The organism is Massilia sp. Root335 (assembly GCF_001425685.1).
GTDB classification, from domain to species: domain Bacteria; phylum Pseudomonadota; class Gammaproteobacteria; order Burkholderiales; family Burkholderiaceae_D; genus Telluria; species Telluria luteola.
This window is the reverse complement of record NZ_LMCY01000019.1, coordinates 56,152-100,743: the sequence shown is the minus strand read 5'-3', so window position 1 is coordinate 100,743 and position 44,592 is coordinate 56,152. Positions and strand designations below refer to the sequence as shown.

The following is a 44,592-nucleotide window of genomic DNA, read 5'->3' as shown; positions in this document are numbered from 1 at the left end:
CTCGAACCAGGGACCTGCGGATTAACAGTCCGTCGCTCTACCGACTGAGCTATCAGGGAATAGATTCCGCCAACAATGATTGCTTAGCGGAAGGCCGCGATTTTAGAGAACTTTTGCGATGGCGTCAACGACGGTGTCGATGTTCTTCGAGTTCAGCGCGGCCACGCAGATGCGGCCGGTGTCCACGGCGTAGATCGATTCGGCGCGCAGCTTCTCGACTTGCTCCTTCGTCAGGCCCGAGTACGAGAACATGCCGACCTGCTCGCGCACGAACGCGAAGTCCTTGCCCGGTGCTTTTTCGGCCAGCTTCTTGACCAGCTCGTCGCGCATCTGCTTGATGCGCACGCGCATCCCAGCCAGCTCGTCTTCCCACAGCTGGCGCAGTTCCGGCGTCGACAGGACGGTCGCGACGACCTTGCCGCCGTGCGTCGGCGGGTTCGAGTAGTTGGTGCGGACGATGCGCTTCAGCTGCGACAGCAGGCGTGCGGCCTCTTCCGTGGTCGAGGCGACGACGGACAGTGCGCCCACGCGCTCGCCGTACAGCGAGAACGACTTCGAGAACGAGTTCGAGATCAGCAGCGGGCCGGCCGTTTCGGTGAAGCGGCGCACGACGGCGCCGTCTTCGGCGATGCCGTCGCCGAAGCCCTGGTAGGCCATGTCGAGGAACGGGATCAGGTTGTTGGCGCGCACGACCTGGATCACCTGGCCCCACTGGTCGGCGTTCAGTTCGGCGCCGGTCGGGTTGTGGCAGCAGGCGTGCAGCAGGACGATGGCGCCTTCCGGCATCGCCTTCAGGTCGGCCAGCATGCCGTCGAAGTTGACGCCCTTGGTGGCCGGATCGTAGTAGGCGTAGGTGTTGACGGTGAAACCGGCGCTTTCGAACAGCGCGCGGTGGTTTTCCCAGCTCGGGTCGCTGATGTAGACTTGCGAATCCGGCGAGAAGCGCTTGAGGAAGTCGGCGCCGATCTTCAGCGCGCCGGTGCCGCCCAGGGCTTGCACGGTGACCGCGCGCTTCTCTTGAATTACGGCGCTGTCGGCACCAAATACGAGTTCTTGCACAGCCTTGTCGTACGCACCCAGGCCTTCGATCGGCAGATAGGTGCGCGGCGTCGGCTGTTCCATCAGCTTCGCTTCCGCTTTGCGTACGCAATCCAGCAGCGGCACTTTCCCGTTGTCATCGTAGTAGACGCCGACGCCCAGGTTGATCTTGGCGGGGTTGGTGTCTGCATTGAAGGCTTCGGTGATGCCGAGGATGGGATCGCGCGGGGCCATGGCGATGGCGCTGAAGATGCTGGCAGGAGCTGGGGAATTCATCGTGATAAACTTGGTTTGTCGGCTGGGTTTCGCAGCGGTTGTATAGACAGCGACCTCGAACAATGCTGGGTCGCAGGCGGATTCTCATTCTAGCAAAGGTCTGATCCAATGGCAGATTTATCGGTTGCAAATTCTCCAGCACCAACCGTCATCACGTTCCCGAATTCCCCGTTCAAGCTGCACCAACCGTTCCCGCCGGCGGGCGACCAGCCGACCGCGATCGAGGGCCTGATCGAGGGCATCGACGACGGCCTGATGTACCAGACGCTGCTCGGCGTGACCGGTTCCGGCAAGACCTATACGATGGCAAATGTGATCGCGCGCGCGGGCCGTCCGGCCATCGTGTTCGCCCCGAACAAGACGCTCGCGGCCCAGCTGTATGCGGAGTTCCGCGAATTCTTCCCACAGAATGCCGTCGAGTACTTCGTCTCCTACTACGACTACTACCAGCCGGAAGCGTACGTGCCGCAGCGCGACCTGTTCATCGAAAAGGACTCGTCGATCAACGAGCACATCGAGCAGATGCGCCTGTCGTGCACGAAGTCGCTGATGGAACGGCGCGACGTCGTCATCGTCGCCACCGTGTCGGCCATCTACGGTATCGGTAATCCGAACGAGTACCACAAGATGATCCTGACGTTGCGCACGGGCGACAAAGTCGCGCAGCGCGACGTCATCGCGCGCCTGATCCAGATGCAGTACACGCGCAACGAAATGGACTTCGCGCGCGGCACGTTCCGCGTGCGCGGCGACACGATCGACATCTTCCCGGCCGAACACGCCGAGCTGGCGATCCGCGTCGAGATGTTCGACGACGAGATCGAATCGCTGCAGCTGTTCGACCCGCTGACGGGCAAGGTGCGCCAGAAGATCCCGCGCTTCACCGTCTACCCCGGCTCGCACTACGTCACCGGCCGCGCCACCGTGCTGAAGGCGGTCGACTCGATCAAGGCCGAGCTGCGCGACCGCCTGGAGGAATTCCGCCAGCAGGGCAAGCTGCTGGAAGAACAGCGCCTCGAGCAGCGCACCCGCTTCGACCTCGAGATGCTGGCCGAAGTCGGTTTCACGAAGGGCATCGAAAACTATTCGCGCCACCTGTCCGGCTCGATGCCGGGCGAGCCGCCGCCGACCCTGATCGACTACCTGCCCAAGGACGCGCTGATGTTCATGGACGAGTCGCACGTGATGATCGGCCAGCTGAACGCCATGTACAACGGTGACCGTTCGCGCAAGGTGAACCTCGTCGACTACGGCTTCCGCCTGCCGTCCGCGCTCGACAACCGGCCGCTGAAATTCTCGGAATTCGAGAGCAAGATGCGCCAGTGCATTTTCGTGTCCGCGACACCCGCCGATTACGAAAAGGGACGCGCCGACAACGTCGTCGAGCAGGTGGTGCGTCCGACCGGCCTCGTCGACCCGCAGGTGATCGTGAAACCCGCGCGCTCGCAGGTGGACGACCTGATGAGCGAGATCACCGACCGCATCAAGAAGGACGAGCGCGTGCTGGTCACGACGCTGACCAAGCGCATGGCCGAGCAGCTGACGGAATACCTGTCCGACCACGGCATCAAGGTGCGCTACCTGCACAGCGACATCGACACGGTGGAGCGCGTGGAAATCCTGCGCGACCTGCGCCTGGGCACCTTCGACGTCGTCGTCGGCATCAACCTGCTGCGCGAGGGCCTGGACTTGCCGGAGGTGTCGCTCGTCGCCGTGCTCGACGCCGACAAGGAAGGTTTCCTGCGCTCGGAACGCTCGCTGATCCAGACCATCGGCCGCGCGGCGCGCAACCTGAACGGCGTGGCGATCCTGTACGCGGACCAGATCACGGATTCGATGAAGCGCGCGATCGACGAAACCGAACGCCGCCGCGCCAAGCAGATCGCGTTCAACGAAGCGAACGGCATCATCCCGAAAGGCGTGCAGAAGAAGATCAAGGAAATGATCGACGGCGTCTACAGCGCGGCCGCGCAGAAGGCCATGCTGAACGACGTCGGCCTGTCGGAGGACGCGGCGAAGGTCGAGGGCATGAGCGAGAAGCAGATTTCGAAAGAGATCAAGCGCCTCGAAAAACTCATGGTCGACCACGCCAAGAACCTGGAGTTCGAAAAGGCGGCGCAGGTGCGCGACCAGTTGCATGTCCTCAAGCAGCAGGCGTTCGGGGCGCCGGGGGCGGACAATGTGGTGTCCATCCTCGGCAAATAAGACACCGCCGCCGCAAGCGCCGCAGCGGCACTATCTTGATTGATCCAGGCTGTGCTTCGGCGCCAGGCGCAAGGCTTCGCTTTTTTGTCGCGGCCCGGCCAGCTTGATCTTTTACGCTTTACCCCAGGAATTGCACGATCAATATCTAATCGTAAGGGGTTAAGCCATGGGAAATACAATTCAGGCCGATAGCTGGCTCCACTCGGCGCTCCACGACATCAATCAGTTGAAAGCGGAGCTGCATAAAAAAGGCAGCACGCTCACCAGGAACGAGTACGACAAGCTTCTCCAGCGCATACTTGCGAGTCTTCATAAAAAGCTCAACCACGCAGCGCAAAACGACGACACCCCGTCCGAGAAGAAACGCGATCCCGTCACACAGGTGCCGCCTGCGCCATCAACGCCGCACAATGTGGCCGGAACGTATCGCTTGGCCGAATCGAAGGTTCGCGTGGATCGGGTCGGTACAAATTATATTTCCGACAGCATGCTGCGTGATGCTCAATCCAATCGCGGCCAGTTGAAAACCAAGGCGGAGTATGACGCCTTTATCGACGCAAACGCGGCCAGGTTCGGCCTGGATCCGGAAGTCGTAAAACGGGAATATCGCGTGGAATCCAACGGAGACCCGACGACGATGGGGGATTCCGGTCGGAACTGGTCTCAGGGTGGGCCGTCGATCGGTTTGCTTCAAGTGACCAGCGGAATTCTTGCCGGCGGGGTGTGGGCGACACCTGGAATGACCACGAGCTCGGGCGTGAAATTGTCGAGCGGCGATTTGAAGAATAGCACTGCCGTCCAATTGCTTGCCGGCATGCAGCACTTGGCGGATTACAAAAATCAGGCGGGCGCGCATTTGGGAGCACGCGCCTCGCCACAATCCGTTTACACGCAAGCGCTTGGCAATTATGTCGGTCACGATCAAGCCGCTTACATCCGCAATATTGAAAATACGAAGCTGCCTTAAGCGAGAGGGTTTTCTCCCAACTGTTCGCCACAGTAATCGATGAATGCCCGCAGCTTGGCGGGCAAATGCCGCCGCGTCGGATAGTAGAGATGAAAGCCCGGCTGTGTCGACCAGCATTGTGGCAACACGGGCACCAGGCTGCCTGCGGCAAGGTCGGCGTCGACCTGCCGCAGAAAGACGTGGGAGATGCCGATGCCGTCGCGCGCCGCGTCCGCCATTGACGCGCTGTTCGTGACGATCAGCGGCCCGTCCACCTCCACATCGACGAGGCGGCCGTCACGCATGAGTTCCCAGCGGTAGATCGCATTGTTCTTGCGAAACCGGTAGCGGATGCAATCGTGCTGCTGCAATTCCTCGATGGTGCGCGGCAGGCCGCGTCGCGTCGCATAGTCCGGCGCCGCCACCATGCACAGCCGTTCCTGCCGCGTCAGCGGCACGGCCACCATGTCGAGCTGGACGGATTCGCCCAGGCGCACGCCGGCGTCGAACCCGCTCGCGACGATGTCCACGAATCCCTCGTCAAAGCCGAGTTCGACCGTGATGGCGGGATGCCTGGCAAGAAAGCCCGGCAACAAGGGACGCAGCCACACGGCGTAGACGATGTTCGCCATGTTCAACCGCAGCACGCCGGTCGCGCCGCTGCGGAACCCGTCCAGCTCGGCCGCCGCCTGCGTGAGCTCGGCCACGGCCGGCGCCACGCGCGCGAGAAATTGCTCGCCCGCTTCCGTCAGGCGCACGCTGCGCGTCGTCCGGTGCAGCAGGCGCACGCCCAGCCGTTCTTCGAGTTGCCGGACCGTCTGGCTGACGGCCGACGGCGTCACTTCCAGCAGCGCGGCCGCGGCCGTGAAGTTGCCGCGCTCGGCGACGGTAGCAAATGCCAGCAATCCATCCAGTTGCGTCAGTTTCATTATGAAGCAGCTCTTAATAAGGATTGAAGATTATGCCAGTTTTTCTTTCTTATTGAGCCGACTATGCTGACGTTCATTCAACCAGACAAGGAGAAACGTCATGCAACAACCCATCTACTACACCCTCGGCCGCACCGGGCTGCGCGTCAGCCGCCTGTCGCTGGGCGCGATGACTTTCGGCACGGAATGGGGCTGGGGTTCCGACAAGGCGGCGGCCGAACGCGTGTTCAACCTGTATCGCGACCATGGCGGCAACTTCGTCGATACGGCCGACGTGTACACGAACGGCACCAGCGAGACGTGGCTGGGCGAATTCATCAAGTCCGGCGGCGCGCGCGACGAGCTCGTCCTGGCCAGCAAATACACGTTCAACCTGGCCGCCGCCAATCCGAACGGCGGGGGCAATGGCCGCAAGAATTTGATGCGCGCCGTCGAAGGGTCGCTCAAGCGCCTGCAGACGGATTACCTGGACGTGTTTTACGTGCACGCCTGGGATCAATTGACGCCTGTGGAGGAAGTGATGCGCACGCTCGACGACCTCGTGCGTGCGGGCAAAATCCGCCACATCGGCCTGTCGGACGTGCCGGCCTGGTATGCGGCACGTGCGCAGACGCTGGCCGAGTGGCGCGGCTATGAACCGGTGTCGGCATTGCAGCTGCAGTATTCCCTCGTCGAACGCAACATCGAGCACGAATACCAGCGCCTGGCGACGGAGCTCGGCATGGGCATCACCGTCTGGAGCCCGCTGGCCAGCGGTGTATTGGCCGGCCGCTATCGGCGCGACGCGGGCACGCAAGGCCGTCTCGCGGCCATGCAGGGGAACGGCAACCCGGCGTTCCAGCACCTCACGGAGCGCAACTTCCAGATCGTCGACGAGCTGGAAAAAGTGGCGGATGCCGTCGGCCGGCCGATGGCGCAGGTGGCGCTCAACTGGGTCGCGAACCGGCCGGGTGTCGCCAGCGTGATCGTCGGCGCGTCGCGGCCGGAACAGCTCGCGACGAACCTTGGGGCGCTCGATTTCGAACTCCCGGCCGAACTCGCCAACCGGCTCGACGAGGCGAGCCGACCCGCGACGCCGTTCCCCTACTATTTCTTCACGAATGCGATGCAGGGCATGATGTACGGCGGCGCGCGGGTCGGCGACAAGCCGGCGGGCTATCGCGCGCCGGTGCTCGTCGAAGGGTCGGGCAGCGGCGTCGACTAGGGTGTGTCCGACCGTCTGCGGGTAGCATGCAAACTTGGGCCCCTGCCTGCGCAGGGGCGACGGTCTGACTGCTGGCGGAACACGTCAGTCCGACAGACCCTGGGCGTGTTCCGGCTCGGCCGCGGCGGCGGCCTTGCGGCGGCGCGCGCCGATCATCCCGGCCAGCCCGACGCCCATCAGCGCCAGGCTCACCGGCTCCGGAATGTCGGACAGCGCCTGCCCCGTGAAGCCGGCGCCGTCGACGAGGAAGGTCCCGGCCAGCCGCAAGTCGTACGTGCCGCTCGTGATCGTGCCGTGGCCGCTGGCCAGCTCGCTCGTCAGCGACAGGGCCAGCGCGTCGATGGGCGTCACGAAGTCGCCGGCGAAGAAGCCGAGGTCCGTGAAGGCCAGCGAACCCACCAGGTCGGGGAACGCGGTGAATTCGAACCACGCGGGCTCGGGCGGCGTGTTGAACAGGAAGTCGTAGACGAACGTGTCGCCCGACATGGCGCCCGGTTCGGCGACGCCGAAGTTCCAGGTCTGCGTCGTGGCCGGCCCGAAATCGGGCACGACGAAGAACGTGTCGCTGAACGTCGGCGTGGCGGAGGCGAAGGCGGCGCAGGTGGCGAGTACGAGGCCGAGCAGGGTTTGTTTGATCGATTTCATCGCAATCTTTCGTAGCTGGTTATCGGATTCACAGGCTCACGCCGAAGGCACGCGCGAGGTTCGCCACGTCGAGCGAGCCGAGGCCCGTCGCCGGATTGAACGTGTTCGTGCTCTTGTAGTAGAGGTTGGTGCCGGCCGTGATCGCGCGGAACGGCGACGTGGCGCCGTAGCCGTAGGTCTTGAACGCGCCGTACAGTTGCGGATGCAGCATGCCGAGGCGGCTGTTCTTGCCGGCCGCGATCAGCGTGAAGATGCCGTTCAGCTGCGGCGCCACGAAGCTCGTGCCGCCGCTGCCCGCGCCCCACTGCCCGTCGAAGTACACGAGGTAGCCGCTGTACGGGTCGGCATTCAGCGACACGTCCGGCAGGTTGCGTCCGGCGACGCCCGGCGGCAGGTCGATCAGGCCTTCATAGCCCGCGCCCGGATCGCCCAGCAGCGACGCCTTGCAGTACAGGCTTTGCGCCGCGGCGCTCGTCATCGCGCCGGCCAGGCCGGTCTGGTACGACGGCCGGTCGAAGTCCACGCTGACGCCGCCCCCGCCGCCCACCGGGAAGTAATCCGAGTAGTACAGCGTCTGGCCGTAGTGCGACGTGATGTAGCCGCGCAGGTAGTCCCAGGCCCAGGCGCGCTCGGTCGGGATCGTGATGCTGCCGTATTTGTGGACCTGCGTATGCGGCAGGGTCGTGCCGCCGGCCGCCAGCACGGCCGTGTCGGACGCCGGGTGGTCCGCCGTCAGCAAGGTGGTGCAGGTGGGATACGGGAAGTTGCTGTTGATGTCGAAGGCGCCCGCATCGCCCGACGCGGCGATCACCGGAATGCCCTGCAGCGCGGCCTGGACGAACACGGCGTGGAAGGCGGCCAGGTCGGCGGGGCCGTTGAAGACCTCGGCGGCGCCCCAGCTCACGGACAGCGTGTCGACGATGTTCTCGTCGACGGCCGTGGCGAACATGTCCAGGAAACCGTTGCCCTCGTTCGGTGCCAGGTAGACGCGGATATTCGCGCCCGGCGCCACGCCGCCCGACTGCTGGACGTCGAGCGTGGTCTCGCCGGCGCCGCCGCTGCCCGGACCGTCGTCCGGCAGCGGACCGCCGTCGACCAGCACGTCGGTGATGCGGTTCGGCGCCACCGACAGCCCGAGCGCATTCCAGTAGCCGTACGCATCGGACTGGCGGTAGCCGGCCAGCGTGGCGATGCCGATGGTCTTGCCGGCGCCGGTCACGCCGGCCGCATACAGCGGGTTGACGTTGTATTTGGCGGCCAGGTCCAGCACCGTGTACTCGCCCGGCAGCGATGCGGCCGTGGCGTTCGGGGTCGGGATGCGGCTCGGCACCAGCTTCGATTCGCCGGTGGCGACGCCGGACGCCGGCTGGCGCGTGATATTGCTGCGGAACAGCGGGCGGCCGTTCAGGCCGTGCACGGACTTGACGATGCCGGCCAGGTTGGCGGGCATCGCCGTCGTGCCGGCCGGTGCCTCGTAGGTGCGGCCTTGCGTCTGGTAGGCGTGGATCGGGCTGCCGAACACGGCCGCGAGCTGGGCATTCGTGCCCTGCGCGGAAATCAGCAGGTTGTTCGCATAGACTTTCGTCACCGTCAGGCCCTGCGCCTTCAGGAAATTGACCACCTGGGCGATCGACGTGGCGTCCTGGCCATACAGGCTGCCCACTTGCGCCGGCGTCAGGAATTTACGGTAGTTCGGGCTGGCCGGGTCGACGACCGCGGCGGCATGCGCTTCCATGGCGGCGAGATTCCTGACGGCCAGCGACAGCGTGATCTGCCTGACCTCCGACTGGGGCGCGAGCCCGAGATCGACGATGCGCGCGTCCTTGTCGACGTGGAACTGGGTAGAGGTCGTGGCGCCGTAAGCCAGCGACGTGGTCAACACACCGATGGCAACGGTAATTGCGGTGAGGGTTTTCAATGCGGACTCCCTGATGATTGTTGAGGGCCCTGCCGGGGTCGGCAAGCGCATCGATAGCCCAAGCAAGGGGTATGCCATTTTCAGTAACCAAGAGTTATTTCCTTGATTAATCAAAAACTTGTCATCCGCCCGTCACTTTTTTGTGTCTGGAAAATTGTTTTGGTGTAAATTTCTTCGACACACATGTAATTGATTGTCATCAAATTACCGGGGCTGGGCAGCAGCGCGGCGACGTGCTAGGAGGCGCGCGAATCCGTGTACGGGAGCAGGAAAATGTGAACGACGATGACGGGCGGCCGCGCGGCGCGGCGCGGCGCATGGCGCCGGCGCCCCGTCAAAGCGGCGGCATCGCGTTTGCGGTCCGGTAGCGCGCCACGAAGGCGGCCAGGCCCTTCGAGTGGTAGCCCTGCGCCAATGCGTGCAGGCGATTCGCGAACGGCGCATAGGCCGGATCGAGCGACCGCAGGTAGTCCGCGTGCTCCCTGATCTTGCGCATGTTGCCGATCCGCGCCAATTGCCAGAGTTCCTCGATCTCCTGGGCCGGCGGGGCGACCAGGGCAGCGTCTTCCTCGGCGTCCGGGGTGAGCGGTTCCTGCGGCGGTTCTCCGACAATCCAGTTCAGCGACAGTTGCAGGCCGATGGTGCGGAGCAGGATATCGTGTTCGACCGGCTTGGCGAGAAAGGCGTCGGCGCCGGCGTCGCGGCATCGTGCTTCGTCTTCCTGGCTGGCGCTGGCCGTCACGGCGATGATCGGGACCTTGTCCCATTCCGGCATCCGGCGTATCCGACGCGTCGTTTCATTGCCGTCGATGACAGGCATCATGACGTCCATCACGATCAGGTCGGGCCTGAAGCTGTCGAGCAATACCAGGCACTCCAGGCCGTTCTCGGCCCCCGCCACGATGAATCCCACCGCTTGCAGCAGGTCCAGCAGCATCGCGCGATTCTGCGGGACGTCGTCGACGATGAGCAATCGCTTGAGCTCGCCTTCATAGCCGACGATGGCATGCTGCGACGGCTGGATGGTCGGGCTGCCGGCGGCGGCCGGCGCCGGGATGTCGAACCAGAACGTGCTGCCCTTGCCCGGTTCGCTGGCGACGGCGATGTCGCCGCCCATGAGGTGCACCAGTTGCTGGCTGATGGCCAGGCCCAGGCCCGTGCCGCCCTCGCGCCGCTGCTTGTCGGCCACCTGTTCGAAAGGATGGAACAGGCGTCCGAGTTGCTGCGCGCTCATGCCGATACCGCTGTCGGCCACTTCGAAGCGCAAGCGCAGGGTGTCCGGTTCGTCGGCGGGCGGTGCCGCCATCACGCGCAAGGAAACCGTGCCGCGATCGGTGAACTTCACCGCGTTGCCCAGCAGGTTGAGCAACACCTGGCGCAAGCGCGTCTCGTCGATCGTCACCACGGGCGGCAGGTCGGCCGCGAGCTCGTAGCTGAACGACAGGCTTTTTTCCGCGGCCTTGACGCCCATGATGTCGACCACCACCTGCAGGAAAGCGCCGAGATGGACGGCGGCCGGATGCAAGACCATCTTGCCGGCCTCGACCCGCGCCAGGTCCAGGATGTCGTTGATGAGGGTGAGCAGATGCTGGCCGCTCTCATGAATCGTGGCCAGGCCGGCGGCCTGCCGATCGGTCAACTGGTGGCGGTCGCGCCGCAGCAGCTGGGCATAGCCGATGATGGCGTTGAGTGGTGTGCGCAATTCGTGGCTCATTTGCGCCAAAAAATTGCTGCGCTGGCGCGCGAGCCCGACCGCCTCGGCCAGCGCCGCCTCGCGCGCCGCCTCGGCCGCCTTGCGTTCCCGTGCGATGGCGTCCAGATGTTCCAGGCGCGCATTACTGACCGACAGGCTGGCGCGAAAATGCAGCAGGCCCAGCGACAGGCCGAGAATGCCGCAGCCGATCCACGCGGACACCAGCCACATGAGAAGCGCCGTCTGCGAGATCCACTTGCCGCGAAACTGGAGCGATCGCAGTTCGATCGTGATCAGTTGCCCCGGTGGGACGGCATCCGTCGAGATTTCCACGGCCGTCACGTGGTCCAGCCGCGGATAGCTCTTGGACAGCGGAACGTTGTACAAGGTTCGCCACCAGTCCGCCGTGCGCAGGACATTGACTGGAATCGTGAAGGTGGGCTGGGCGGGAAGTTCGATGCGGGCTTCGTTGAACCGCTGCGAGTTCCAGTTGCCCAACCGGGAAAACTCCGGCTCGAAATTCAGGACATGAAGCTTGATCAGTTGCGGGGGCCGCGCTGCCGAATAGCGCAGATCGAACGCAATCGTGTCGAATCCGGACAGGTCCACGCCCTTGCCCGGCGCGCCCAACAGGAATTGCACCTTGCAGAACGGGTACGTGGCGCTCGCCCCCAGCGCGCAGTGCAGGATGATGGCATCCCTGGTGCGCACCAGCGAGGCGACCGAATTGCCGTGCATGTCCTCGCGGTCGTCGGTGACCCGGACACCGTGCGGTTGGCGTGGGGAAATCTCGACGGTCCGGATCATCCCGACATGCTGCCAGACCAGCAAGGCGGGCGTCGCCACCACCAATAAGATCACCAGGTAATAACTTATCGTCGTGCGGCGGGAGAGCGACTGATTCATCTGAAGACCGACAGGTTCTTGCACTGGCAATCAGGCAGCGGAGTTTCAGTATATACCCAAGATATACCCAGGAGGTCGTCAGCCGTCCAGCCGGCGCGCGGCGCCGCCCAGCAGCCGGTCGACGGCCCTGCGCACGCCGTCTTCGTGCAACATCGCCTGCGCCGTGCGCCGCGCCGCCGCGCACATGCCGGGTGCCGACGCGGCGGCGACCGCCTGCACCAGCCGCGCGCCATCGAGCCTGGCCGCCGGACACGTCGCGGCGATCCCCCGTTCGGCCATGCGCCGCGCCCAGAAGAACTGGTCGCCGGCAAACGGCACGACGACGGACGGCACGCCCGCGCGCGCGACCGCGTGGCTGGTGCCGGCGCCGCCGTGGTGGACGACGAGCGCCGTGCGCGGGAACAGCCAGTCGTGCGGCGTATCGCCCAGCACGAACACGCCGGGCGGCAGGCGCGCCGGATCGATGCCGCTCCAGCCCGGGTGGAACAGCACGCGCCGCCCTGCGGCAACGGCGTCGACGGCATCGATCAGCGTCGCCTGGTCGATGCCGGCCATGCTGCCGAAGCCGATGTAGACGGGCGCGGGACCGGCGCCGAGAAAATCCAGCAGTGCCTGAGGCGGCTGCCAGCCCTGCCCTGCCGGCAACGCCCAGGCGCCCGTGATGTCGACGCCGGCCGGCCAGTCGGCCGGGCGCGCCAGCAACGTCGGGGAGCAGCCGTACAGCATCGGCACGTCCCGCCACGGACGCCGCCGCGGCGCGGCGCCGAACACCTGCTTGCGCGCGCGGTTCAGTTCGGGGCCGAACATGGACCACGCGAGGCGCTCGAACGCGCGATGGGCCAGCAGGTTGGCCCAGCCGGGCAGCCGATACATGGGCAGGAACGGCGGCGCGAATGCGCGCGTGGGCGTCATCGGCCACATCGCGGCGCCGATGCACGGGATGCCGAGCCCCTCCGCCACCGCCAGGCCGACGAAGCCGGCGAGGCCGGAATACACGAGCGCGTCGCTGCCCTGCGCGACGGCGCACGCCGCTTCCATCCACGGCCGCGTGTGGTCGCGCGCGAGGGCGGCGCAGGCACGCATGAGGCGCGTCATGTCGGCGCCGTCCTTCATCAGTGCGCCGAACGCGCCGCCGGGCAGGAACGCGGCGCGCATGTCGCCGGGCAGCACGGTGAAGGGAATGCCGAGCGCCTGCGCGTGCGGCGCCCCGGCCACGTCGGCCAGTACGTGCGCCGCGTGGCCGCGCGCGATGACGGCGCGCGCCAGTGCCAGCAACGGCCGGGTGTCGCCGTCGGTGCCGTAGGTGAGAAAGGTGATGTGCATGGTCGTGCCTCGTCGTGGAAGGCACGATTGTGGCCGGCGGCATTCGTGCCGGCTTGAATAAACCCGACATCAGAGCCGATAGGGCCAGTACTCGCGGTCGGTGTCGATGTGCGCTTCCAGCCGCGACGGCGGCAGGCCGGCGAGCTGGCGCAGTTCACGTGCCATGTGGGCCTGGTCGGCATAGCCCAGTTCCGCGGCGAGGTCGGCCAGCGTCCGGGCGGGCGCATCCGGATCGCGCAGCGCGACCACCGCCGCGTTCATGCGCTGCAGGCGGCGCGCCTGCGCCGGGCTCAGGCCGACGCGGGACCGGTACTGGCGCTGGGCCTGGCGTGCGCCGATGCCCAGTTCAGCGCCCAGCGCGGGGACGGTCGCGGCGCCGTCCGGCGCGGCCATGCGGCGCAGGCTGGCGCCCAGGCCCGCATCCCAGCGGGCGCGCACGGCCCGCCAGCGTGCGCCCAGCCGCGCTTCGATCCAGGCCAGTTGCGCGGCCTCGTCGGCGCAGGCGCGCAGCGCGCGCGGCCAGTCGGCCCAGCCGGCGTCGAGAAGATCGCTGGCCGGGTCGTTGCGGTCCTGCAGCGCGGCCGGCGCGAGGCCGGTCAACAGCGCGAACGCGTCCGGATACAGCACGACGCCCAGCGTGCGCAGCGGGGCCAGCGTCAGCGACGCGACGGGCCGCGTGCGCGGTCCCGAGACGACCCAGTCGGGCAAGGCGCGCAGCGTGCCGTCGGCGCCGGGCAGCGCGACGGCGCCCTGCGTGAAAAAGTTCAGGCTGCAGTACACCATCGCCGGAAACCGGTTCAGCTGGGGCTGCGCCGGCGGCCATGGATCGTCGACGGTCGACACGAAACCGATGCCGTGCACGGCCTCGGCCAGCTCGCCCTGCGGCGTGTGCATCCAGGCCCGCATGACCGGTTGCGCCGTTACTGCACGTCGAGCAGCTCGACGTCGAAGATCAGGTTGGCGTTCGGCGGGATCGGGCCGGCGCCGTCCGCGCCGTAACCCAGCGACGCGGGAATGACGAGCGTGCGCTTGCCGCCCACCTTCATGCCGTCGACGCCCTGGTCCCAGCCGGGAATGACGCCGCCGCTGCCGAGGCGGAACGTGAACGGTTTGCGGCCGATCGAGCTGTCGAACTGTTCGCCGTGGTGCTGCGGCGCGTCCGGCAGGTACATCCAGCCCGTGTAGTTGACGGTGACGATCTTGCCGGCCGTGGCGACGGCGCCCGTGCCGGCCGTCGTATCGATCTTCTGGAAGGCGACCGGCGCCGTGTCGACCTTGACCTCGGCCGGCGCGGACGCGGGCCCGGACGCGGACGTTTCGTTCGAACGCTTGCAGGCGGCCAGGGTGAGCGTGAGGGTCAGCGCGAGGCCGAGGGAGCAGACGCGGAACATCGTGTTCATGTTGGATTCCTTGTTGAAGTCAGAGGGTCTTGACGAAGGCGCGCACGCCGCCCAGCAGCATTTCGATCGACATCGCCGTCAGGATCAGGCCCATCAGGCGCTCGAACGCCGTCATGACCTGCGTGCCCAGCACGTTCTGCAGGCGTTCGGCGCCGAGGAAGACGGCCAGCCAGATCACGGCCACAAACGCCAGCGCGGCCACGTGCACCATCACTTCCTCGATCGAGCCAGAGGTGAACAGCAGCACGGTCGCCAGCGCGGACGGCCCGGCCAGCGCGGGAATCGCCAGCGGCACGATGAACGGCTCGCCGCCCTCGCTGCGGCCCAGCACGCCGTCCGGATGCGGGAAGATCATGCGGATGGCGATGATCAGGAGGATCACGCTGCCGCCGATGCGCAGCGAGATGTCGGTCAGCTGCAGCGCGGCCAGGAAGTGGCGGCCGAAGAACATGAAGAGCAGCAGCAGGACGAAGGCGATGGCGCATTCGCGGATCACGATGCGCGGGCGGCGGGCCGGGTTGACGTCCTTCAGCGCGGTCACGAACAGGGGGACGTTGCCGAAGGGGTCGGTGACAAGCAGCAGCAGGATGAAGGTCTGGAAGAAGCTCTTGGTCATGGGGGCGTTGTTATTGTTTTTGCGACCACCGATATTAACCGATCTATACATGTCGTGGTCCGCCCGCGTTTGGTGGGCGGAGGCCGCCCACCCTACGGCAGCGGCGGACCGTACGGTGGCCCCGTACCCACGCGCCGCGGATCGTAGGGTGGGCACCCCGTGCCCACGCGTTCAAGCGGCGTTGGCGACTTCGAATCGTATCTCGTCCACGCGAGCGCCCGTTCAACGCGTGGGCGGATGGCCGCCCATCCCACGGAGGCGCCAGAAATGAAAAAGGCGGCACCGGTGGCGCCGCCCTTCTCTTTTCGCAGCCGCCGTGGATCAGCTCTGCTCGAACTTCTTCAGCCACGACGTCAGCTGATGCGGACGCAGGCCGTCGTAATCCTCGAACGGCTGGTGGATCCACGGATTGTGCGGCAGGTCGACCAGGTGGTAATCCGGCTTGATCGACGACGTGCCCTTGACCCAGATGACGGCCGAACGCACTTCCGACACGTCGGAATAATTGTCCTTCAGGTGCTCGCGCACCTTGCGCAAGGTGACGCCGGAATCGGCCAGGTCGTCGACCAGCAGGATGCGGCCGGCCAGCGGGCCCTTGGTCATCGTCATGTACTTGGCGATGTCCAGGTCGCCCTGCTTGGTGCCCGCTTCTTCGCGGTACGAGCTGGTCGACAGGATCGCCAGCGGCACGTCGAAGATGCGCGAGATCGCGTCGCCCGGGCGCACGCCGCCGCGCGCGAGGCACAGCACCATGTCGAACTTCCAGTTCGATTCGTAGACCTTGAGCGCCAGGCGCTCGATCAGGCGGTTGTATTCATCCCAGGAGACCCACAGGTCCTTGTCGCTCGATGAAGGCGTCGTCATTTTGGATTATCCCTAGTTTCTGCTTGTGGCGGACATCACGCTGCGAACGGGTGGCGCAGCACGATGGTTTCTTCGCGGTCCGGACCGGTCGACACCATGTCCACCGGAATGCCGACCAGTTCTTCGATGCGCTTGATGTAGGCGCGGGCGTTGGCCGGCAGGTCGTCCATCGACTTGGCGCCGACGGTCGTGCCGGTCCAGCCCGGCATCTCTTCGTACACCGGCACACAGGCGGCGGCTTCTTCGGCGCCGACCGGGAAGATGTCGACATCGCGGCCGTCGATCTTGTAGCCGGTGCACAGCTTCAGCGATTCCAGGCCGTCCAGCACGTCCAGCTTGGTCAGGCACATGCCGGTCACGCCGTTGATCTGCACGGAGCGGCGCAGCAGCGCGGCGTCGAACCAGCCGCAGCGGCGGGCGCGGCCCGTCACGGTGCCGAACTCGTGGCCGATGCGCGACAGGTGCTCGCCCACGCCGGCGTCCGTCGGCAGCTCCGACGGGAACGGGCCCGAACCCACGCGGGTCGTGTAGGCCTTGGTGATGCCCATGATGTAGTGCAGCATGCTAGGCCCGACACCCGCACCGGCGGCGGCATTGCCGGCCACGCAGTTCGACGAGGTGACGAACGGATAGGTGCCGTGGTCGACGTCCAGCAGCGAACCCTGCGCGCCTTCGAACAGCAGGCTGCCGCCCGCCTTGTGCGCGGCGTACAGCGCGGACGAGACGTCGCCGACCATCGGACGCAGACGAGGCACGAGGGCCATCGCGTCGTCGAACACCTTCTGGAAGTCCAGCGCCTCGCCGCCGAGGAAGCCGGTCAGCACGAAGTTGTGGTACTCCAGGTTTTCGCGCAGCTTCTCCGCGAAGCGGGTTTCGTTCAGCAGGTCGGCGATGCGGATCGCGCGGCGCGCGACCTTGTCTTCGTAGGCCGGGCCGATGCCCTTGCCCGTCGTGCCGATCTTGTTCACGCCGCGCTTCGCTTCGCGCGCGACGTCGATGGCGACGTGGTAAGGCAGGATGACCGGGCAGGCTTCCGAGATCTTGAGGCGCGACGCGACTTCGATGCCGGCGGCTTCCAGCTTGTCGATCTCGCGCATCACGTCCGGCACGGACACGACGACGCCGTTGCCGATGTAGCAGGCCACGCCTTCGCGCATGATGCCCGACGGGATCAGTTGCAGCGCGGTCTTCTGGCCCTTGATCACCAGCGTGTGGCCGGCGTTGTGGCCGCCCTGGAAACGCACCACGCCGGCGGCATGGTCGGTCAGCCAGTCGACGATCTTACCCTTGCCTTCATCGCCCCACTGGGTGCCGATGACAACGACGTTCTTAGCAGTATTTGACATCACTTAACCTAAGTTTTTGAGAATCCAATTTCCTTGTTCGAGGACGAGCACACGGTCGCACTCGAACTCGTCCTGTACATTGTCGTGACCCGGCATGGACTGGATCACCACTTCGCCGCTCTTGCGCAGTGCGGCGATTTTTTCGCGCAGCTCGGGCGCGTTGCCCCACGGGGCACGAATGGAATGCTTGCGCTCGGCCGTCGGCAGCAGCCGCGCCAGTTCGCGCAGGTCGAGCGAGAAACCCGTCGCCGGACGCGCGCGGCCGAAGGCTTCGCCGACGTGGTCGTAACGGCCGCCGCGCGCGACGGCGTTCGGCAGGCCCGGCACGTACAGCGCGAACATGGCGCCGCTTTCGTACTGGTAGCCGCGCAGGTCGGCGAGGTCGATGGCGATCTGCGCCCGGCCGAGCGCCGAGCCGGCCAGCGCGGCGAGTTCCGCCAGCGCGCGGGCGATGCCCGGCAGCGCCGGCAGCACGTCCTTGGCGCGCGCGAGCACGTCGATGTCGCCGTACAGGTTCGGCAGTGCCAGCAGCGCGGCGCGCGTCGGTGCGTTGTAGTTCGCCGTCGCTTCTTCGAGGCCCGGAACGTCCTTCGAGCGCAGCAGGGAATACAGCAGCTGCTCGTCGCGCTTGGCGGCGGCATCGTCAAGCAGGATGGCGCGCAGCACGCCGACGTGCGACAGGTCCAGGCGCGGCTGCTCGAAGCCCGCCAGCGCGAGCGATGCGAGGGCCAGTTCCTGGATCTCGGCGTCCGCTTCGAGGCCGGCGTGGCCGTAGATCTCGGCGCCGATCTGCAGCGGCTCGCGCGTGGCGTGCAGGCCGGAGGGCTGCGTGTGCAGCACGCTGCCGGCATAGCACAGGCGGGTGACGGTGTCGCGGTTCAGGAGGTGCGCGTCGATGCGGGCGACTTGCGTCGTCATGTCGGCGCGCAGGCCGAGCAGGCGGCCGCTCATCGAATCGACGAGCTTGAAGGTCCGGAGATCGGTATCCTGTCCGGCGCCGGCCAGCAGCGAATCGACGTATTCGAGCAGCGGCGGCATCACGAGTTCGTAGCCGTAGGTACGGAAGGTGTCGAGCATCAGGCGGCGCAGCTCTTCGATCTTGCGCGCTTCGGACGGCAGGACGTCGGCGATATTCTCGGGCAGGAGCCAGGTGGGCATGGGCAAAGCGGGTCGGATTATTAAAGGTCGGACAACATTCGGGCGGCGTGAACGCGGCTTTGCACGCGTCCACTGCGCCGAATCGACGATTTTAACCGAAAACGCCGGTCCGTTGGCGATGAAACGGAAGCCAACGTTGTCGATACTCCACTACTTGCCCGCGCCGGGACCCTTGAAATACTTGAAGAACTCGGAACTCGAATCCAGCACGATCACGTCGTTGCGTCCCTTGAAGGTGGCCTTGTAGGCTTCCATCGAGCGATAGAACCGGTAGAACTCCGGATTCTTGCCGAACGACTTGGCATAGATCTGCGACGCCTGCGCATCGCCATCGCCCTTGATCGTCTCGGCGTCGCGCTGGGCGTCGGCCAGGATCACGCTGCGCTGGCGCTCGGCGTCGGCGCGGATCGTTTCCGCCTCGGCCACGCCGGTCGCGCGCAATTCGTTCGCCACGCGCACGCGGTCGGCCTTCATGCGTTCGTACACGGCGTTGTTGACCTGGTCGACGAAATCGATGCGCTTCAGGTGCACGTCGACGACCTCCACGCCCAGGTCGCGCACGCCGGGCATCAGGTCGGCACGCACGGCGTCGGCGACGTCCGCGCGCTTGCCGCCGGTCAGCACGTCGGCCAGGTTGCGTTTGCCGATCTCGGCCGTGAGCGCATTGCGCACGAGCTGGGTGAGGCGCTCGCCGCCGCGGTCGGCGTTGCTGCCGATGGCGATCACGTACTGGCGCGGATCGACGATGCGCCATTTGATGAACGCGTCGACGAGGAGGTCCTTCTTTTCCGCCGTCATGAAGCGGTCGCCGTCCGGCGTGTCGAGCGTCTGCAGGCGCTTGTCGAGGTAGACGACGCTCTGGAACGGCCGCGGCGCCTTGAAGTTCAGGCCCGGTTCCTTGATCACTTCGCGCAGTTCGCCGAGCGCGTACACGATGGCGTAACGGTGCTGGTCGACGACGAATACGGACGACGACGCCAGCGCGACGACGATGGCGGCCCCGATCAGGGCGGCTAGCAGGCGGCTCATCAGCGGCTCTCCCGTTCGCGGCCCGTGTCGCGGCTGCGCAGGTCGCGCGTGCGATTCGATTCGCCGTTCGATGCTTCCGGCTGGGCTGGCGTGGCCGACGGTTGCGGTTGTTGCGGCTGTTGCGCCGGGTTCTGCGGCGGCGCCATCATCGGGCCGGAGCCCGATCCGCGCGCGGCCTCGTTGGCCGTCGACTGGGCCAGGAGGCGGTCGAGCGGCAGGTAGATCTGGTTGGTGCCGGCCTTGGTGTCGATCATGACCTTGCTGGTGCTGGAAAGGACTTGCTGCATCGTCTCGATATACATGCGGTCGCGCGTGACGGCCGGCGCCTTGGCGTACTCGGCCACGATCTTGTCGAAGCGCGCGGCATTGCCGGTCGCGACGCTGACGACGCTGGCGCGGTAGGCTTCCGCATCCTGCAGCAGGCGCGCGGCGCGGCCCTTCGCCTGCGGCAGGATGTCGTCGGCAAAGGCCTGGGCTTCGCTGCGCGAGCGGGCGCGCTCTTCCTGCGCCTTGCCGGCATCCTCGAACGCGGCGGCGACCTGGTCCGGCGGCTGCACGGACTGCATCGTCACGCCGACGATGTCGGCACCGAGCTTGTAGCGGTCGGCCATGCGCTGGATCGCTTCGCGGGCCTGGGCGGCCAGCTTGTCGCGGCCGTCGTACAGGACGGTGTCCATCTTGTTCTGGCCCACGAGCTCGCGCACGACGGTCTCGGCGGCATCACGGACGGTCTCGACCTGGTCGCGGTTGTTGAACACCCACGCGACCGGGTCCTTGATCTTGTACTGCACGGAGAACTGGACGTCGACGATGTTCTCGTCGCCCGTCAGCATCAGCGCCTCGCTCGGCTGCTTGTTGCGCACGTTGGCGCGGTAGCCGATCTCGGCGGTCTGCACCTGCGCCGTGTTGACGGTCTCGTGCGCCTGGAACGGCGCCGGCCAGCGCCAGTTGAAGCCGGCCCCGGTGACGTGCGACAGGCGGCCGAACGTCGTGACGATGCCGACCTGCCCTTCCTGCACGATGAACGCGCCGCTGGCGAGCCAGATCAGCACGACGATCGCGCCGACGACGGTGGCCGTCAGGCCGATGCCGCGCGCGTCCGGACGGAACGAGCCGCCGTCGCCGCCGCGCTTGCCGCCGAACAGGCGGTTGAGGCGCTGGTTGAAGTCGCGCCACAGCTGGTCGAGGTCGGGCGGACCGTCGCTGTCGTTCTTGTTGTTGTTCGGGCGGCGGCCTTCGTTCGATTTCGGTTTGTGCCCCCAACGGGGCGGTGCGGCGGGCCGATCATTGAGGGACAACATGGGGGCGCCGGCCTTGCGCGCGCCGGCGTGACGACCGATCGGCGCCAGCCGCGCGCCGATCCGTTTGATCAGAGAAACAAGCATAGACTAGTGTGGTCCGGGATGGGGAGTCGCGGGCAGCAGGTCGGCATGCGCGAAGCCGGCTTCCTCGCCTTCCTGCTCGTCGGCGTTCGGTGCGGCGGCGCCGCTTCCGGCCGCTTCGGCGATCGCGTCGCGCAGCAGGTCGAGGCCGGCGCCGCTCCTGGCGCTGATGAAAACGCGGCTGATCTTACCATATTCATCACGCTCGATCCCGGGCTCGAGGCCCGCCGCATCGATCTTGTTCCAGACGAGGATCTGGGGAATATGGTCGGCGCCGATCTCGCGCAGGACCTCGTTGACCTGCTCGATCTGCTCCATCCGCACGGGCGATGCACCGTCGACGACGTGCAGCAGCAGGTCGGCGTGGATGGTCTCTTCCAGCGTGGCGCGGAACGCGGCGACCAGCTGGTGCGGCAGTTCGCGCACGAAACCGACGGTATCGGACACGACGACGTTGCCGACGTCCGCACCGAGGTACAGCCGGCGCGACGTCGTGTCCAGCGTGGCGAACAGCTGGTTCGCGACGTACACCCCGGCCTTCGTCAGGGTGTTGAACAGCGTCGACTTGCCGGCGTTGGTATAGCCGACGAGCGACACGGAAAACGTCTGGTTGCGCCCGCGCGAACGGCGCTGGGTCTCGTGCTGCTTGCGCAGCTTGGTGAGGCGGGTGCGCAACATCTTGACGCGCTCGCCGATCAGCCGGCGGTCCGTCTCGAGCTGGGTTTCGCCGGGTCCGCGCAGGCCGATACCGCCCTTCTGGCGCTCCAGGTGGGTCCAGCCGCGGATCAGGCGCGTGGCCAGGTGCTGCAGCTGGGCCAGCTCGACCTGCAGCTTGCCCTCGTGGCTCTGGGCCCGCTGGGCGAAGATGTCGAGGATCAGGCTGGTGCGGTCGACCACGCGCACGTTGAGGCGCCGCTCCAGGTTGCGCTGCTGGGCGGGCGACAGGGCGTGGTTGAAAATGACGATCTCGACCTTGTCGGCCAGGCAGGCCTGCGCGATCTCGTCGGCCTTGCCGCTGCCGACGAAATACGCGGGATCGGGACTGTTGCGCTTCGCAGTGATCGTGGTGACCGGTTCGGCCCCTGCCGAGCGTGCCAGCAGGGCCAGTTCTTCCAGGCTGGCCTTGAAGTCGCCAGCGTTGAAATCGATACCGACCAATGCGGCGCGCATGGTGTTGCCGGAAACGTCAGCCATCGACCTCACTCGGCGTCTTGCTCGAGGTTGAGGTTGACGGCGCGGGCCGGGACGACGGTGGAGATAGCGTGCTTGTAAACCATCTGGGTGACCGTGTTACGCAGCAGGACCACGTACTGGTCGAAGGACTCGATATGGCCCTGGAGCTTGATCCCGTTGACGAGGTAGATCGAGACAGGGACGTGCTCTTTGCGCAAGGCGTTGAGGAATGGGTCTTGTAACAGTTGCCCTTTGTTGCTCATGACAGCTCCGTGATGTTGTTGTCGTATAAAAATTGTGGCGGGATGCCGGATTTCAAGTGGCTGCGCCAACATTCTCAAGCTGTGAATGTTCGCCCAGGCTAACTGTAACCTGTTTTGACGTTTTTTGTCGTACTGCTATGGTTAAACCTGGCTTAAAACGCGCCCCGCGGCGTGCGAAAAACATTTAGCGCAAATGTAAATTACGTGCGCCGGAAGCACATCGCACCGCGTTGGGTGGGCACCCGTGCCCACGCGCTACGCCAACGTTACGCCAACGTCACGCGTGGGCACGTTTCATTTGAGGCCCCCGGCCTCAAATGTCCACCCTACGGCTTGGCGAACGGGTTCTTGCCGCTGCGCAGTTCGATCCTGAGCGGCGTGCCGATCAGGTCGAACGTGTCGCGGAAATGCTTTTCCAGGTAACGCTTGTACGGTTCCGTGATGCCATCCAGCGCATTGCCGTGGATGACGATGATGGGCGGGTTCTGGCCGCCCTGGTGGGCGTAGCGCATCTTCGGACGGGTGCTGCCCTTGCGCTTCGGTTCCTGCTTCTCGATGGCTTCCTGCAGCGCGCGGGTCAGGCGCGGCGTCGACAGATTCGCGGTCGCCGCGGCGTACGCCGTGTCGATGGCCTTCATCAGGTGGTTGATGCCGGTGCCCTTCAGCGCCGAGATGAACTTCATCTCCGCGAAGCCGAGGAAATCCAGCTTGCGGTCGATGTCGTTCTTGACCTGGTCGCGCTGGTCGGACGTGAGGCCGTCCCACTTGTTGACGGCGACGACGAGCGCGCGGCCCGTCTCCAGGATGAAGCCGGCGATGTGCGCGTCCTGCTCGGAGATGTCCTGCTGGGCGTCGAGCATCAGCACGACGACGTTCGCCTCCGAGATCGACTGCAGCGTCTTCACGACCGAGAATTTCTCGATCGCCTCGAACACCTTGCCGCGGCGGCGGATGCCGGCCGTGTCGATCAGCGTGTAGTTCTTGCCGCCCTTCTCGAACGGCACCTCGATCGAGTCGCGCGTGGTGCCCGGCATGTCGAACGCGATCACGCGCTGCTCGCCGACCAGCGTGTTGATCAGCGTGGACTTGCCGACGTTCGGCCGGCCCACGAGGGCGATCTTGACGCCATGGTCCGCCGGCTCCAGTTCCTCGGCTTCGGCGGGGCGCTGCTGCACGGCTTCATCGATCGCCTCGTTGACGAGGTCCAGCACGCCGTCGCCGTGGGCGGCGGAGATCACGTACGGATCGCCCATGCCCAGCTCATAGAAATCGGCCGTGACCGAGGTGTACTTCATGCCCTCGCTCTTGTTCACGACGAGCATGACCTTGCGGCCCGACTTGCGCAGGAAGTCCGTGATGGTCTTGTCGTGCGGGGTCAGGCCCTGGCGGCCGTCGACGATGAACATCACGACGTCCGCCTCGGCGACGGCCTGGCGCGTCTGCAGCGCCATTTCGTGCATGATGCCTTCCTTGGCGACCGGCTCGAAACCGCCGGTATCGATGACCAGGAACGGCCGTTCGCCCATGCGCCCTTCGCCGTAGTGGCGGTCGCGCGTGAGGCCAGGCAGATCCGCCACCAGCGCGTCGCGCGAGCGGGTCATGCGATTGAATAAGGTCGACTTTCCGACGTTGGGACGACCTACGAGTGCGATTACCGGCTTCATTGAATCTTATTCGACCGCGATTGCGGTCACGGTTCCATTTTGTGTTTGAAAAATCAGGTTCGAACCGACGACCAGAGGCGTCGTTTCGATGGCGCTGCCGTCGGTCGCGGCACGGGCCAGGAAGGCACCGTCCTCGCGCGACAGGAAGTGTACATAACCCTGGTAGTCGCCGACGGCGACGGCGCGGCCGTACGACACCGGCGTGGACAGGCGGCGGTAGGCCAGCTTGTCGTTCTTCCATGCGCTCGTGCCGCTGTCGCGGTTATACGCGAACATGGCGCCCTTGTCGTCCGGGACGAAGACGAAACGCTGGTCCGCGGCCACGCCCACTTCGGACGAAATGTCGCGGGTCCAGCGCGGGCTGCCGGTGGCCAGGTCGAAGCAGCCGACGCGGCCCTGGTACGAGACGGCGCACACGTCGTTGTCGATCACGACCGGCGTGCCGCCCATGTCGGTGACGCGCTCCAGTTCCGTCGCGCCGTGCGCCACGCCCACTTCGATTTCCCAGCGCGGCGCGCCGGTGGCGAGGATCAGCGACATCAGCTTGCCGCCCGGCTGGGCGATCAGCACGTCCTTGTCGTGGATGACCATGCCCGGCGCCAGGCGCAGCGTGAGCGCGGGCGCGGTGCGCTGCACGGTCCACTTCTTCTGGCCGGTCTTGGCGTCATACCCGTTGATGCGGTTGTCGATGCTGCGCGCGACGACGATGCCCTCGCCCACGACCGGCGACGACAGGATCTCGGAGGACAGCTGGGCATCCCACAGCTTCTTGCCGTCCATGTCGAACGCGAGCAGCTTGCCCTTGGCGCCGCCCAGCACGATGACGTTGCCGTCCGTGCCGACGCCGGCCGTCAGGTCCATGCCGGCCTTCGTGCGCCAGATCTGGCGGCCCGTGGCGGCTTCCGCGCGCACGATGGTGCCGTCGCCGCCGGCGGCGACGATGGTGTTGTCGGCGATGGCCGGCGAGAACATATAGCTCTGGGACTTGCCGACTTCCAGCTTCCACGCCGTGCGCACGGCCATCGAACCCTTGAGGTCGACCAGCGGCGCGGGCTGGTTGCCCTTCGGCTTGGACGCGAACGGATTCAGCGAATGCATGGTGGAGCAGCCCGTCATCAGGGCGAGGACACCGACACCAACGAGCTTGCGGCTAATACGCATATTCTTCTTACCTTGTTCTGTGAGTACTGCAAACGTACACGCAACGAGTATCAACGTCGTCCCCGCGAAGGCGGGGATCCAAGTTGCGAGCGTTACGGCAGCGCGTGCAACTTGGGTTCCCGCCTGCGCGGGAACGACGGTCATTCTTACGCAACCACGAGCTTAACTTACGCAGCGGCTTTCTGCGCCGGCGCGCCACCGATCGCATCCAGCTTGACCTGCACGACCTGGCGGCCCGGATGGTTCTTCTCCATCTTGTCGAGCGCGGCCTGGTAGGCGGTGCGGGCGTCGGCCAGCTTGTTCTGCGCGACGAAGACATCGCCCTTGCGGTCCTGCACCTCGGCCGCGAACTGCGCCGGGAACTCGCCGTTCAGCAGCGCGAGCGCCTGGTCGTAGGCCTTCTCGTCCAGCAGCACGCCGGACAGGCGCAGCCTGGCGATCGCCTTGTATTCGTCGTCGCCATGGTCGGCCGCCCATTGCAGCTGGGCCTTCGCGGTCTTGAGGTCGTTCGTGTCGAACGCGGCCTTGGCGGCGGCCAGCGCGGCCATCGGGGCGTAGGCGGTCGAGCCGAACTTGTCCTCGATGTCGCTCGTGAAGCGCTGGACCTTGGCCTTGTCGCCCGCCTGGATCGCCGCCGTCAGGCCATCGTACAGGCCGGACGCTTCCGCGGCCTGCGTGCGCTGGTGCGAGTTCCAGAAGTTGTAGGCGGCATAGCCGCCCAGCGCGAGGATCAGCACCCAGCTGATGAGGTTACCAAAGCGGTCCCAGAAGGCCTTGAAATTGGCTATCTGTTCCTGTTCTTCGAGATCGTATGCCATGGACGTCGGTCTTTGTCTTATCGTTGGTTGAGAAGGCCCCCGCGCGCCTGCGCGGGTTCGGGGTTATGGATGGTAGTGCACGTGATCGTGGTCGTGATCATGGTCGTGTCCGCCCACGATCTGGTCGACGATGAAGTCGACGGCTTCGTCGAACGGCACGCTGGATTGCTGCTGGCCGCCCTCGGCATCGCGCAGCGCCTTCACGGCCACGACGTTGTTGGCCACTTCGTCCGCGCCGATGATCACGGCGAACGCGGCGCCGGAACCGTCGGCCTTCTTCATCTGGCTCTTGAAGCTGCCGGCGCCGGTCGGCGTCGCGCAGTGCAGGACGACGTCGAGGCCGGCGTCGCGGATGCGCTCGCCGAGGATGAACGCCTTCATCTGCGCGTCCGCGCCCTGGTGCACGAGGTAGACGTCGCACTGGGCCGGTTCGGCCGGCTCGCCCTGCGCCTTCATCAGCTCGATCAGGCGCTCGATGCCCATCGCGAAGCCGATGCCCGGCGTCGCCTTGCCGCCGAACGTCTCGATCAGCGGATCGTAGCGGCCGCCGGCGCAGACGGTGCCTTGCGCGCCCAGCAGGTCGGTGACCCACTCGAACACGGTGCGGTTGTAATAATCAAGGCCGCGCACGAGGCGCGGATTGACCGTGTACTGGACGTTGTTGGCGTCCAGGATCTGCTTCAGGCCCTCGAAGTGCGCGAGCGATTCGCCGCCCAGGTAGTCGAGCAGCTTGGGCGCGGCGTTGACCAGGTCCTGCATGGCCGGGTTCTTCGTGTCCAGGATGCGCAGCGGGTTCGCGTGCAGGCGGCGCTTCGCTTCGGCGTCGAGCACGTCGATGTTCGCTTCGAAGTAGGCGATCAGGTCGGCGCGGTGGCGCTGGCGCTCCTCGGCGTTGCCGATCGAGTTCAGTTCCAGGCGGATGTCATCCAGGCCCAGGTCGTCCCACAAACGGCGGCACAGCATGATCAGCTCGGCGTCGATGTCCGGACCGGAAAAGCCGATGGCTTCCGCGCCGAACTGGAAGAACTGGCGGTAGCGGCCGCGCTGCGGACGCTCGTGGCGGAACATCGGGCCCTTGTACCACAGGCGCTTGGGGCCGTCGTAGGCAAGGTTGTGCTCGATGACGGCGCGCACGACGCCGGCCGTGCCTTCCGGACGCAAGGTCAGCAGGTCGCCGTTCATCGAATCGGTGAAGGAATACATTTCCTTTTCGACGATGTCGGTGACGGCGCCGATGGCGCGCGCGAACAGGCCCGTTTCCTCGACGATGGGCGTGACGATCTTCTGGTAGCCGTAGCTCTTGAGCACGGATTCCGCGGTGTTTTCGAACAACTCCCACAGCGGCGCGTCGGCCGGGAGGATGTCGTTCATGCCTTTGATGGCGACAATCTTTTCTTTTTTATCGGACATTTCTATTTCTTCCTTCGCACCGCTCAAAAACCGTCGTTCCCGCGCAGGCGGGAACCCAAGTTCTGCGTGCGTCACGATAGCGCGTGCAAACTTGGGTCCCTGCCTGCGCACGGACGACGATTATGCAGTCTCAGCCTGCTTCGAATAATTCTTCTGTACGTAATCGAGCACGATCGTCTTGAATTCATCCACGATCCGCTCGCCCCGCAGTGTAGCGACCTTTTGCCCATCCACAAAGACCGGCGCCGCCGGCGATTCGCCGGTGCCCGGCAGCGAGATGCCGATGTTCGCGTGCTTCGATTCGCCCGGACCGTTCACGATGCAGCCCATCACGGCCACGTTCATCGCTTCCACGCCCGGATAGGTCTTCTTCCATTCCGGCATCTGCTCGCGCAGGAAGGTCTGGATGTTGTCGGCCAGTTCCTGGAACACGGTCGACGTCGTGCGGCCGCAGCCCGGGCAGGCGATCACCATCGGCGTGAACTTGCGCAAGCCCATCGTCTGCAGGATTTCCTGGCCGACGACGACTTCCTTCGTGCGGTCGCCGCCCGGTTCCGGCGTCAGCGAGATGCGGATCGTGTCGCCGATGCCTTCCTGCAGCAGCACGGACAAGGCCGCGGTCGACGCGACGATGCCCTTGCTGCCCATGCCCGCTTCCGTCAGGCCCAGGTGCAGCGCGTAGTCGCAGCGGCGGCCCAGTTCGCGGTAGACGGCGATCAGGTCCTGCACGCCGGACACCTTGCACGACAGGACGATCTGTTCGCGCCGCATACCAAGCTCCTCGGCGCGCTGCGCGTTCTCGATCGCCGACGTAATGAGGGCTTCGTACATGACGGACTGCGCGCTCCACGGCTGCGCGCGCGCGGCGTTCTCGTCCATGATGCGCGCCAGCAGCGCCTGGTCCAGGCTGCCCCAGTTGACGCCGATGCGCACCGGCTTGTCGTACCGGATCGCGGTTTCGATCATCTGGGCGAACTGGGTGTCGCGCTTGGCGCCCTGCCCCACGTTGCCCGGGTTGATGCGGTATTTCGACAGCGCCTGCGCGCACTCCGGATAATCGCGCAGCAGCAGGTGGCCGTTGTAGTGGAAGTCGCCGACGAGGGGGACGTCGACGTCCATCCGGTCGAGCTGTTCGCGGATCGCCGGCACGGCGGCCGCGGCTTCCGGCGTGTTCACGGTGATGCGCACGATCTCGGAACCGGCGCGCGCCAGTTCCTTGACCTGGATGGCGGTGCCGATCGCGTCGGCCGTATCCGTGTTCGTCATCGACTGCACGACGACGGGGGCGTCGCCGCCGACCATCACCTTGCGTGCGCCGTGCTGCACGAGCACGCCGCGGCTGGCGCGGCGCGGCAGCGGGCCGGAACCGATCGGCGCGTTGGCGTTGTTCGAAAAAGTCATCTCTATGTGTTCCGTTTATTGCACGCTTTTACTGGAGATTCACGCGCGACAGCGTCTTGCCCGGCACCGGCGGCAGCGCGACGGCGGCGCCGCGCAGCGTGGCCGTGACACCGGCCGGATTGCCGACCGTCATGCGCACCGGCTGCTCGACGTTGACGGTCTCGGTGCTGCCGGCCTTGACGAGGCGCGACAGCAGCGGCGCGCCGCCCTTGGCCGGCCGTACTTCGATCCACGAGTCCTGGCTGACGTTCAGTACGAGCGCGTTGGCGCCCGCCGGGGCGGCGGCCGGTGCGGCCTGTGCGGTCGTCGCGGCCGGTGCGGCGGCCGGCGTGGCCGGTGCCGCGGGGACGGTCGCCGGCGGCGCGCCCGTCGCGGTCGTGCCCGGCACGTTGACGACGGCGCCCGGCGCGGCATTGTTTGCGGCCGTGGCGGGCGGCGCGGATGCGGCGGCGCCCGGCACGGAAATCAGCGGTACGGCCGGATTCTGCAGGGGCTCGACGGCGTTGCCGTTGGCGGTCTCGGCGACACCGTGCGCCGCCGGCGCGGTCACGCTCGTCGCGGCCATTTCGCCACGCGGGGCGCCCGGGATGAGGCCGAAGTGCCACGCGGCGGCGGCGGCCACGACGACCACGACCGCGCCCGCGATCCAGCCCAGCGGCAGGTTCGAACGTTTGCCGTGGCTCGGGAACTTGGACTCGGAGAACGAGGCCGGGGTCGGACGCCGGTTCGCCGTGACGGCGCTCGTGTCGGGCGCGGGCTCGGTCTCCATCGCGATCTGTGCCACCAGCGGCGCCGGATCGACCTTCACCAGCTTGGCATAGGCCCGCACGAAGCCGCGGGTCACGGCGGGGCTGGGCAGCGCGGCGTAATCGCCCGCTTCCAGTGCGATGACCTGGCGCACGGCCAGTTTCAACTGGTCGGCCACCTGTTCGACGGACCACCCCAGCGCCTCGCGCTGCGCGGCCAGGGCCTGGCCCGGGACGCCGCGCACGGGCGGTTGGTTGTCGGGCGTCGCCGGCTGATCTGCACGCTCGGAACTCATTGTCGTTGTCTCACTCACTAAATGCACCGCGCTCGAACGCCGCATACTCGGGCGAACCGGGGAAGCGCTTGCGCAGCTGCGCCGCCAGCGACGCTTCCGTGTCCCGGTCGCCGAGCATGTGCTTGACCCGGATGGCCAGCCACAGCACGTCGGCCGGCAGCACGTCGAGCTTCGCTGTCTCCGTCAGGCGGTTAATGAAAAACCCGGCGCGGGAATAATCGCGCCGCTCGAAATACACCCGTGCCAGTCCGGCGCTCGTGGCCGGCAGGTCGGGATCGTAACGCAAGGCGTCGAGCAGATAGCGCTCGGCCGCGTCGACATTCTTCATCTTCAGGCTGCAATTGCCCGCGTTGACCATGGCTTTGACCGGCGACACGTAGTTCGGATTCTTCAGCGCCGTTTCGAAATAGCCCATCGCCTCGCGCGGCTTGCCGCCGGCTTCGCACAGGAACAGCCCGTAATTGTTGGACAGGTCCGGATTGCCGGGCGCCAGGCGCAGCGCATGCCGGTAATTCTCGTCGGCGAGGACGTTCTCGCCCATCGCCGTGTAGATCAGGGCGCGCACGCCGTATGCATCGGCGGCGTCCGGGTTGGCGGCGATGGCGCGCTTCACCTCGTCCAGCGCGACGTCGTACTTGCGTTCCTGGTAATAGCCCACCGCCAGTTGCAGGCGGATCTGGGCGCGTTTTTCCGCGGCCGTCTGGTCGGACAGCGTCTTGAGCTCGTGCGTATCGCCCGCCAGGCCGTCGTTATTGCCGGCGCAGGCCGACAACAGCAGCGGGAAGGCGAGCGCGCAGGCCAGGCGTCCGGACAGCCGCGGCATCAGGACGCGATCTCCACGATCTTGCCGAAATTCGGGCCGAATTTTTGCTGGTATTCAGCCATCTTGCTCATGCGCTCGTTCACGCGGGTACGGTCCTTGACCTCGCCCGCCAGCTGGCCGCAGGCGGCGTCGATGTCGTCGCCGCGCGTCTTGCGGATCGTGGTGACGAGGCCGGCATCCATCAGCACCTGGGCGAACGCCTTGATGCGCGGGTTCTTCGAGCGCACGAGGCCGGATTCGGGGAACGGATTGAACGGAATCAGGTTGAACTTGCACGACACGCCCACCACCGGGTCGTTGACGAGGGCGACGAGTTCGCGCGCATGCTCGTCGGTGTCGTTGACGCCGTCCAGCATGCAGTATTCGAACGTGATGAAGTCGCGCGGGGCGAATTCGAGGTAGCGCCTGCACGCGGCCATCAGCTCGCGCAGCGGGTATTTCTTGTTCAGCGGGACGAGCATGTCGCGCAGCGGATCGTTCGAGCCGTGCAGCGACACGGCCAGCGCCACCGCGCATTCCTGGCTCAGCTTGTCCATGTTCGGCACCACGCCCGACGTCGACACGGTCACGCGGCGGCGCGACAGGCCGTAGGCGTTATCGTCCAGCATCAGCTTCAGCGCGGTGACGGTCGGGTCGAAGTTCAGCAGCGGCTCGCCCATGCCCATCATGACGACGTTCGTGATCTGGCGCTCGCCCTTCGGACCCGGCTCGATGCCTTTCGTGCGGCGCAGTTCGAACTCGGCCATCCACAGCTGGCCGATGATCTCGGCGACCGAGAGATTCCGGTTGAAGCCCTGCTTGCCCGTCGAGCAGAAGCGGCAGTTGACGGCGCAGCCGGCCTGCGTGGAAATGCACAGCGTGCCGCGCGTCTCTTCCGGGATGAACACGGTTTCGACGGCGTTGCCGTTGCCCACGTCGACCAGCCATTTGCGCGTGCCGTCGCTCGACGTGTGGTCGCTGATGATGGCGGGCGAGCGCACTTCGGCGCGCGTCTTGAGCTTTTCGCGCAGCGATTTCGCCAGGTCCGTCATGGCGTCGAAGTCGGCGACACCGAACTGGTGGATCCAGCGCTGCAGCTGTTTGGCGCGGAAGGGCTTCTCCCCCAACTCGGCGCAGTAGGCGACGAGCTGCGCGGGATCGAAGTCCAGCAAGTTGGTGAGAGTTGCCATGATTGAATCCTGTGCCTTCAAAATAAGTTCCGCCCGCCGGGCTCCGGGAGCGTGGGCGAGCGGGATACTGCGATGTTAAGCCAGCTTGCGCCGCTCAACGAAAAAAATTTGCTACGAAGATTAACGCGAGTAGACGTTCAGTGCCGGGAAGTAGTAAGCGATCTCGACAGCTGCGGTCTCGGCAGCGTCCGAACCGTGCACGGCGTTGGCGTCGATCGAGTCGGCGAAGTCGGCGCGGATGGTGCCCTTGTCGGCCTTCTTCGGATCGGTTGCGCCCATCAGTTCGCGGTTCTTGGCAATCGCGCCTTCGCCTTCCAGCACCTGGATCATGACCGGGCCCGAGATCATGAAGTCGACCAGATCCTTGAAGAACGGACGCTCTTTGTGGACAGCGTAGAAACCTTCGGCTTCGGCGCGCGACAGCTGGGCCATACGGGCAGCGACGATCTTCAGGCCTGCGCCTTCGAAACGGCTGTAGATTTGGCCGATCACGTTTTTAGCGACTGCGTCAGGTTTGATGATCGACAGGGTGCGTTCGATTGCCATTTAAAAACTCCAATAAAAAGAAAGGTTTAAATCGAGATTTGGGAACTCAATCAACCTTCTATTTTACCATACATCCTTCATGCTACCGATATTGCGCCGCGCCGACGCCGGATGTTAGAGTGTCATCGATAGACCTCGTCCATTCGGGCGCCGCTTATGCAAGGCTTAAATCTTGCGTTTCCGGCACACCCACCCCTGTTGACGGCGGGACCAGACCCCATATGGGGAGCAAAGCGATTTCTTCCAACGGAGGCATTATGATTCCCAGCCTGCAAAAAACCTACGACGTCCCGGCCACCCGCGCCACGCGTCACCGCGTCCTGCGCAATACTTATTGGCTGCTGGCCCTGTCCATGGTCCCGACCGTGTTCGGCGCTTACATCGGCCTGCAGATGGCCCTGCCGATCTTTGCCGGCGGCATGGGCGTGCTGCTGTTCCTCGCCATCGCGTTCGGCTTCATCTTCGCGATCGAGAAGACCAAGAACTCGGCGGCCGGCGTACCGATCCTGCTCGCCTTCACGTTCTTCATGGGCCTGTGGCTGACCCCGCTGCTGCGCTACACGCTGCACTTTTCCAACGGCGGCACCCTGATCATGACCGCGTTCGCCGGCACCGCGGTCGTGTTCGCGACGATGGCGACCATCGCCACCGTCTCGAAGCGCGATTTCTCGGGCATGGGCAGCTGGCTGTTCGCGGGCGTCATCGTCGTGATCCTGGCCGGCCTGGCCAACATCTTCCTGCAACTGCCGGCGCTGATGCTGGTCGTGGCGGCGATGGCGATGGTGATCTTCTCGGCCCTCATCCTGTTCGACGTGAACCGCATCGTCAACGGCGGCGAAACCAACTACATCAGCGCGACGCTGCGCATCTACCTGGACATCTACAACGTGTTCACCAGCATGCTGCAACTGCTGGGCATCGGCTTCGGCAACCGCGACTGATCTTTACGCTTCAATAACGAGCCGGCCCGCGGGCCGGCTTTTTTTCGTACAATACCCGCATGTCCCGTAGCCTGGTCCACGTACTGCTGTCGCTGTTGCTGCTCGTTTCGCAGCAGCTGTCGCTCGGCCACGGCTATACGCACTGGGCCGAGATCGACGAGACGCTCGTCCGGCAGGCCGCGGCCGGCGACGGCGGCGGCAAGCTGCCCAAGCCGGGCTTGCACGACCTGTGCGGCCAGTGCGCGGCCAGTGCCCAGATCGCCTTTGCGCTGCCCACCACGCTGCGCCGGTTCGTCCCGGCCAGGCTCGCCTACGCCGCCCCGGTCGTACCGGCCACCCCGGGCATCTGCCTGCTCACGGCCTGCCCGTTCCAGTCGCGCGCCCCGCCCCAAGCCTGATAACGCATCCATTGTTTGTTGTTCCGCACCGCCCGGCACGTCCCGGCGGTGCGGGCCGTTATCCATCCGCTTGAGGTTTTAAAAAGATCATGAAAATCGAACGTACGCTGCTCGCCAGCGCGCTGCTGCTCGCCTTCCACCCGGCCGTCCGCGCGGCCGACGACCAACAGACCATCAACGAAGGCAAGATCCAGCAGGTCGTCGTCACGGCCAGCCCGCTGCGCAACGGCGAAGGCGACCAGATCCTGACGCCGGCCAAGGTGCTCGCCGGCGACGAACTGCGCGACAAGGTCGGCAGCTCGCTGGGCGAAACGCTGCAGAACGAACTGGGCGTATCGGCCTCCGCGTTCGGGGCCGGCGCGTCGCGCCCCATCATCCGCGGCATGGAAGGGTCGCGCGTGAAGATGCTGGAAAACGGCATGGCGACGTCGGACGTGTCCGGCCTGTCGAACGACCACGCCGTCGCGTCCGAAGGCGCCGTGGCGCGCCAGATCGAGATCCTGCGCGGCCCCGCCGCCCTGCTGTACGGCTCGGGCGCCATCGGCGGCCTCGTCAACGTCGTCAACGAACGCATCCCGACGGCGCTGGAACCCAGGCTCACGGGCCAGGTCGAGACGCGGCTCAGCACCGTCGACGACGGCAAGGACATGTCCGGCACGCTGGACGGCGCCGTCGGCAAGCTCGGCCTTCACCTCGACGGCAATATGCGCAACACGGACGATTACCAGATCCCCGACCTGCGCGTCGTGAACGACCCGGCCTCGCGCATGAACCGCCTGCCGAATTCCGACACGAAGGAACGCAACATCGGCGTCGGCGGTTCGTACATCGACGACTGGGGCTATGCGGGCCTGTCGGCGTCGCACCTGACGAATTTCTACGGCATCCCGACGAACGAAGGCTCGCACATCAGCCAGCGCCAGAACCGCTACGACTTTGACAGCATCGTCAAGAACCCGCTCGACGGCCTCGAAAGCGCGCGCGTCAAGGCAGGCTATACCGATTACCACCACACCGAACTGGACGACGGCGTCCCGGCCACGCTGTTCTCGAACAAATCGTTCGAGTCGCGCATCGAGCTCACGCACAAGCCGCTGACGAGCCTCGGCCTGCACGGCACGTTCGGCATGCAGACCGAAAACACGCACTTCTCGGCGCTGAGCGCGCAGGGCGGCCCGGACACCGTGCCCGTCACGCACTCGACGACGCAGGCCGCCTTCGTCGTCGAGGAATGGAAGCAGGGCCCGCTGCGCTGGAACGCCGGCCTGCGCTACGAAAACGTCGACCGCAAGCCGGTCTCCAACCGCGAGCGCAGCTTCGACCTGCAATCCGGGTCGATCGGCGCGCAGTGGCCGTTCACGAAGAACTATGCGTTCGGCACGACCCTGTCGTACGCCCAGCGCGCGCCCGCGACGGAAGAACTGTATTCGGGCGGTCCGCACGACGCCACGCTCACGTTCGACGTCGGCAATCCGGACCTGCACAAGGAAATCTCGCGCAACCTCGAACTGTCGCTGGCGAGGACGAGCGGCCTCCTGCGCTGGCGTGTGAACGCCTATCGCAACAACGTCAACAACTTCATCTACGGCCACATGACGGATGCGATGTTCGACGAGGACGGCAACCCGGGCGGCGGCTTCCGCCAGCGCCTGTTCCAGCAGGCCAAGGCCCACGTCCAGGGTGCGGAAGCGGAAATGACGTGGAACCAGATCGGCATGGGCTGGAACGGCCGCGTGTTCACGGACACCTCGCGCGGCTACCTCGACGATGCCGGCAACCTGCCGCTGCAGCCGGCCGACCGCGTCGGCGCCGCCGTCGGCTACCGCCAGCCGAACTGGCGTGCCGGCCTCGACTGGACGCACGCCCGCGGCCAGGAACGCCTCGCCGCGTTCGAATCGACGCCGACGTCGTCGTATAACCAGGTCGACGCCAATCTGTCGTACACGCAAAAGCTCCAGAACATGGACCTGACGTACTTCCTCACGGCGAAGAACCTGCTGAACGAAGACATCCGCCTGTCGACGTCGCTGCTCAAGGACATCGCGCCGCTGCCGGGGCGGAACATCACGTTCGGCGTGCGCGCCAAGTTTTAATGGACGCGATCGGTTGAGACACGTAGGGCAGGCACCCGTGCCCGCCCTACGATTCTGCCCTACGATTCTAATCTTGCTCCGCCTCGAGCCCACCAATCCGCGTGGGCACTGGGTGCCCACCCTACGCCCATCAGAATACGTATGGACGTCCCGTGCGCCACGCGTGCGGGACCTTCGCTATATTCTTGCCAGTGAACTCAATCCAATTGGCATAAGTACGAATTTGCCGCCCAAATGGTCCCGTGGAGACATTTTGTTCTCCAGATGCCAATGGACCTTCTCGCGCGGAAAATGTATTTTTTTTCACGGCCGTTACAGCTTATGCATTTGCGCATAGAATGACCGCTTTCGGACTCGGAAGCGATCGGCATGGAAGCAGCAACGCGCGACTTTCATCTCCTCGGCAGTACCGGTGCGGTCCGCGCCGGTTACCACGTCCATGACTGGTCAGGCTCGCCGCTCGGCCCGCCGGACGGATGGAGTCCCGCATTGCGCAATGCGGCCAGCCTGATCCTCGAATCCGAATTCCCCATGTACCTCGCCTGGGGCCCGCACCTGGCGCTGCTGTACAACGCCGCCTTCATTCCCCTCCTCGACAGCACCCACCCGGCCGTGCTCGGCCGCCCGCTGGCACAGGTCTGGCCCGACCGCTGGCCCGGCCTGAAACCGCTCGTCGAACGGGCGCTCGCCGGCCATGCCACGTACGGCGAGGACGTGCCCAGCCCCATCGACCGCAACGGCAAGCCGTACAACGCGTGGTTCACGCTGGCGTATTCGCCGCTGCGCGACGACAGCGGCACCGTGCGCGGCGTGCTGTGCGTGACGAGCGAAACGACCCAGCGCGTGCAACTCGAACGGCGCCACGCCGTGCAACTGCAGGTGGTGGACACCCTGCGCCGCATGCACCACCCGTCCGACATCATCGAGTGCTCGTGCACCCTGCTCGGCAATCACCTGGAACTGGAGCGCGCCTGCTACGTCGAAACGGACGAAGCCGACGGCAGCTTCGAGGTGATGCACGACTGGGCCCGCGACACGCGCGCCCCGCTCATCGGACGGCGCGCCCGCCTCGACGATTTCGGCCCGCAGGCGCTGGCCCTGCTGCGCACGGGCTCGCCGCTGGCCGTGCGCGACGCCACCGCCGACCCGCGCCTGCCGGCGCGCGGCGAGCACTATGCGGCCGCCGGCGCGCGCGCGATCCTCGTCGTGCCCAAGGTCAGGCGCGACCAGCTCGTGGCGGCCCTGGTCGGCTATTCGGCCCTGCCGCGCGACTGGGACGAGGAAACGCAGCGGCTCGCCGCCGACATCGCCGAACGCAGCTGGGAAGCGCTGGACCGCGTGCGCGCCGAGCAGGCCCTGCGCGATGCGGTGGCGCGCCAGACGACGCTGCTCGACATGAACGAGTTCCGGCTCGAAGTGTCGGACCTGCTGCGCCGCCTGAACGACCCGTCCCAGATCTTCGTGCAGACGGGTGCCATGCTGGGGCGCTTCCTGCAGGCCAGCCGCGTGCTGTACGGCGACTACGACGCCGACAAGCAGCTCGTGACCTTCCATTCGAACTACACGGACGGCATCGTCGCCGAACTGAACGGCACCTTTCCCGCCGCCCTGTTCGGCGCGTCGAACTTCGGCTCGCTGGCCCAGGGCACGTGGGTGTCCAGCGACCTGCAGCGCGATCCGCGCACGAGCGGCCCCGACGTCTGGCCGAACTACGCCGCGCTGCAGATCCGCTCGAGCGTCATCGTGCCGCTGAACCGCAACGGCGCGCTGACGTCCTGCCTGTTCATCAACGACAACCTGCCGCGCGTGTGGAGCGCCGACATCGTGCGCCTGATCGAGGACGTCGCCGAGCGCGCCTGGAGCGCCGTCGAACGGGTGCGCGCCGAAGATGCCCTGCGCCTGGCCGACCGCCGCAAGGACGAATTCCTCGCGATGCTGGCGCACGAGCTGCGCAATCCGCTGGCCCCGATCTCGGCCGCCGCCCAGCTGCTGAACATGGGCCCGCCGGACGCCGCGCGCGTGGAGCGCACGAGCGCCATCATCGCGCGCCAGGTGGCGCACATGACGGGCCTGATCGACGACCTGCTGGACGTCTCGCGCGTCACGCGCGGCCTCGTCGTGCTCGGCCGCGACGAGGTCGACCTGCGGCGCGTGATCGGCGACGCCGTCGAACAGGTGCGCCCGCTGATCGAGGCGCGCCGCCACCAGCTGGCGCTGCACCTGGCGCCGGAACCGGCCATCGTCGAGGGCGACCCCAAGCGCCTCGTGCAAGTGGTCGCCAACCTGCTGAACAACGCCGCCAAGTACACGCACGAGGGCGGCGAGCTGTCGGTCTGGATGGGCATCACGCCCGAGCAGGTGCTCGTGAGCGTGTCCGACAACGGCATCGGCATCTCGGCCGAGCTGCTGCCGACCGTGTTCGACCTGTTCTCGCAGGCCGAGCGCACGCCGGACCGCTCGCAGGGCGGCCTGGGCCTCGGTCTCGCCCTCGTGAAAAGTCTCGTGGAGCTGCACGGCGGGATGGTGACGGCCGCGAGCAAGGGCCGCAACCTGGGCAGCGAATTCACGATCCGGCTGCCGCGCCTGCGCGACGCGGCGACGCCGTCCGGCGACGCGTCCACGTCCGGCGCGCATGCCCCCGGCACGGCCAGGGGCCTGTCGCTGATGCTGGTGGACGACAACGTCGACGCCGCCATGACCCTGGGCCTGCTGCTGGAATCCGGCGGCCACCGCGTGACGGTAATGCACCACCCGGCCGAGGCGCTGGAGCAGGCCGCGCAGGCGCGCTACGACGCCTTCCTGCTCGACATCGGCCTGCCCGGCATGAACGGCTATGAACTGGCCCGCCGCCTGCGCAAGCTGCCCGCCTGCGCGGAAGCGACGCTCGTCGCGATCACCGGGTACGGCCAGCAGTCGGACCAGGCGAGCGCGGCATATGCCGGGTTCGACAGTTACTTCGTCAAGCCGGTGGACCCCGAAGGATTGTTCGCGCTGCTCGACCGGGTGACTGCGCGGTAGGGTGGGCACCCAGTGCCCACGCGCGGCGTTCGCGTCTGCGCGGCGTTACGCGTGGGCGGGGGCCGCCCACCCTACCTCGACCGGTCGTGCCACACCGTGCCCACGCCACGCATCACGCGTCGTTCGACGTTTGCGTCTCCGCCGGCGCCGCGAATTCGCGCGGCTGGAAATCGTCGAGGCGCTCGAACACGGCGATCGATTCCACGTGCGACGTGTGCGGGAACATGTTCGCCACGCCTGCCTTCTTGAGCACGTAACCGGCGCGGTGCGTGAGGATGCCGGCATCGCGCGCCAGCGTGGACGGGCTGCACGACACGTACACGATCCGCTGGGGCATGAGGTCGGGGTTCGTCAGGCGCAGCTCCGCCAGCGCGATGGCCAGCGCGACGGCGCCGTCGCGCGGCGGATCGACCAGCATGCGGTCGAATTTTCCGAGCGCGATCAGGTCGTCCTTCGTCACCTCGAACAGGTTGCGCGTGTAGAACGTCGTCTTGTCGGCCAGGCCGTTGGCGCGGGCGTTTTCCAGCGCGCGCGTCGTCAGCGCCGTGCTGCCTTCGATGCCGACGACCTCGCGCGCCTGCGTGGCGAGCGGCAGGGTGAAGTTGCCGAGGCCGCAGAACAGGTCGGCCACGCGGTCGGTCTTCTGCACGTCCAGCAAGGTCAATGCCTTGTGCACGAGCAGGCGGTTGATCTGGTGGTTGACCTGGGTGAAGTCGGTCGGCTTGAACGGCATCCTGATGCCGAATTCCGGCAGCGTGTAGTACAGCTCCTTGCCGAGGGGGTAGTACGGCGCCGCGGTGTCGGGGCCTTTCGGCTGCAGCCACCACTGGATGTTCCACTGGTCCGCGAACGCTTTCACGAGCGTCTCGTCGGCGGGCGAGAGCGGCGCCATGATGCGCAGCACGAGCACGGTGGTCTCTTCGCCGACGGCGACCTCGATCTGCGGCATCTGCTGGTAGATCGACAGCGCGCCGACCAGCTCGCGCAGCGGCACGAGCATCGCGGACAGGTGGTCCGGCAGGATCTCGCAGCTCGTCATGTCGGCCACGTACGACGAATGGCGCTCGTGGAAGCCGACCAGCACCGTGTTCTTCTTGGCCACGTGGCGGACCGACAGGCGGGCGCGGTAGCGGTAGTCCCAGGTGGGGCCGTACATCGGCCGCATGATGTTCTCGGCCTTCGTCTTCCCGATGTGCCACAGGTTGTCCTCGAGGACGCGCTGCTTCATCGCGACCTGGGCCGACGGCTCCAGGTGCTGCATCGAGCAGCCGCCGCAATGCCAGAAGTGCGGGCACTTGGGCTCCACGCGCATCGACGACGCTTTCTGCAGCGTGACCATGCGGCCCGATTCCCAGTTCTTCTTCTTGCGCAGGGTCTCGAAGCTGACGCGCTCGCCCGGCAGCGCGCCTTCGACGAAGATCACCTTGCCCGGCGAGCCGTCCTCGTTCTCCAGGTGGCCGACGCCGCGCGCGTCCATGTCGAGGGATTTGATGTTGATGAAGGTTTCTTGCATGGTTGAAGACGATGAGAACTAGGACAGGTAGCAAGCACGTCGTCCCCGCGGAGGCGGGGACCCAGGTTCGGTGCGTAGCCGAAACATGCGTCAGTATTGGTCAACGAAATTAGGTTCCCGCCCGCGCGGGAACGACGGTGTGCATGCGTCACGTACACCAAGGAAAAACTGGCCCTTCCGGCCAGCCGGGCATCATAGCAAGGAATCGCGGACGACGCCACGGGCGGCCATCGCCCGTTTCAGTTTGACGAGGGCTTCCTGCTGGATCTGGCGCACGCGCTCGCGCGTCACGCCCATCTCCTCGGCCAGCGTTTCCAGCGTGGCCGGGTCGTCGTTGTCGAGGCCGAAGCGGCGCATCACGACGAGGCGCTGCTTGTCCGGCAGCTTCTGCAGCCAGTCGCGCACGAGCACCGTCATCTCGTGCTGTTCCGCGTGGGCGTCCGGGCTGACGTCGCCTTCGTCCGGCAGCATGTCCATCAGGCTGCTTTGCGGATCGTTGTCGAGCGGCGCGTCGAGCGACGTGGCGTGTTCGGACAGCGCGAGGATGTCCTGCACTTCCTCCACGGGCCGGCCGACGAGGCTGGCGATGTCTTCCGCGCTGGCTTCCTTGCCGTCGTGGTGCTGGGCTTCCAGGTGATACTTCGCGCGCAGCACCTGGTTCAGCTCGCGCACCATGTGCACGGGCAGGCGCACGGTGCGGGCCTGGTTCATGATCGCGCGCTCGATGCTCTGGCGGATCCACCACGTGGCGTACGTCGAAAAGCGGAAGCCGCGCTCCGGCTCGAACTTGTCGATCGCGCGCATCAGCCCGATATTGCCCTCTTCGATGAGGTCGAGCAGCACGACGCCGCGGTTGATGTAGTGCTTGGCGATGGAGACGACGAGCCGCAGGTTATGCTCGATCATCTTCTGGCGCGCATTGAAGTCGCCGGCCTTGGCCAGCGTGGCGTACTGCACTTCCTGCTCGGCGCTGAGCAACGGCTTGGCGCCGATCCGGTTCAGGTAGTGCTGGGTGGTGTCGGTCGAGAGCTCGGCCTGCAGCACGCTCTTGAGCTCGTCGACGGTATCGACCGCCGCCACGGCCGCTTCCGGCAGCAGCTCGGCACGATCGGCGCCGTCCGCCCCGAACTCGCCGTCGTCCAGCGGCTCATCCGGATTATCGTCCGGTGCGTCGTGGTCCAGCGGATCGGTCGGCAGCGTCATCGGCTCTCTCTAGCGACTGGGCAGGAACTTGGCCGGATCGACCGGCTTGCCCTGCTGGCGTATCTCGAAATGCAGTTTGACCGCGTCGGAATCGGAATCGCCCATTTCCGCGATCGGCTGGCCCTTGGTCACGTTCTGACCTTCCTTGACCAGGATGGTGCGGTTATGCGCGTAGGCCGACAGCAGGCTGTTGCTGTGCTTAACAATCACGAGATTACCATATCCGCGAATGCCGCTGCCCGCATACATCACCTTCCCGGAACCGGCCGCCATCACCTGCTGGCCCATCTTGCCGGCGATGTCGATGCCCTTGTTCTTGCCTTCGTCGAACGTGGCGATGATCTTGCCGTCGGACGGCCACATCCAGCTCAGTTTCTCGTCGTCGCTGGCGGTGACGGTGCTGCCCGCCGTGACGCCGGACGAGATCACCTTTTCCGCCTTGGGATTCTCTTCCTTGGCCAGGTTCGATTCGCTGTACGGCTTCTTGGCGCCGTTCGGCTCCGTCTTCCTGGGCACCGGGGCCGGCTTTTCCGCGCCCGGCATGGCAATGGGCGACGTCACGACGGCACCGGCGCTGCGTTCGGGCTGCGCCACCTTCAGTACCTGTCCGACCTTGATGTCGTCCGGATCGGCGAGGTTGTTCCAGGCGACGAGGTCACGGTAATTCTGGCCGTGGTCGAGGGCGATGCGCAGCAGGGTGTCGCCGCGGCGCACGGTATAGGTGCCGCGCGCGTCCGGTTTATTGTCCTCGGCGGCCGGCGTCGGCGCCGGTTGCGGGCGCGGACGGAAGCTGGAAGCGGTCGGGGTCGGACGGTCGATCACGGGGGCTACGCGGGTCTCGGTGCTGCAGGCGGACAGGATGCCGAGACTGAGGGTCAACAGGGCTAAGCGGGGTGTGGGTTTCATTCTCTCTTTAATTCTTTTACAACATTCTGGCATTCAAGCGATGCCTGGCCTCAGCGGCACGAAATGGCAGGCTTCCAGCGTTTCGCTGGTCCATTCCGCCTTGCCGGTACGAGTAATGCGCTGCAGGTGCTGGACCTGAGCACCGACGGGCGCCACCAGTCGGGCGCCGATGGCCAGCTGTTCGAGCAGTGCGCGCGGCACCTCGAGACCGGCCGCCGCCAGGATGATGCCGTCGAACGGGGCCACCTGCGGGAGCCCTAGCATACCATCTCCGTACTGCAAGCGCAGATTGGCGATGCGCAACGGGCGCAGATTGGCCTTCGCCAGCTCGTGCAACGGCTTGATGCGCTCGATCGAATACACCTCCTGCGCCACGAACGACAGCACGGCGGCCTGGTAGCCGCAGCCCGTGCCGATCTCGAGCACGCGGCGCAGCGGGCCGCTTCCCTTGAGCAGCTCGATCATGCGCGCCACGATATAGGGTTGCGAAATCGTCTGGTTATGGCCGATCGGCAGCGAGATGTCGACGTACGCCTGCGCCAGCATGCCCGGTTCGACGAACATATGGCGCGGCACGATTTCCAGCGCCGCCAGCACCTGAGCATCCTTGACGCCCTGGCGCGCGGTCCGGGCCGCCATCGCGCGGCGCGGCGCTTCCGTGGCGGCCAGGTCCGACCGCACCACCGTCTGCTGCGGCTGCACCGAGGCCGGCTTGGCCGTGCCCGGGACGCCGGGCGCGGCGCCGGCGCGGTGCTGGTTGTTTTCGCGCGCGTTCTGGGTCGCCGTCTGCGGCGTGGCGACCGGCGCCGGCGCAGCGGGCTTTCGCGTGCTCCCGCCCGTCACGGACGAGAGCGGCAGAGGAAACTGGCTGCGCTTTTCGCTCATCCGAGCCCTCGCCGCAGCAAATCGAGCTGGTCGCGGTGCGTGAGGTCGACCTGGAGCGGGGTCACCGACACGCAACCCTGGCTCGTCGCATGAAAATCCGTGCCCTCGCCCGCGTCGCGGCAGGCGCCGGGCGCCCCGATCCAGAAGATCTCGCGCCCGCGCGGGTCCTGGCCGCGGATGACGGGCTCGGACTGGTGACGCCGGCCGAGGCGGGTCGGCGTGAGCGGCCCCATCTGGTCGTACGGCACGTTCGGGATATTCACGTTCAGCAGGAACGGCGACTCGAGCAGCTCGAAACGGCGCAGCACGATGTCGCGCGCCACCCGCGCGGCCGATTCGACCTCGGCCCAGCCCCCGTGCACCTGGGAAAAGGCGATGGCCGGGATGCCAAACAGATACGCTTCCGTCGCCGCCGCCACCGTACCCGAGTACAAGGTGTCGTCGCCCATGTTCTGGCCATTGTTGATGCCGGAAACCACCAGGTCGGGGCGTGTGTCCAGCATCCCCGTCAATGCGATGTGTACGCAGTCGGTCGGGGTGCCGTTGACAAAATAGAAACCGTTGGCAGCCTTAGCCACCGACAGCGGGCGGTCCAGCGACAACGAGTTGGACGCGCCCGAGCGATTGCTGTCGGGCGCGACCACCACGATGTCGGCGACCTGTGCCAACGCATCGGCCAGGGCGTTGATGCCGGGAGCGAGATAACCGTCGTCGTTACTGATAAGGATACGCATGCACCGATTTTACCTGAAGCAACGGCAAGATCGACCTATCGGGTGGCACATTTATTGGCCTCCCGAGCGACGCCGGCGCCGCCTCAGCCCGCCACGAGCGGACGCCCTCCCGCCGCCTGGATCAGGGCGCCTTCGAGCGACGACACCTCGTCCAGCGTGAAGGCCAGCAGCGCGTCCTTGTCGCCTTCCTGCAGGTAGACCTGCTTGATCATCGCGGCCCCGCGCCGTCGTAGCGGATGCGCCACACTCGGCCGCAGGATCGTCGAGCGCAGGCTGTCCGCCAGCGCGCGCGCCTCGTGCGGGCTCCGGGCGTCGATCAATTCCTGCAGGCGCGACAGCTTGTCGTCCAGCGCATCGGGCGGCGGTTCGCCGGGGCGGCGCGACGCCGCGTGGCCGCGCTTGCCCTCCTCCATCGCGTGCAGGCCCTGCTCCAGCGCGACCACGTGCTGCTCGATGCGGCGCGCCGCTTCCAGTTCGCTCTGTTGCCCCAAATACAATTGGGCCAGGCGGGCCAGTTCACGCACGAGCGCGGGCGCCTGCGGATCGGCCGCGC

Annotated in this window: 38 protein-coding genes (1 of these 38 only partly in view); 7 read left to right on the top strand and 31 right to left on the bottom strand. The window is 66.2% G+C overall.

Annotated features, from left to right (window positions below; translation table 11 throughout):
• Nucleotides 1–102: 102 nt before the first annotated feature.
• Nucleotides 103–1,314 carry an amino acid aminotransferase gene (locus ASC93_RS12135; RefSeq protein WP_082547963.1) on the bottom strand — a complete coding sequence of 404 codons (1,212 nt, stop codon included), beginning with the start codon at nucleotides 1,312–1,314 and terminating at the stop codon, nucleotides 103–105.
• Between the two features lie 108 nt (nucleotides 1,315–1,422).
• Between ASC93_RS12135 and uvrB the strand changes: the two genes are divergently transcribed.
• Together uvrB and ASC93_RS12125 are read left to right on the top strand one after the other, a co-directional pair.
• Nucleotides 1,423–3,519: an excinuclease ABC subunit UvrB gene (gene uvrB, locus ASC93_RS12130; RefSeq protein WP_056441828.1), complete on the top strand. Its 2,097-nt coding sequence runs from the start codon at nucleotides 1,423–1,425 to the stop codon at nucleotides 3,517–3,519.
• A gap of 166 nt (nucleotides 3,520–3,685) precedes the next feature.
• Nucleotides 3,686–4,486: a hypothetical protein gene (locus ASC93_RS12125; protein WP_056441826.1), complete on the top strand. Its 801-nt coding sequence runs from the start codon at nucleotides 3,686–3,688 to the stop codon at nucleotides 4,484–4,486.
• Here the strand turns inward: ASC93_RS12125 and ASC93_RS12120 are convergent.
• Nucleotides 4,483–5,394: a LysR family transcriptional regulator gene (locus tag ASC93_RS12120; RefSeq protein WP_056441822.1), complete on the bottom strand. Its 912-nt coding sequence runs from the start codon at nucleotides 5,392–5,394 to the stop codon at nucleotides 4,483–4,485. The genes ASC93_RS12125 and ASC93_RS12120 overlap by 4 nt on opposite strands.
• 100 nt (nucleotides 5,395–5,494) lie before the next feature.
• On the opposite strand from ASC93_RS12120, the gene ASC93_RS12115 reads away from it, so the two are divergent.
• Entirely contained in the window at nucleotides 5,495–6,598 is a 1,104-nt protein-coding gene (locus ASC93_RS12115; RefSeq protein WP_056441819.1) for an aldo/keto reductase, read from the top strand.
• Between the two features lie 84 nt (nucleotides 6,599–6,682).
• Here the strand turns inward: ASC93_RS12115 and ASC93_RS12110 are convergent, their stop codons facing one another.
• From ASC93_RS12110 to ndk, 23 genes are all read right to left on the bottom strand, one after another.
• A complete protein-coding gene (locus ASC93_RS12110) occupies nucleotides 6,683–7,243 on the bottom strand; it encodes a PEP-CTERM sorting domain-containing protein (protein ID WP_056441816.1) in 561 nt (186 codons plus the stop codon).
• A 28-nt stretch (nucleotides 7,244–7,271) separates the two neighbouring features.
• Nucleotides 7,272–9,161, bottom strand: a complete 1,890-nt coding sequence (locus ASC93_RS12105) for a protease pro-enzyme activation domain-containing protein (protein ID WP_162251861.1) — start codon at nucleotides 9,159–9,161, stop codon at nucleotides 7,272–7,274.
• Between the two features lie 334 nt (nucleotides 9,162–9,495).
• A complete protein-coding gene (locus ASC93_RS12100; RefSeq protein ID WP_056441809.1) occupies nucleotides 9,496–11,760 on the bottom strand; it encodes an ATP-binding protein in 2,265 nt (754 codons plus the stop codon).
• A 78-nt stretch (nucleotides 11,761–11,838) separates the two neighbouring features.
• On the bottom strand, nucleotides 11,839–13,083 hold the full coding sequence (locus tag ASC93_RS12095; protein WP_056441807.1) for a glycosyltransferase: 1,245 nt from the start codon (nucleotides 13,081–13,083) through the stop codon (nucleotides 11,839–11,841).
• 69 nt (nucleotides 13,084–13,152) lie between these two features.
• Complete coding sequence (locus ASC93_RS12090) at nucleotides 13,153–13,989, bottom strand: helix-turn-helix domain-containing protein (RefSeq protein WP_056441803.1); 837 nt, start codon at nucleotides 13,987–13,989, stop codon at nucleotides 13,153–13,155.
• Nucleotides 13,990–14,003: 14 nt separating this feature from the next.
• Nucleotides 14,004–14,474, bottom strand: a complete 471-nt coding sequence (locus ASC93_RS12085; RefSeq protein ID WP_157201899.1) for an FKBP-type peptidyl-prolyl cis-trans isomerase — start codon at nucleotides 14,472–14,474, stop codon at nucleotides 14,004–14,006.
• A gap of 28 nt (nucleotides 14,475–14,502) precedes the next feature.
• Nucleotides 14,503–15,099 (bottom strand): MarC family protein, encoded by a 597-nt coding sequence (locus ASC93_RS12080; protein WP_056441798.1) that lies wholly within the window; start codon nucleotides 15,097–15,099, stop codon nucleotides 14,503–14,505.
• A gap of 321 nt (nucleotides 15,100–15,420) precedes the next feature.
• On the bottom strand, nucleotides 15,421–15,963 hold the full coding sequence (locus tag ASC93_RS12075) for a phosphoribosyltransferase (protein ID WP_056441795.1): 543 nt from the start codon (nucleotides 15,961–15,963) through the stop codon (nucleotides 15,421–15,423).
• A gap of 35 nt (nucleotides 15,964–15,998) precedes the next feature.
• The gene (locus ASC93_RS12070) at nucleotides 15,999–17,309 is read right to left on the bottom strand and encodes an adenylosuccinate synthase (RefSeq protein WP_056441791.1); all 1,311 of its coding nucleotides are present in this window, start codon (nucleotides 17,307–17,309) and stop codon (nucleotides 15,999–16,001) included.
• Between the two features lie 3 nt (nucleotides 17,310–17,312).
• Nucleotides 17,313–18,467 carry an ATP phosphoribosyltransferase regulatory subunit gene (locus ASC93_RS12065; RefSeq protein WP_056441788.1) on the bottom strand — a complete coding sequence of 385 codons (1,155 nt, stop codon included), beginning with the start codon at nucleotides 18,465–18,467 and terminating at the stop codon, nucleotides 17,313–17,315.
• Between the two features lie 150 nt (nucleotides 18,468–18,617).
• A complete protein-coding gene (gene hflC / locus ASC93_RS12060; RefSeq protein WP_056441784.1) occupies nucleotides 18,618–19,496 on the bottom strand; it encodes a protease modulator HflC in 879 nt (292 codons plus the stop codon).
• Nucleotides 19,496–20,881 carry an FtsH protease activity modulator HflK gene (gene hflK, locus ASC93_RS12055; RefSeq protein ID WP_082547961.1) on the bottom strand — a complete coding sequence of 462 codons (1,386 nt, stop codon included), beginning with the start codon at nucleotides 20,879–20,881 and terminating at the stop codon, nucleotides 19,496–19,498. The genes hflC and hflK overlap by 1 nt, the downstream gene beginning before the upstream one ends.
• Nucleotides 20,882–20,884: 3 nt before the next feature.
• Entirely contained in the window at nucleotides 20,885–22,048 is a 1,164-nt protein-coding gene (gene hflX / locus ASC93_RS12050; RefSeq protein WP_056442280.1) for a GTPase HflX, read from the bottom strand.
• Between the two features lie 29 nt (nucleotides 22,049–22,077).
• On the bottom strand, nucleotides 22,078–22,314 hold the full coding sequence (gene hfq, locus ASC93_RS12045; RefSeq protein ID WP_036168820.1) for an RNA chaperone Hfq: 237 nt from the start codon (nucleotides 22,312–22,314) through the stop codon (nucleotides 22,078–22,080).
• A 326-nt stretch (nucleotides 22,315–22,640) separates the two neighbouring features.
• On the bottom strand, nucleotides 22,641–23,978 hold the full coding sequence (der, locus tag ASC93_RS12040; RefSeq protein ID WP_056441781.1) for a ribosome biogenesis GTPase Der: 1,338 nt from the start codon (nucleotides 23,976–23,978) through the stop codon (nucleotides 22,641–22,643).
• A 6-nt stretch (nucleotides 23,979–23,984) separates the two neighbouring features.
• Nucleotides 23,985–25,139, bottom strand: a complete 1,155-nt coding sequence (gene bamB, locus ASC93_RS12035) for an outer membrane protein assembly factor BamB (RefSeq protein ID WP_056441778.1) — start codon at nucleotides 25,137–25,139, stop codon at nucleotides 23,985–23,987.
• Between the two features lie 167 nt (nucleotides 25,140–25,306).
• Nucleotides 25,307–25,957, bottom strand: coding sequence for a tetratricopeptide repeat protein (locus ASC93_RS12030; protein ID WP_056441774.1), 651 nt, complete (start codon nucleotides 25,955–25,957; stop codon nucleotides 25,307–25,309).
• Nucleotides 25,958–26,020: 63 nt separating this feature from the next.
• Entirely contained in the window at nucleotides 26,021–27,367 is a 1,347-nt protein-coding gene (gene hisS / locus ASC93_RS12025; RefSeq protein ID WP_056441771.1) for a histidine--tRNA ligase, read from the bottom strand.
• A 120-nt stretch (nucleotides 27,368–27,487) separates the two neighbouring features.
• On the bottom strand, nucleotides 27,488–28,768 hold the full coding sequence (gene ispG, locus ASC93_RS12020; protein ID WP_056441769.1) for a flavodoxin-dependent (E)-4-hydroxy-3-methylbut-2-enyl-diphosphate synthase: 1,281 nt from the start codon (nucleotides 28,766–28,768) through the stop codon (nucleotides 27,488–27,490).
• A 28-nt stretch (nucleotides 28,769–28,796) separates the two neighbouring features.
• Nucleotides 28,797–29,810 (bottom strand): RodZ domain-containing protein, encoded by a 1,014-nt coding sequence (locus tag ASC93_RS12015; RefSeq protein WP_056441766.1) that lies wholly within the window; start codon nucleotides 29,808–29,810, stop codon nucleotides 28,797–28,799.
• A 10-nt stretch (nucleotides 29,811–29,820) separates the two neighbouring features.
• Nucleotides 29,821–30,633: a type IV pilus biogenesis/stability protein PilW gene (gene pilW, locus ASC93_RS12010; RefSeq protein WP_056441763.1), complete on the bottom strand. Its 813-nt coding sequence runs from the start codon at nucleotides 30,631–30,633 to the stop codon at nucleotides 29,821–29,823.
• Nucleotides 30,633–31,805: a 23S rRNA (adenine(2503)-C(2))-methyltransferase RlmN gene (gene rlmN / locus ASC93_RS12005; RefSeq protein ID WP_157201898.1), complete on the bottom strand. Its 1,173-nt coding sequence runs from the start codon at nucleotides 31,803–31,805 to the stop codon at nucleotides 30,633–30,635. The genes pilW and rlmN overlap by 1 nt, the downstream gene beginning before the upstream one ends.
• A gap of 117 nt (nucleotides 31,806–31,922) precedes the next feature.
• The gene (gene ndk, locus ASC93_RS12000) at nucleotides 31,923–32,348 is read right to left on the bottom strand and encodes a nucleoside-diphosphate kinase (RefSeq protein WP_047824070.1); all 426 of its coding nucleotides are present in this window, start codon (nucleotides 32,346–32,348) and stop codon (nucleotides 31,923–31,925) included.
• A 257-nt stretch (nucleotides 32,349–32,605) separates the two neighbouring features.
• On the opposite strand from ndk, the gene ASC93_RS11995 reads away from it, so the two are divergent.
• The 4 genes from ASC93_RS11995 to ASC93_RS11980 all read left to right on the top strand — a co-directional run bounded on the left by ASC93_RS11995 (nucleotide 32,606) and on the right by ASC93_RS11980 (nucleotide 38,798).
• A complete protein-coding gene (locus tag ASC93_RS11995; protein ID WP_056441756.1) occupies nucleotides 32,606–33,289 on the top strand; it encodes a Bax inhibitor-1/YccA family protein in 684 nt (227 codons plus the stop codon).
• Between the two features lie 59 nt (nucleotides 33,290–33,348).
• Nucleotides 33,349–33,687 (top strand): hypothetical protein, encoded by a 339-nt coding sequence (locus tag ASC93_RS11990; RefSeq protein ID WP_056441754.1) that lies wholly within the window; start codon nucleotides 33,349–33,351, stop codon nucleotides 33,685–33,687.
• Between the two features lie 89 nt (nucleotides 33,688–33,776).
• Nucleotides 33,777–35,780, top strand: a complete 2,004-nt coding sequence (locus tag ASC93_RS11985; RefSeq protein ID WP_056441751.1) for a TonB-dependent receptor — start codon at nucleotides 33,777–33,779, stop codon at nucleotides 35,778–35,780.
• A gap of 369 nt (nucleotides 35,781–36,149) precedes the next feature.
• A complete protein-coding gene (locus ASC93_RS11980) occupies nucleotides 36,150–38,798 on the top strand; it encodes an ATP-binding protein (RefSeq protein ID WP_082547960.1) in 2,649 nt (882 codons plus the stop codon).
• Nucleotides 38,799–38,910: 112 nt separating this feature from the next.
• On the opposite strand, the gene rlmD is transcribed toward ASC93_RS11980, so the two are convergent.
• The 6 genes from rlmD to ASC93_RS11950 all read right to left on the bottom strand — a co-directional run.
• Nucleotides 38,911–40,311 (bottom strand): 23S rRNA (uracil(1939)-C(5))-methyltransferase RlmD, encoded by a 1,401-nt coding sequence (gene rlmD, locus ASC93_RS11975; RefSeq protein ID WP_056441743.1) that lies wholly within the window; start codon nucleotides 40,309–40,311, stop codon nucleotides 38,911–38,913.
• A 192-nt stretch (nucleotides 40,312–40,503) separates the two neighbouring features.
• Entirely contained in the window at nucleotides 40,504–41,514 is a 1,011-nt protein-coding gene (gene rpoS, locus ASC93_RS11970) for an RNA polymerase sigma factor RpoS (RefSeq protein ID WP_056441739.1), read from the bottom strand.
• 9 nt (nucleotides 41,515–41,523) lie between these two features.
• A complete protein-coding gene (locus ASC93_RS11965) occupies nucleotides 41,524–42,420 on the bottom strand; it encodes a peptidoglycan DD-metalloendopeptidase family protein (RefSeq protein ID WP_056441736.1) in 897 nt (298 codons plus the stop codon).
• Between the two features lie 33 nt (nucleotides 42,421–42,453).
• Nucleotides 42,454–43,305, bottom strand: coding sequence for a protein-L-isoaspartate(D-aspartate) O-methyltransferase (locus ASC93_RS11960; protein ID WP_056441733.1), 852 nt, complete (start codon nucleotides 43,303–43,305; stop codon nucleotides 42,454–42,456).
• Entirely contained in the window at nucleotides 43,302–44,039 is a 738-nt protein-coding gene (gene surE, locus ASC93_RS11955) for a 5'/3'-nucleotidase SurE (RefSeq protein ID WP_056441729.1), read from the bottom strand. The genes ASC93_RS11960 and surE overlap by 4 nt, the downstream gene beginning before the upstream one ends.
• Nucleotides 44,040–44,122: 83 nt before the next feature.
• Nucleotides 44,123–44,592, bottom strand: partial view of a hypothetical protein gene (locus tag ASC93_RS11950; RefSeq protein WP_056441724.1) — the 3' portion only. 1,042 nt of this gene lie beyond the right edge of the window; the window shows 470 of its 1,512 coding nt (coding positions 1,043–1,512); its start codon lies off the right edge, out of view — the gene reads right to left on this strand; the stop codon is at nucleotides 44,123–44,125.

Coding starts and splice junctions, on each gene's coding strand:
- ASC93_RS11995 (WP_056441756.1), top strand. CDS start 32,606: ATGATTCCCAGCCTGCAAAAAACCTACGACGTCCCGGCCACCCGCGCC.
- rpoS (WP_056441739.1), bottom strand. CDS start 41,514: ATGACGCTGCCGACCGATCCGCTGGACCACGACGCACCGGACGATAAT.
- ASC93_RS12115 (WP_056441819.1), top strand. CDS start 5,495: ATGCAACAACCCATCTACTACACCCTCGGCCGCACCGGGCTGCGCGTC.
- uvrB (WP_056441828.1), top strand. CDS start 1,423: ATGGCAGATTTATCGGTTGCAAATTCTCCAGCACCAACCGTCATCACG.
- ASC93_RS11980 (WP_082547960.1), top strand. CDS start 36,150: ATGGAAGCAGCAACGCGCGACTTTCATCTCCTCGGCAGTACCGGTGCG.
- hflC (WP_056441784.1), bottom strand. CDS start 19,496: ATGAGCCGCCTGCTAGCCGCCCTGATCGGGGCCGCCATCGTCGTCGCG.
- hisS (WP_056441771.1), bottom strand. CDS start 27,367: ATGTCCGATAAAAAAGAAAAGATTGTCGCCATCAAAGGCATGAACGAC.
- hfq (WP_036168820.1), bottom strand. CDS start 22,314: ATGAGCAACAAAGGGCAACTGTTACAAGACCCATTCCTCAACGCCTTG.
- ASC93_RS12095 (WP_056441807.1), bottom strand. CDS start 13,083: ATGCACATCACCTTTCTCACCTACGGCACCGACGGCGACACCCGGCCG.
- ASC93_RS12080 (WP_056441798.1), bottom strand. CDS start 15,099: ATGACCAAGAGCTTCTTCCAGACCTTCATCCTGCTGCTGCTTGTCACC.
- ASC93_RS12015 (WP_056441766.1), bottom strand. CDS start 29,810: ATGAGTTCCGAGCGTGCAGATCAGCCGGCGACGCCCGACAACCAACCG.
- ASC93_RS12135 (WP_082547963.1), bottom strand. CDS start 1,314: ATGAATTCCCCAGCTCCTGCCAGCATCTTCAGCGCCATCGCCATGGCC.
- ASC93_RS11960 (WP_056441733.1), bottom strand. CDS start 43,305: ATGAGCGAAAAGCGCAGCCAGTTTCCTCTGCCGCTCTCGTCCGTGACG.
- ndk (WP_047824070.1), bottom strand. CDS start 32,348: ATGGCAATCGAACGCACCCTGTCGATCATCAAACCTGACGCAGTCGCT.
- surE (WP_056441729.1), bottom strand. CDS start 44,039: ATGCGTATCCTTATCAGTAACGACGACGGTTATCTCGCTCCCGGCATC.
- ASC93_RS12120 (WP_056441822.1), bottom strand. CDS start 5,394: ATGAAACTGACGCAACTGGATGGATTGCTGGCATTTGCTACCGTCGCC.
- ASC93_RS11990 (WP_056441754.1), top strand. CDS start 33,349: ATGTCCCGTAGCCTGGTCCACGTACTGCTGTCGCTGTTGCTGCTCGTT.
- ispG (WP_056441769.1), bottom strand. CDS start 28,768: ATGACTTTTTCGAACAACGCCAACGCGCCGATCGGTTCCGGCCCGCTG.
- der (WP_056441781.1), bottom strand. CDS start 23,978: ATGAAGCCGGTAATCGCACTCGTAGGTCGTCCCAACGTCGGAAAGTCG.
- ASC93_RS12075 (WP_056441795.1), bottom strand. CDS start 15,963: ATGACGACGCCTTCATCGAGCGACAAGGACCTGTGGGTCTCCTGGGAT.
- ASC93_RS12085 (WP_157201899.1), bottom strand. CDS start 14,474: ATGTTCCGCGTCTGCTCCCTCGGCCTCGCGCTGACCCTCACGCTCACC.
- ASC93_RS12110 (WP_056441816.1), bottom strand. CDS start 7,243: ATGAAATCGATCAAACAAACCCTGCTCGGCCTCGTACTCGCCACCTGC.
- ASC93_RS12090 (WP_056441803.1), bottom strand. CDS start 13,989: ATGCGGGCCTGGATGCACACGCCGCAGGGCGAGCTGGCCGAGGCCGTG.
- ASC93_RS12070 (WP_056441791.1), bottom strand. CDS start 17,309: ATGTCAAATACTGCTAAGAACGTCGTTGTCATCGGCACCCAGTGGGGC.
- bamB (WP_056441778.1), bottom strand. CDS start 25,139: ATGCGTATTAGCCGCAAGCTCGTTGGTGTCGGTGTCCTCGCCCTGATG.
- ASC93_RS12065 (WP_056441788.1), bottom strand. CDS start 18,467: ATGCCCACCTGGCTCCTGCCCGAGAATATCGCCGACGTCCTGCCGTCC.
- ASC93_RS11965 (WP_056441736.1), bottom strand. CDS start 42,420: ATGAAACCCACACCCCGCTTAGCCCTGTTGACCCTCAGTCTCGGCATC.
- pilW (WP_056441763.1), bottom strand. CDS start 30,633: ATGCCGCGGCTGTCCGGACGCCTGGCCTGCGCGCTCGCCTTCCCGCTG.
- hflK (WP_082547961.1), bottom strand. CDS start 20,881: ATGCTTGTTTCTCTGATCAAACGGATCGGCGCGCGGCTGGCGCCGATC.
- ASC93_RS12030 (WP_056441774.1), bottom strand. CDS start 25,957: ATGGCATACGATCTCGAAGAACAGGAACAGATAGCCAATTTCAAGGCC.
- ASC93_RS12100 (WP_056441809.1), bottom strand. CDS start 11,760: ATGAATCAGTCGCTCTCCCGCCGCACGACGATAAGTTATTACCTGGTG.
- rlmD (WP_056441743.1), bottom strand. CDS start 40,311: ATGCAAGAAACCTTCATCAACATCAAATCCCTCGACATGGACGCGCGC.
- ASC93_RS12125 (WP_056441826.1), top strand. CDS start 3,686: ATGGGAAATACAATTCAGGCCGATAGCTGGCTCCACTCGGCGCTCCAC.
- ASC93_RS11985 (WP_056441751.1), top strand. CDS start 33,777: ATGAAAATCGAACGTACGCTGCTCGCCAGCGCGCTGCTGCTCGCCTTC.
- hflX (WP_056442280.1), bottom strand. CDS start 22,048: ATGCGCGCCGCATTGGTCGGTATCGATTTCAACGCTGGCGACTTCAAG.